Source organism: Streptomyces sp. NPDC088194 (assembly GCF_040702025.1).
GTDB lineage: Bacteria > Actinomycetota > Actinomycetes > Streptomycetales > Streptomycetaceae > Actinacidiphila.
This window is the reverse complement of the sequence record NZ_JBFBIV010000073.1, coordinates 1-44,144: the sequence shown is the minus strand read 5'-3', so window position 1 is coordinate 44,144 and position 44,144 is coordinate 1. Positions and strand designations below refer to the sequence as shown.

Annotated in this window: 38 protein-coding genes; 25 read left to right on the top strand and 13 right to left on the bottom strand. The window is 72.6% G+C overall.

Annotation, left to right across the window (positions count from 1 at the left end; genetic code table 11):
* Positions 1 to 105: 105 nt before the first annotated feature.
* The 6 genes from AB0399_RS30530 to AB0399_RS30505 form a co-directional block, all read right to left on the bottom strand.
* The gene (locus AB0399_RS30530) at positions 106 to 396 is read right to left on the bottom strand and encodes a DUF1416 domain-containing protein (RefSeq protein ID WP_069466740.1); all 291 of its coding nucleotides are present in this window, start codon (positions 394 to 396) and stop codon (positions 106 to 108) included.
* A 38-nt stretch (positions 397 to 434) separates the two neighbouring features.
* Positions 435 to 1,271 carry a sulfurtransferase gene (locus tag AB0399_RS30525; protein WP_366413541.1) on the bottom strand — a complete coding sequence of 279 codons (837 nt, stop codon included), beginning with the start codon at positions 1,269 to 1,271 and terminating at the stop codon, positions 435 to 437.
* Positions 1,272 to 1,690: 419 nt separating this feature from the next.
* A complete protein-coding gene (locus AB0399_RS30520; RefSeq protein WP_329366253.1) occupies positions 1,691 to 2,395 on the bottom strand; it encodes a DUF2993 domain-containing protein in 705 nt (234 codons plus the stop codon).
* Between the two features lie 111 nt (positions 2,396 to 2,506).
* Positions 2,507 to 4,183, bottom strand: a complete 1,677-nt coding sequence (locus AB0399_RS30515; protein WP_366413540.1) for a hypothetical protein — start codon at positions 4,181 to 4,183, stop codon at positions 2,507 to 2,509.
* A 1-nt stretch (position 4,184) separates the two neighbouring features.
* The gene (locus tag AB0399_RS30510) at positions 4,185 to 4,469 is read right to left on the bottom strand and encodes a MoaD/ThiS family protein (RefSeq protein ID WP_328467496.1); all 285 of its coding nucleotides are present in this window, start codon (positions 4,467 to 4,469) and stop codon (positions 4,185 to 4,187) included.
* Positions 4,470 to 4,521: 52 nt separating this feature from the next.
* Positions 4,522 to 5,331 (bottom strand): alpha/beta fold hydrolase, encoded by an 810-nt coding sequence (locus tag AB0399_RS30505; RefSeq protein WP_329366258.1) that lies wholly within the window; start codon positions 5,329 to 5,331, stop codon positions 4,522 to 4,524.
* Between the two features lie 194 nt (positions 5,332 to 5,525).
* Here AB0399_RS30505 and AB0399_RS30500 point away from each other — a divergent pair, with 194 nt between their 5' ends.
* From AB0399_RS30500 to pstB, 14 genes are all read left to right on the top strand, one after another.
* Positions 5,526 to 6,365, top strand: a complete 840-nt coding sequence (locus AB0399_RS30500; RefSeq protein ID WP_329366260.1) for a response regulator transcription factor — start codon at positions 5,526 to 5,528, stop codon at positions 6,363 to 6,365.
* A 43-nt stretch (positions 6,366 to 6,408) separates the two neighbouring features.
* Positions 6,409 to 7,431 carry a LacI family DNA-binding transcriptional regulator gene (locus AB0399_RS30495; protein WP_329374073.1) on the top strand — a complete coding sequence of 341 codons (1,023 nt, stop codon included), beginning with the start codon at positions 6,409 to 6,411 and terminating at the stop codon, positions 7,429 to 7,431.
* A 229-nt stretch (positions 7,432 to 7,660) separates the two neighbouring features.
* Positions 7,661 to 8,911 carry a trypsin-like peptidase domain-containing protein gene (locus AB0399_RS30490; RefSeq protein WP_329366262.1) on the top strand — a complete coding sequence of 417 codons (1,251 nt, stop codon included), beginning with the start codon at positions 7,661 to 7,663 and terminating at the stop codon, positions 8,909 to 8,911.
* A 155-nt stretch (positions 8,912 to 9,066) separates the two neighbouring features.
* On the top strand, positions 9,067 to 9,807 hold the full coding sequence (locus AB0399_RS30485; protein WP_328467488.1) for a response regulator transcription factor: 741 nt from the start codon (positions 9,067 to 9,069) through the stop codon (positions 9,805 to 9,807).
* A complete protein-coding gene (locus tag AB0399_RS30480; protein ID WP_366413539.1) occupies positions 9,804 to 11,282 on the top strand; it encodes a HAMP domain-containing sensor histidine kinase in 1,479 nt (492 codons plus the stop codon). Before AB0399_RS30485 ends, AB0399_RS30480 begins: the two co-directional genes overlap by 4 nt.
* 113 nt (positions 11,283 to 11,395) lie before the next feature.
* Positions 11,396 to 12,592 carry an MFS transporter gene (locus AB0399_RS30475; RefSeq protein ID WP_329366268.1) on the top strand — a complete coding sequence of 399 codons (1,197 nt, stop codon included), beginning with the start codon at positions 11,396 to 11,398 and terminating at the stop codon, positions 12,590 to 12,592.
* Entirely contained in the window at positions 12,589 to 13,530 is a 942-nt protein-coding gene (gene mshD, locus AB0399_RS30470) for a mycothiol synthase (RefSeq protein WP_366413538.1), read from the top strand. The genes AB0399_RS30475 and mshD overlap by 4 nt, the downstream gene beginning before the upstream one ends.
* Before the next feature lie 578 nt (positions 13,531 to 14,108).
* Positions 14,109 to 16,370 carry an RNA degradosome polyphosphate kinase gene (locus AB0399_RS30465; RefSeq protein ID WP_366413537.1) on the top strand — a complete coding sequence of 754 codons (2,262 nt, stop codon included), beginning with the start codon at positions 14,109 to 14,111 and terminating at the stop codon, positions 16,368 to 16,370.
* A complete protein-coding gene (locus tag AB0399_RS30460) occupies positions 16,348 to 17,604 on the top strand; it encodes a CHAD domain-containing protein (protein WP_366413536.1) in 1,257 nt (418 codons plus the stop codon). The genes AB0399_RS30465 and AB0399_RS30460 overlap by 23 nt, the downstream gene beginning before the upstream one ends.
* On the top strand, positions 17,601 to 18,020 hold the full coding sequence (locus AB0399_RS30455; protein ID WP_366413535.1) for an NUDIX hydrolase: 420 nt from the start codon (positions 17,601 to 17,603) through the stop codon (positions 18,018 to 18,020). Before AB0399_RS30460 ends, AB0399_RS30455 begins: the two co-directional genes overlap by 4 nt.
* Positions 18,021 to 18,445: 425 nt before the next feature.
* Positions 18,446 to 19,597, top strand: coding sequence for a phosphate ABC transporter substrate-binding protein PstS (pstS, locus tag AB0399_RS30450; RefSeq protein ID WP_366413534.1), 1,152 nt, complete (start codon positions 18,446 to 18,448; stop codon positions 19,595 to 19,597).
* Between the two features lie 108 nt (positions 19,598 to 19,705).
* The gene (gene pstC, locus AB0399_RS30445) at positions 19,706 to 20,689 is read left to right on the top strand and encodes a phosphate ABC transporter permease subunit PstC (protein ID WP_329366280.1); all 984 of its coding nucleotides are present in this window, start codon (positions 19,706 to 19,708) and stop codon (positions 20,687 to 20,689) included.
* The gene (gene pstA / locus AB0399_RS30440) at positions 20,686 to 21,768 is read left to right on the top strand and encodes a phosphate ABC transporter permease PstA (RefSeq protein ID WP_329366282.1); all 1,083 of its coding nucleotides are present in this window, start codon (positions 20,686 to 20,688) and stop codon (positions 21,766 to 21,768) included. Before pstC ends, pstA begins: the two co-directional genes overlap by 4 nt.
* A 42-nt stretch (positions 21,769 to 21,810) precedes the next feature.
* A complete protein-coding gene (gene pstB, locus AB0399_RS30435; RefSeq protein WP_329366283.1) occupies positions 21,811 to 22,587 on the top strand; it encodes a phosphate ABC transporter ATP-binding protein PstB in 777 nt (258 codons plus the stop codon).
* A 146-nt stretch (positions 22,588 to 22,733) separates the two neighbouring features.
* On the opposite strand, the gene AB0399_RS30430 is transcribed toward pstB, so the two are convergent.
* Complete coding sequence (locus AB0399_RS30430; protein ID WP_329366285.1) at positions 22,734 to 23,729, bottom strand: inorganic phosphate transporter; 996 nt, start codon at positions 23,727 to 23,729, stop codon at positions 22,734 to 22,736.
* Between the two features lie 5 nt (positions 23,730 to 23,734).
* Entirely contained in the window at positions 23,735 to 24,355 is a 621-nt protein-coding gene (locus AB0399_RS30425) for a DUF47 family protein (protein ID WP_329366287.1), read from the bottom strand.
* A 184-nt stretch (positions 24,356 to 24,539) separates the two neighbouring features.
* Between AB0399_RS30425 and AB0399_RS30420 the strand changes: the two genes are divergently transcribed.
* Positions 24,540 to 24,872: a metal-sensitive transcriptional regulator gene (locus tag AB0399_RS30420; RefSeq protein ID WP_329366290.1), complete on the top strand. Its 333-nt coding sequence runs from the start codon at positions 24,540 to 24,542 to the stop codon at positions 24,870 to 24,872.
* A 101-nt stretch (positions 24,873 to 24,973) separates the two neighbouring features.
* Here AB0399_RS30420 and AB0399_RS30415 read toward each other — a convergent pair whose 3' ends face one another.
* Both AB0399_RS30415 and AB0399_RS30410 read right to left on the bottom strand, forming a co-directional pair.
* On the bottom strand, positions 24,974 to 25,132 hold the full coding sequence (locus AB0399_RS30415) for a hypothetical protein (protein WP_328474908.1): 159 nt from the start codon (positions 25,130 to 25,132) through the stop codon (positions 24,974 to 24,976).
* 146 nt (positions 25,133 to 25,278) lie between these two features.
* Positions 25,279 to 26,304: a hypothetical protein gene (locus AB0399_RS30410; protein WP_366413533.1), complete on the bottom strand. Its 1,026-nt coding sequence runs from the start codon at positions 26,302 to 26,304 to the stop codon at positions 25,279 to 25,281.
* A 950-nt stretch (positions 26,305 to 27,254) separates the two neighbouring features.
* Between AB0399_RS30410 and AB0399_RS30405 the strand changes: the two genes are divergently transcribed.
* Positions 27,255 to 28,859 (top strand): FAD-binding oxidoreductase, encoded by a 1,605-nt coding sequence (locus AB0399_RS30405; RefSeq protein ID WP_366413532.1) that lies wholly within the window; start codon positions 27,255 to 27,257, stop codon positions 28,857 to 28,859.
* A 40-nt stretch (positions 28,860 to 28,899) separates the two neighbouring features.
* Here AB0399_RS30405 and AB0399_RS30400 read toward each other — a convergent pair whose 3' ends face one another.
* Together AB0399_RS30400 and AB0399_RS30395 are read right to left on the bottom strand one after the other, a co-directional pair.
* Positions 28,900 to 29,592, bottom strand: coding sequence for a phosphatase PAP2 family protein (locus AB0399_RS30400; RefSeq protein WP_366413531.1), 693 nt, complete (start codon positions 29,590 to 29,592; stop codon positions 28,900 to 28,902).
* A gap of 279 nt (positions 29,593 to 29,871) precedes the next feature.
* Positions 29,872 to 30,891: a bifunctional lytic transglycosylase/C40 family peptidase gene (locus AB0399_RS30395; RefSeq protein ID WP_366413530.1), complete on the bottom strand. Its 1,020-nt coding sequence runs from the start codon at positions 30,889 to 30,891 to the stop codon at positions 29,872 to 29,874.
* A 261-nt stretch (positions 30,892 to 31,152) separates the two neighbouring features.
* Between AB0399_RS30395 and AB0399_RS30390 the strand changes: the two genes are divergently transcribed.
* The 6 genes from AB0399_RS30390 to AB0399_RS30365 all read left to right on the top strand — a co-directional run bounded on the left by AB0399_RS30390 (position 31,153) and on the right by AB0399_RS30365 (position 38,662).
* A complete protein-coding gene (locus tag AB0399_RS30390; protein ID WP_328467452.1) occupies positions 31,153 to 31,461 on the top strand; it encodes a hypothetical protein in 309 nt (102 codons plus the stop codon).
* 210 nt (positions 31,462 to 31,671) lie between these two features.
* Positions 31,672 to 32,529 (top strand): hypothetical protein, encoded by an 858-nt coding sequence (locus AB0399_RS30385; protein WP_366413529.1) that lies wholly within the window; start codon positions 31,672 to 31,674, stop codon positions 32,527 to 32,529.
* On the top strand, positions 32,519 to 33,874 hold the full coding sequence (locus AB0399_RS30380; protein ID WP_366413528.1) for a hypothetical protein: 1,356 nt from the start codon (positions 32,519 to 32,521) through the stop codon (positions 33,872 to 33,874). Before AB0399_RS30385 ends, AB0399_RS30380 begins: the two co-directional genes overlap by 11 nt.
* Positions 33,871 to 35,415: an SCO6880 family protein gene (locus AB0399_RS30375; protein WP_329366304.1), complete on the top strand. Its 1,545-nt coding sequence runs from the start codon at positions 33,871 to 33,873 to the stop codon at positions 35,413 to 35,415. Before AB0399_RS30380 ends, AB0399_RS30375 begins: the two co-directional genes overlap by 4 nt.
* A 30-nt stretch (positions 35,416 to 35,445) precedes the next feature.
* A complete protein-coding gene (locus AB0399_RS30370; RefSeq protein WP_328467444.1) occupies positions 35,446 to 36,864 on the top strand; it encodes an ATP-binding protein in 1,419 nt (472 codons plus the stop codon).
* 4 nt (positions 36,865 to 36,868) lie between these two features.
* Positions 36,869 to 38,662, top strand: a complete 1,794-nt coding sequence (locus AB0399_RS30365) for a type VI secretion protein (RefSeq protein WP_366413527.1) — start codon at positions 36,869 to 36,871, stop codon at positions 38,660 to 38,662.
* Positions 38,663 to 38,716: 54 nt separating this feature from the next.
* On the opposite strand, the gene AB0399_RS30360 is transcribed toward AB0399_RS30365, so the two are convergent.
* Positions 38,717 to 39,889 carry a LacI family DNA-binding transcriptional regulator gene (locus tag AB0399_RS30360; RefSeq protein ID WP_366413526.1) on the bottom strand — a complete coding sequence of 391 codons (1,173 nt, stop codon included), beginning with the start codon at positions 39,887 to 39,889 and terminating at the stop codon, positions 38,717 to 38,719.
* A 689-nt stretch (positions 39,890 to 40,578) separates the two neighbouring features.
* Here AB0399_RS30360 and AB0399_RS30355 point away from each other — a divergent pair.
* The 3 genes from AB0399_RS30355 to AB0399_RS30345 all read left to right on the top strand — a co-directional run bounded on the left by AB0399_RS30355 (position 40,579) and on the right by AB0399_RS30345 (position 43,957).
* Positions 40,579 to 41,580, top strand: coding sequence for a hydroxyacid dehydrogenase (locus AB0399_RS30355; protein ID WP_366413525.1), 1,002 nt, complete (start codon positions 40,579 to 40,581; stop codon positions 41,578 to 41,580).
* 117 nt (positions 41,581 to 41,697) lie between these two features.
* Complete coding sequence (locus tag AB0399_RS30350; protein ID WP_329366312.1) at positions 41,698 to 42,339, top strand: TetR family transcriptional regulator; 642 nt, start codon at positions 41,698 to 41,700, stop codon at positions 42,337 to 42,339.
* Between the two features lie 64 nt (positions 42,340 to 42,403).
* On the top strand, positions 42,404 to 43,957 hold the full coding sequence (locus tag AB0399_RS30345) for an FAD-dependent monooxygenase (RefSeq protein ID WP_366413524.1): 1,554 nt from the start codon (positions 42,404 to 42,406) through the stop codon (positions 43,955 to 43,957).
* Positions 43,958 to 44,144: the final 187 nt, after the last annotated feature.

Genomic DNA, 44,144 nt, shown 5'->3' with positions numbered 1-44,144 from the left:
GGGCTTACCCCCCCCAGCCCCGCCCCGCCGCTCTGCCGTTCTATGTCGTGGGGCCGGGCCGGGCGCTGGGGGGGCTGGGCGCCTGTCCGGGTTTCCGGGACCGGGTCAGACGGCGATGGCGACCTCTGCCGCGGCGCCCTGCTGGGCCACCACCGTGCGGTCGACCGTGGCGCCCGGGACGAGGGCGCGCAGGGTCCAGGTGCCGGGGGCGGCGAAGAAGCGGAACTGCCCGGTGGCCGAGGTCGGCACCTCCGCCGTGAACTCGCCGCCGCCGTCCAGCAGCCGCACATAGCCGCTGACCGGCTCGCCGTCGCGGGTCACGGACCCCTGGATGATCGTCTCGTTCGCCACGTCAACTCCTGCCAGGTCCGGGCCGCCGGCCTTCGCTCCACACATAAGGTTCAGTCCTCGCCTCGTCTGGGTCCTGCTCGACGTCAGTTCGAGCCGAGTTCGATCGGCACGCCGACCAGGGACCCGTACTCGGTCCACGAGCCGTCGTAGTTCTTGACGTTGTTCACGCCGAGCAGCTCGTGCAGCACGAACCAGGTGAGTGCGGAGCGCTCGCCGATCCGGCAGTAGGCGATGGTGTCCGTGGCGAGGTCGACCTGCTCCTCGGCGTAGAGCGCCTTCAGCTCGTCGTCCGACTTGAAGGTGCCGTCGTCGTTGGCGTTCTTCGACCACGGGATGTTGCGCGCGCTCGGCACGTGGCCGGGGCGCTGCGACTGCTCCTGCGGCAGGTGCGCGGGGGCGAGCAGCTTCCCGGAGAACTCGTCGGGCGAACGCACGTCGACCAGGTTCTGCGCGCCGATCGCGGCCACCACGTCGTCGCGGTAGGCGCGGATCGAGGTGTCCTGGGCCTTGGCCTGGTACGTCGTCGCGGCGCGCTCGGGCACCTCGTCGACCAGCTCGCGGGCGTCCAGCTCCCACTTCTTGCGGCCGCCGTCGAGCAGCTTCACCGCGTCGTGGCCGTAGAGCTTGAAGTACCAGTACGCGTAGGACGCGAACCAGTTGTTGTTGCCGCCGTACAGCACGACGGTGTCGTCGTTGGCGATGCCCTTGGCCGACAGCAGTGCCTCGAAGCCGGCCTGGTCGACGAAGTCGCGGCGGACCGGGTCCTGGAGGTCGGACTTCCAGTCGATGCGGACCGCGTTCTTGATGTGGTTCTTCTCGTAGGCCGAGGTGTCCTCGTCCACCTCGACGATGACCACCTTCGGGTCGTCGATGTGGGCCTCGACCCAGTCGGCGTCCACGAGGACGTCACTGCGGCTCATGCTGATCTCCTCCGGGGCAGTACGGAATGTGCGGTGGCGCGGTCACTTGCGTCGAAGCGCGCGGGCGCGTCGGGGGTGCCTGGCGGCAGCGGGGAGGGCGGCGGGCCGGCCGCGGAGGGCCATGGGGCCGCGGCGTCGCGGCGGGGCGGGCGCCCTTCAGGAAAGTCGACAGAGCATGGCGGCCACGCGGCACAGGTCCACTGCCCGCCGCTTTGTGAGGTCCGCCTGTCGCTTCATGAGTCCCGATCGTAGGGAAATAAAGCGCGAAGTGTCACCGGTGTATCGCATGACGAGACGAGACTGTCCATATAACAAGACGAGCTGCGGGCACCGCACGCACGGCACCCCTCGCGCGCGCGTTCGAGCGGTGCGCGAGGGGTGCCGGGGCGGCCTAGGCCGCCGTGGTGGACAGCGGCGTCTCAGCCTGCGAGAACCACCCCATGCCCGCCGAACTTGATGGTGATGCCGTCCGGGCCGGTGGTGACCGAGGTCAGGCCCAGCCCCGCGGGCAGGTGGGTCAGCTCGGGGGTGAAGTCGATCTGGTTGCGGAGCTTGGTCTCCAGCCCGAGCGCGGTGAACTCCTTCGGCAGCCCCTCGGCGTGCAGCTGGATCGTGTTGGGCGCGGCCCCGGACTTCGGGTCCACGACGCTGAGCTTGCTCAGCACGCTGAGGTTGGTGCCGAGGTAGGAGCCGGTGATCCGCACGGTGTCGGTGCCGTCGCCCGGGTACGAGACGGTGATCCCGTCCGGCGCGGCCTTCGTCAGTTCCTCGTAGCTGATCTTCGCCTCGCCGGTGGCGCGGTCGGCCTTGGCCTCGCTGTAGCCGTTGGAGAGCTTCACGTCGTACAGGTCGGCGTGGAAGTCCTCGACCTGGACGCTCTGGCCGCCGCTGGACGCCGCGACGCCGTCGGCGTTGATCGTCACGTGGTGCAGCTTGCCGGACAGGGCCTGGGTGAGGAACGGGAAGCCCTTGATGCCCACCTTCGGCTTGTCGGTCAGGCCCTCCGAGGTCTGGGCCTGACTGGCGGCCTTGTTCTGGGCCACGTACACGGCGATCCGGTCCAGCCCGACGAAGATCGCGCCCAGGACCAGGACCACGATCAGTGTTATTCGCGCCGCGCGCATGGGTTCTCCCCGGCTGTTGACCGTTCTACCGTTCGACTCGCTCGCAACGCCTGACGGGCGGCGGGGCCCGTACGGTTCCCGCCGGGCCGATCATTTATCTCACGCTCGTGATCAGGTCAGTGCGGCACCGAGGGCGTAGACGACCGGGGCGGCCGCGGTCAGCGGCAGCGCGACCCCGGCGGTGAAGTGCACGAAACGGGACGGCCAGTCGTAACTGGCCACCCGCAGGCCGATCAGCGCGCAGGCGCCGGCCGCGGCGGCGAGCAGCACCGAGTGCCCCGAGCCGAAGCCGGTGGCCGGGCCGGTGAGCGCCCCGGTGGCGGCGGCCACCACGAGCGCGGCGACCAGCGAGACGGGCTCCCCGCCCGGCAGCCGCACCGCGCGCACCAGCGTGGCGGCGGCCACCGCGACCGCCCCGACCACGACCGGGTCGCTGCCCGCGTGCGAGGTGGCGGTGAGGAGGTAGCCGCCCGCGACCACGGTGAGCAGGGTGGAGGCGGAGGTCGCGGTGAGCGACGAGAGGCGTTCGTCGGCCGAGCCGTGGTGGCGCAGTTGGAGCACCAGGACGAGCAGCAGCCACACCCCGAGGGTGCCGAGCAGCGCGACCGGGCCGTGGCCGCCGCTGACCGCGAGCACCGCGATGTCCACGGTGACGCCGGACAGGAAGGCCAGCACGATGCCCTGCCGGGCGGGCCACATGCCGTTCAGCCGGAACCAGCCGGCCGCGGTGACCGCCTGGAGCAGCACCAGCACCACCGCGAGGGCGGGCTTGCCGACCGCCGCCCCGCCGGCCAGGAGCAGGCCGAGCACCGCGGTCAGCCCGGCGGGCTGGATGCCGGGCGGGATGATCGGCGAGCCGGTCCGGTGCGGCGGCACGGCTGCTTCAGGTTCGATGACGGGAAGCGCGGCGGTCCGCTCCAGTTCGGGTTCCTGCTCGTCTTCGGCCGGGGCGTACCCGGCGGGCGCGGCCGCGGCGACGGGTACGTCCGGGGCGTGCCGGGGGGCGGGGGCGGGCTGCCGCCCGTAGCCGGACCCGTAGCCGGCGTCCTGGCCGGGCGCGTATCCGGGGGCGCCGCCGGGGGTGGTGCCCCAGGCGGGCGCGGGTGCGGGCGCCGCGGCCCAGGTGTCCGCGGCGGGCGGCGCCGCCTGCCCCTGTCCGGCGGCCGCCTGGCCGCTCCACGTGCCGCCGGCCGCGGGCCCCCCGAATCCGTTGCCGGGCTCCGCGTCGGAGGGCAACTGCACGCCGATCGGCTCCGGTACGTAGGTGGTCCCGTCGGCGGGCGGGTGGAAGTGGCCAGGGCCGGCCGCGCCGTAGGGGTCGCCCGGTCCGGCGTACGCGCCCTGCCCGCCGCCTGTCGGCTGGTCGCCGGGCTGTACATAACCGGGCTGGACGTAGCCGCCCTGTGTGTAGCCGCCTTCCGCGTAGCCGCCGTGGCCGTGACCGGTCTGCTCGTGGCCGGCCTGCTCGTAGCCGGTGCCGTACCCGGGCCGGGCGTATCCGCCCTGGTCGTACCCGGACGGGTCGTACCCGGCCTGCGGGTGGGCGTCCTGGCCGGGGCCGTACGCCTGCGGGCCGGGGGCGCCGTCGGGATAGCCGGGGGCGCCGTCGCCCCAGCCGCCGGGGGCCGGCGGCGCGTAACCGTAGGAGTGGCCGTAGGGCTGCCCGTGACCGTCGGCCGGCTGCTGGGGGTAGCCCTCGGCCGGGGCCTGCCCGGGGGGCGTCTGCCCGGGGGCGCCGTCGGCGGCAGGGGTGCCGTACGGCTCGTCGGGGCCGTGGAAGTCGTTCATCTCATCCTCCCGCGAACGGCGGAAGGACCTCCACCGTGCCGCCGTCTGGCAGGGGGACCGCGGAGTGGTCGCGGGTGCCGACGGGCGTGCCGTCGATCAGGAAGGAGCAGCGCAGCAGCACCCGGGCGAACTCCGGTTCGCGGGCGTGCCGTGCGCGGGCCGCGGCCAGGGCGTCGGCGAGGGTCGCCGCGCGGTACGGCTCCTCCGTCGTGCCCGCGGCGGCCTTCGCCGCGGCCCAGTAGCGGATCGTGCCCGCCGCGGGCCCCGCCGTGTCAGGTGCTGCCATCGCTCCGTCCTCAGGTCAGTGCGTCGTGCGGGTCCATCATGGCCCGTCGGCGTCAGCTCGCGGGAAAGCGGGCGGTCAGCCACGTGCCGATCCGGTCCAGCAGTTCCGGCGCGGCCGCGTTCTCCGCGTGCCCGAAGCCGGGTTCGATCCACAGCTCCGCGCCGCCGGGACCGGCCGCCTCGGCGAGCGAACGCGGGTGGTCCAGCGGGAAGTACGCGTCCCGGTCGCCGTGCACGATCAGCAGCGGCGCCGGCGGGATCAGCGGCACCGCCTGCACCGGGGAGAGCGGCACCGGGTCCCAGTCGCGGGTGTGGACACGGGTGTGCAGCCCGTAGCGCGAGACCAGCCGCCCCACCGGCCGGGTCACCACCCAGTGCAGCCGGCGCATCGGCGGGGTGCCACGGTAGTACCAGCGGGCCGGTGAGCTGACCGACACCACCGCGTCCACGCCGAACAGCGCGGCGTGCCGCAGCACCACCGAACCGCCCATCGAGAAGCCGACGGTGGCCACGTCCGGGTATCCCAACTGCCGTGCCCAGCGCACCGCCGCTTCCAGGTCGAGCACTTCCCGGTCGCCGACCGTGGAGCGTCCGCCGGAGCCGCCGTGGCCGCGGAAGGAGAAGGCCACCACGCCGCCGTAGGCCGCCAGCCGCCCGGCCGCGCGGCGCAGCGCGGGCCGCTCCAGGGCGCCGGTGAAGCCGTGCGCGACCACGATCGCCAGTCGGCCGGAACCCGCCGGTGCCGGGATGTGCTCCGCCTCGACGGGCACCCGATCGGATGTCAACAACACCGCCCGGCGGCCACTCGAAGTGACCACCGAAACACGCGAAAGGCTGTCGTCGCTCTCGGCAGGGCTGTCCATGTGGGCTATTGTTCCCTGGAAGAGGACCTGGGCAATGTCGCCCCCGGGTCCTTTCGTGCTTTCCGGCATGCGTGTCGCCTCGCGGAAATCGAGGAGGGTTCGGTTTTGAGACAGGTCGTGAGACGTGTCCTGGCACCACCGCCCTCGTCCGTGACGGCGTACCGCGGCCGGACGACGACCTACGGGAGCGCCCGGTGAGTTCACTCCTGCTTCTGACCAACGCCCTTCAACCCTCCACCGAAGTGCTGCCCGCACTCGGTCTGCTGCTGCACAGCGTGCGCGTGGCACCCGCCGAGGGCCCGGCTCTGGTCGACACCCCCGGTGCCGACGTGATCCTGATCGACGGCCGGCGGGACCTGCCGCAGGTGCGCAGCCTGTGCCAGCTGCTGCGCTCCACCGGCCCCGGCTGCCCGCTGATGCTGGTGGTCACCGAAGGCGGCCTGGCCGCCGTCACGGCGGACTGGGGCATCGACGACGTGCTGCTGGACACCGCCGGCCCGGCCGAGGTCGAGGCGCGGCTGCGGCTGGCCATGGGCCGCCAGCAGATCAGCAACGACGACAGCCCGATGGAGATCCGCAACGGCGACCTGTCGGTCGACGAGGCGACGTACAGCGCGAAGCTCAAGGGCCGGGTGCTCGACCTGACCTTCAAGGAGTTCGAGCTGCTGAAGTACCTCGCGCAGCACCCCGGCCGGGTCTTCACCCGCGCCCAGTTGCTCCAGGAGGTGTGGGGCTACGACTACTTCGGCGGCACCCGCACCGTGGACGTGCACGTGCGACGCCTGCGGGCCAAGCTCGGCGTGGAGCACGAGTCGCTGATCGGCACCGTGCGCAACGTCGGCTACCGCTTCGTCACGCCGGAGAAGCCCGAGAAGGGCGACCGGACCGAGAAGGCCGACAAGGCGAGCGCGGGCGACCGGACCGCCGAGGAGCCCGACCGCGAGGGAAGCCGCCGGTACCCGGCGGAGGGCTCGGTCGAGCGGTCCGCCGACCAGTATGTGGACAAGCGCAGTTCGGCCGAGCAGACCGTCTGAACTTTTATATGACGGCAGGTTGGACACGCGTAGACTGCGCGACGTGCCCAAGGTGACGCGTGACGATGTGGCCAGGCTGGCGGGGACCTCGACCGCGGTCGTCAGCTACGTCATCAACAACGGACCCCGGCCGGTAGCCCCGGCCACCCGCGAGCGCGTGCTCGCGGCCATCAAGCAGCTCGGCTACCGCCCGGACCGGGTCGCGCAGGCGATGGCCAGCCGCCGTACCGACCTGATCGGGCTGATCGTCCCGGACGCGCGCCAGCCGTTCTTCGCGGAGATGGCGCACGCGGTCGAACAGGCCGCGTCCGAGCGCGGAAAGATGGTGCTGGTCGGCAACTCCGACTACCTCGACGACCGCGAGGTGCACTACCTGCGGGCCTTCCTCGGCATGCGGGTGTCCGGGCTGATCCTGATCAGCCAGGGTCCCAGCGAGAACGCCGCCATAGAGATCGACGCCTGGGACGCCCGGGTGGTGCTGCTGCACGAGCGTCCCGAGGCGATCGACGACATCGCGGTGGTCACCGACGACATCGGCGGCGCCCAACTGGCCACCCGGCACCTGCTGGAGCACGGCTACGACTACGTCGCCTGCCTCGGCGGCACCGAGGTCACGCCGGAGGTCGGCGACCCCGTCACCGACCACGTGGTCGGCTGGCGGCGGGCCATGGCGGAGGCCGGGAAGCCCACCGAGGGCCGGCTCTTCCAGGCGCCGTACAACCGCTACGACGCCTACCAGGTCGCGCTCGGCCTGCTCGCCGGGCCGGACCGGCCGCCGGCCATCTTCTGCGCGACCGACGACCAGGCGATCGGCGTGCTGCGGGCCGCCCGCGAGCTGCGGATCGACGTGCCCGGCAAGCTGGCGGTGGCCGGCTTCGACGACGTCAAGGAGGCCGCGCTCGCCGACCCGCCGCTGACCACGGTCGCCTCCGACCGGCAGGCGATGGCCCGCGCCGCGGTGGACGCGGTGCTCGACGACTCGCTGCGGGTGCCCGGTTCGCGCCGCGAGCGGGTCCGGCAGTTCCCGTCTCGGCTGGTCGTCCGGGGTTCGTGCGGCTGCGCCTGAGCACGCGGCGCACCGGCCCGCGCGGGCGGTCCGCGACCGGCCGCCGCGAGGGCCGTGGAGCAGCCTCGAAACCGGCCTGAAAACCGGGCCTCGCACCGCGTCCGTACGGGCCGGATAAGGGCCGCGCGCGCCGCCGACCGCTCTTCCTTATATCGGGCATACCTACTTCTGTCGGGCTTCTCAGCGTGCACTCAGGAAGCTCTCATGAACCGAGCACAGAGTCATAGGCATGACCAGCGAGAGCAGCCGCAACGGCGAACCCCAGTTTCCGTACGACCCGCAGCTTCCGCTCCAGCCCGACCCGCAGGCGCCGTACTCCGAGTCGCCCACCCCCGCGGCTCCGCCCGTGCAGCCCCACCCGCACTCCGGGGGCGGCTACCAGGACCCGTACTACGGCGGCGGCGAGCCCGGGCACACCGTGATCCAGGGGTCGGTGGTTCCCCCGGCCCCCGAGACCGCGACCGGCTCCGGCGGCTACCCGCCGCCGCCCGCCTACCAGGCCGGCTACGCGGCCGTGGGTGCCGCGCCCCTGGGTGCCGCGCCCGTCCCGCACCGGCGCCGCCGGATGAGCCGGCCGTTCGCGCTCGCCGCGGCGGTGGCCCTGGCCGCGGGTGTGATCGGCGGCGGCGCCGGCGCGCTGATCGGGCACGCGACCGACAACTCCGGCAACAGCGTGGCGTCCGCCGCCGCGGTCAACGCCTCCGCCGTGGACGGCTCCGTGGCCGGCGTGTACAAGGCGGTCAACCCCAGCGTGGTGGAGATCAACGCGACCCTCAGCGACGGCAAGTCCACCGGCGCGGGCGTCATCATCACCTCCAACGGCCAGATCATCACCAACAACCACGTGATCGCGGGCGCCCAGAGCATCTCCGTCACCTACAGCAGCGGCAAGACCGCGTCCGCGTCGGTGGTCGGCACCGACGCGAAGAAGGACCTCGCGCTGATCAAGGTGAACGGCGCGAGCGGACTGCCCGCGGCGGTCCTCGGCAACTCCTCCGGGCTCGCGGTCGGCGACCAGGTCGTGGCGATCGGCTCGCCCGAGGGCCTCAGCGACACCGTGACCAGCGGCATCGTCTCCGCGCTCAACCGCGATGTGACCGTGCCGGTCGAGGAGAGCCAGGGCCAGGACCAGAGCCAGGGCCAGCAGGGCTACGGCTACGGCGGGGGCAGCGGAGGCGGCAGCGGCGACCAGTGGCCGTTCTCCTTCGGCGGCAACCAGTACAACGGCAGCACCGGCAGCACCACGACCACGTACAAGGCGATCCAGACCGACGCGTCGCTCAACCCGGGCAACTCCGGTGGCGCGCTGATCAACATGAGCGGGCAGATCGTCGGCATCAACTCGGCGATGTACTCCAGCTCCTCCGACAGCAGCTCCTCCTCGTCGAGCGCGGGCAGCGTGGGGCTCGGGTTCGCCATCCCGATCAACACCGTCACGTCCGACCTCGCGCACCTGAGGGCCGGCGGGGACAGCAACTAGGAGGTGCCCGCGGTGGTCGCCGGAACGTCCCCCGGCGGGTGGCCGGTCGTACGGCCGCACGCCGGGGACGAGCCGCGCACGCGCAACGACGCCATCCGCCGAGGATGACGTGCGACGCTGGGGACACCACAGACGGGTCATGAGGTAGGGAACGGATGAGCAACGGGGAGAGCGGCGAGGCGCCCGCGCGGGTGCTGATCGTGGACGACGAGCCGGCCGTACGGGAAGCGCTGCGCCGCAGCCTGGCGTTCGAGGGGTACGACACCGCGCTCGCCGCCGACGGACTCGCCGCGCTGGAGCAGGCGGACAGCTACCGCCCCGACGCGATCGTGCTGGACGTGCTGATGCCGCGGATGGACGGCCTGACCACGGCGCGCCGGCTGCGGTCGAGCGGAGTGACCACGCCGATCCTGATGCTCACCGCCCGGGACACCGTCGGCGACCGCGTCACGGGCCTGGACGCCGGCGCCGACGACTACCTCGTCAAGCCCTTCGAACTGGACGAGTTGCTCGCCCGGCTGCGCGCGCTGCTGCGCCGCAGCTCGTACGCGACCCCGCCCGGCCGGACCGACGACGACGCGCACGCGCTCACCTTCGCCGACCTGCGGATGGACACGGCCACCCGCGAGGTCACCCGGGCCGGGCAGCAGGTGGAGTTGACCCGCACCGAGTACACCCTGCTGGAGCTGTTCCTGACCCACCCGCGCCAGGTGCTGACCCGGGAGCAGATCCTCAAGTCGGTGTGGGGCTTCGACTTCGAGCCGTCCTCCAACTCGCTCGACGTGTACGTGATGTACCTGCGCCGCAAGACCGAGGCCGGCGGCATGCCGCGGCTGGTGCACACCGTGCGCGGCGTCGGCTACGTGCTGCGCGCCCCCGACGGCGGGCACGCGTGAACCGCCTTCCCCTGCGTTCCCGGCTCACCATCCTCACGGCGGCCGCGGTGCTCATCGCGGTCGCGCTGGCCGCGCTGGCCTGCTGGCTGATCACGCGGAACGAGCTGAACTCGCAGCTGGACAGGTCCCTCAGCCAGGGCGTGGAGGACGCGACGCAGCAACTCTCGCGCGCCAGCCGTCTCGGTCCCTTCTCCTGCCAGTCCGCGGCGCCCGACAACGGCCAGTACAACATCAACCCGTCGAGCGTGTCCGCCCAGATCGTGCTGCCCGACGGCAAGACCTGCCTGATCACGGGCACCAAGACGTTCGCGACGACGGCGGCCGACCGCAGCATCGCGACCTCGGGACCGCAGCGGGTCTCCGTGACCCACACCGTGCACAGCGACGGCACCGCGCTGCGCGTGTACACCGTGAACACCAACGTGCGGCTGATCCTGCAGGACCAGACACAGCCGGTCGCCTTGTCCGTGGCCCGCCCGCTGAGCGTCGTCACCGATCCGCTCACCACCCTCGCCTGGGTGCTGCTCGCCGTCACCGGGATCGGCGCGGTCGGCGCGGCCAGCGCGGGTCTGCTCATCGCGCAGACCGGGCTGCGGCCCGTGGACACCCTCACCCAGACCGTGGAGCACATCGCGCGGACCGAGGACCTGAACGTCCGCATCCCGGTCGAGGGGCAGGACGAGATCGCCCGGCTGTCCGCGTCGTTCAACTCGATGACGGCCGCGCTGGCGTCGTCCCGGGACCGCCAGCAGCAGCTCATCGCGGACGCGGGGCACGAGCTGCGGACGCCGCTGACCAGCCTGCGGACGAACATCGAGCTGCTGGAGCGCAGCGAGGCGACCGGGCGGGCGATCCCGCCGGAGGACCGCAAGGCGCTGCTGGCGTCGGTGAAGGCGCAGATGACGGAGCTGGCCTCGCTGATCGGGGACCTCCAGGAGCTGTCCCGGCCGGACGCGGGGCCGACGCTCCAGGTGGTGGCGCTGCACGAGGTGACGGAGACGGCGCTGGCCCGGGCCCGGCTGCGCGGCCCGGACCTGAAGATCGTCGCGGACGTGGCGCCGTGGTTCGTCCGCTCGGAGGCGGCCGCGCTGGAGCGGGCGATCGTGAACCTGATGGACAACGCGGTGAAGTTCTCCCCGCCCGGCGGGGAGATCGAGGTGCGGCTGCGCGGCGGGCTGCTGACGGTGCGGGACCACGGCCCGGGCATTCCGGCGGAGGACCTGCCGCACGTGTTCGAGCGGTTCTGGCGCTCGCCGTCGGCGCGGTCGCTGCCGGGCAGCGGCCTGGGGCTGTCGATCGTGGCCCGCACCGCGCAGCAGGCCGGCGGCGAGGTGTCGCTCTCCCCGGCGCCGGGCGGCGGCACGCTGGCGGCGCTACGGCTGCCGGGCGCGCCGACGGCTCCGCCGGACCTCCCGCCCGACACCCAGCCGTCCGACGTCCCGCCCTCCGACTTCCCTCCGCCCGGCGGGAGTTGAGGCACCCGCGGGTCACGGCGCCACCGGATTCCGTCTCACTATTCGGAATACTCTGTCTCACCCTTCGGTGAGCCGACATAGTTGGGTGCACCACCTACCGAGGAGGTGCACCCATGCGTCGCTGGCTGATGCTGGCCCTGGGAACCGCGGCCCAGACGGCCGCCTGCGCGTTCGTCTACGGCATCCCGTACCTCGCCGACACCCTGCGCAAGCAGGAGCACCTGTCGCTGACCGAGGTCGGGCTGCTCGTCGCGGCTCCCACCACCGGTCTCGTGCTCGCCCTGTACCTGTGGGGCGCCGCGGCCGACCGATGGGGCGAGCGGGTGGTGATCGCCTGCGGGCTGGGGCTGGCGGCGGGCGCCCTCGCGCTGGCCGCGTGGGCCGCGCACGGCATGCTCGCCCTCGGACTGCTGCTGGTGCTGGCCGGCGCGGCGGGCGCCTCGGTCTACTCCGCCAGCGGCCGGCTGGTGATGGGCTGGTTCGCCGCGAAGGAACGCGGCCTGGCGATGGGCATCCGGCAGACGTCCACGCCGCTGGGCATGGGCGTGGCCGCGCTGGCGATGCCGCCGCTGTCGGACGCGCACGGCCTGCCCGGCGCGATCGGCTTCCTCGCGGTGGCCTGCGGGGTGATCGCCGTGCTGATCGCGCTGTTCGCCGCCGACCCGGCGCGGACGAGGAAGGCGGCGGCCGCGCCCGCGCCGAACCCGTACCGCGGCTCCAACGTGCTGTGGCGCATCCACGGCTCGGCGGCGCTGCTGGTGATCCCGCAGTTCACCGCGGGGGCGTTCGCGCTGGTGCTGCTGGTCGACGTGCGCGGCTGGTCGTCGGTGCACGCCGGACAGCTCATCGCGGTCGCCCAGGGGCTCGGCGCGGTCTCCCGCATCCTGGTCGGGCGCTGGTCCGACGCAGTCGGCGAGCGGATGCGCCCGATGCGGCAGCTCGCCGCGGTCACCGCCGTCGTGATCGGCGCCACCGCGCTGACCACCGCCTTCCCGTCCCCGCTGACGCCGGTCCTGCTGGTCGTCGCCATCGCGATCTCGGCCAGTACCAACGGGCTGTCCTTCACCTCCACCGCCGAGCGGGCCGGTGCGGCCTGGTCCGGCCGGGCGCTGGGCGTGCACAACACCGGACAGAACCTGACCGCCGCCGTGGTGCCCCCGGCGATGGCCGCGCTGATCTCGGCGACCGCCTACTGGCCGGGCTTCGTCCTGGCCGCCGCGACCGCCTGCGTGTCGGCCGCGATCATCCCGGTACGACCCCAGGTGGCACCGCGGGACGGCACGGAGCCGCGCCGTACGATCACGGCATGAGCGACCGCCGCATCGAGACCCGCACCGATCTGCCCGACGATGCCGCCCGGGCCGTCCTCGACCTGATCGAGGCCGCCGCCGCCGAGGACGGCCAGCCGGCCGTGTCGGAACAGGGCCGGCTGCACATCCGCAAGTCCGGCCGCCCCGGCGTACGGCACCTGCTGCTGTGGACACCGACGCCGCGGCCGGGACCGGACGGCACGACGACCGAGGAGCTGACCGGCTACGGGCAGATCGACGGCACCGACCCGGTGGAGGCGCCGTCCGCCGAGTTCGTGGTGCACCCCCAGCGCCGCTCGCAAGGCCACGGGCAGGCGCTGGCGGCGGAGCTGCTCGCCGCCACCGACCGGCGGCTGCGGGTGTGGGCGCACGGCGGGCACCCCGCCGCCCGGCACCTCGCCCAGCGGCTCGGCATGAAACTCTTCCGCGAGCTGCGGCAGATGCGCCGCCCGCTCGACGCCGAGCCGGCCGGGGTGCCCGAGCCCCGGCTGCCCGACGGCGTCACCGTCCGCACCTTCGTGCCCGGGCAGGACGAGAGCGCCTGGCTCGCGGTCAACGCGGCGGCCTTCGCGCACCACCCCGAGCAGGGCGGTATCACCCGCGCCGACCTCGACGACCGCGTCGCCGAGTCCTGGTTCGACCCGGCCGGGTTCTTCCTCGCCTTCCGCGGCTCCGAGCCGGTCGGCTTCCACTGGACCAAGGTGCACGCGGCCGAGGGGCTGGGCGAGGTCTACGTCGTCGGGGTCGCCCCGGGCGAACAGGGCAGCGGTCTCGGCCGCGCGCTCACCGCGATCGGCTTGCGCCACCTCGCCCTGGATCGCGGCCTCGGCACCGCCATGCTCTACGTCGACGCCGACAACGCGCCCGCCCTCGCCGTCTACGAACGCCTCGGCTTCACCACCCACGAAACCGACCTCATGTACCGAACGGAGAACTAGGGTCCGCCGACCCCCCGGGGTGAGGTGTCCTGTCGGTTCCGGGACCACCTGCCGGTGGGGGGCTTGTCGCGCCGTTCCCCGCGCCCCTGGGTATGCGCGGCTCCTCCGCGAAAGGAACGTCGCTTCTCTCCAGCGGCCCTGGCGCACTTGCTCCGCCGGGTGCTTTGTCGCGCCGGACGACCGATCGGGCTGCTGCTGCGGGGGTCGCCGGAACTTCTGTGGGTGGACTGCTGGGCGCGCAGTTCCCCGCGCCCCTTGTGGGAGGTGCTCGCCGCGGAGAAAGTTCTGGGCACCTCGCGAAGAGCCGCGCATACTCAGGGGCGCGTGGGGGCACCCCGGAGGGTGAGCGCACCCTTGCTGGAAGCACCCCGCTTGCCTGACGGCAATGCTCTCTTTACCGGTCATTCAACCGCGCTTGCGAACATCGCTGGGTGCAGCACGCTGCCCCGCCCCCCACACCCCCGCCCGACCTGCCGAAACCCGCAGGTACACGGGACAATGGAGCGACGGCCGTCGGCCGCCGTACGGGGGCCGCCCATGTGGCGGATGTGCCGGAACCGGAGGAGGGCTCGAAACCCATGGCCCAGACAAACCACCCGAATGTACCCGCGCAGACCGCCCAGGCGGCTCAGACTGCCGGAGGCACGGGCGGGCACGCCGCGAACGGCACCTTCAGCACCCCCGACGGCGCTTTCCGGCCGCGAGTGGTCCCCGATCTCGACCCGGAGCCGCCCGGGCTGGCCGAGGCCGGCGAGGAATTCGGCGAGGAACTCCCGCAGGGCCGTTTCCTGGACCGCGAGCGCAGCTGGCTGGCGTTCAACGAGCGGGTCCTGGAACTCGCCGAGGACCCGTCCACCCCGCTCCTGGAACGCGCGAACTTCCTGGCCATATTCGCGAGCAACCTCGACGAGTTCTTCATGGTCCGGGTGGCCGGCCTGAAGCGCAGGATGGCCACCGGTGTCGCCACCCGCTCCGCGTCCGGCCTCCAGCCGCGCGACGTGCTGGACCTGATCCTGACCCGGTCCCGCGAGCTGATGGCCCGGCACGCCGCCTGCTTCCAGAACGACGTCGGCCCGCAGCTGGCCGACGAGGGCATCCACGTCATCCGCTGGGGCGATCTGACCGGCCAGGAGCAGGCCCGGCTGGCCACGCTCTTCCGCAAGCAGATCTTCCCGGTGCTGACCCCGCTCGCGGTCGACCCGGCGCACCCCTTCCCGTACATCTCCGGCCTGTCGCTGAACCTCGCGGTGGTGGTCCGCAACCCGGTCTCCGGGCACGAGCACTTCGCCCGGGTGAAGGTGCCGCCGATCCTGTCCCGGCTGCTGGAGGCGAGCCCGCAGCGGTACGTCCCGCTGGAGGACGTGATCGCCGCCCACCTCGACGAGCTGTTCCCGGGCATGGAGGTCCTCGACCACCACATGTTCCGCGTCACCCGCAACGAGGACCTGGAGGTCGAGGAGGACGACGCGGAGAACCTGCTCCAGGCCCTGGAGAAGGAGCTGATGCGGCGCCGCTTCGGGCCGCCGGTGCGGCTGGAGGTCGAGGAGTCGATCGCGCCGCGGGTGCTCGACCTGCTCGTCCACGAGCTGAAGATGAAGCACACCGAGGTCTATCCGCTGCCCGGCCCGCTCGACCTGACCGGGCTCTTCGCGATCGCCGCCCTGGACCGCGAGGAGCTGAAGTTCCCGCCCTACGTGGCCGGCACCCACCGCGACCTCGCCGAGGTCGAGTCCGCCTCGCCGCCGGACATCTTCGCCGCGATGCGCGAGCGGGACGTCCTGCTGCACCACCCGTACGACTCGTTCTCCACCTCCGTGCAGTCCTTCCTCGACCAGGCCGCCGCCGACCCCGACGTGCTGGCCATCAAGCAGACGCTCTACCGCACCTCCGGCGACTCGCCGATCGTGGACGCGCTGATCGACGCGGCCGAGGCGGGCAAGCAGGTGCTGGTGCTGGTCGAGATCAAGGCCCGCTTCGACGAGCAGGCCAACATCAAGTGGGCCCGCAAGCTGGAGGAGGCCGGCTGCCACGTCGTCTACGGCCTGGTCGGCCTCAAGACGCACTGCAAGCTGTCGCTGGTGGTCCGCCAGGAAGGCGACACCCTGCGCCGCTACAGCCACGTCGGCACCGGCAACTACCACCCGAAGACCGCCCGGCTCTACGAGGACCTGGGCCTGCTCACCGCCGACCCCAAGGTCGGCGCGGACCTCTCCCACCTGTTCAACCGGCTGTCCGGCTACTCGCGCCGCGAGACGTACAACCGGCTGCTGGTCGCCCCGCGCAGCCTGCGCGACGGGCTGATCCAGCGCATCCTCGCCGAGATCGGCCACCACCGCGCCGGGCGCCCCGCCTACGTGCGGGTGAAGGTGAACTCGATCGTCGACGAGGTGGTGATCGACGCGCTCTACCGCGCCTCGCAGGCCGGCGTGCCGGTCGACATCTGGGTGCGCGGCATCTGCGCGGTCAGACCAGGCGTGGACGGCCTGTCGGAGAACATCCGGGTACGCAGCGTGCTCGGCCGGTTCCTGGAGCACTCCCGGGTGTTCGTCTTCGGCAACGGCGGCGAGCCCGAGGTGTGGCTGGGCAGCGCCGACATGATGCACCGCAACCTCGACCGCCGGATCGAGGCGCTGGTACGGGTCACCGACCCGGGCCACCGCGCCACGCTCAACGGGTTGCTGGAGACCGGGATGTCGGACGCCACGGCGTCCTGGCACCTGGCGGCCGACGGCGACTGGACCCGGCACAGCACCGACTCCGACGGCCGCCCGCTGCGCAACGTCCAGGAAATGCTCATCGACGCCCGGAGGCGCCGGCGTGGCCCGTCAGCAGCAACATAGCGACCTGCTCGCACAGGAGATCCCCGGTCGACCGGGCGACGGCACGGACACGGGGAGCAGCGCGGTGGGCGTCAGCACGGGGGCCGACGGCAGGAGCGCGGGCGAGGCGCTGTCGTCCTATCTGCGCACGCAGGCGACCGCGTTCCTGCGCGGGCTCGGCGTGCGCGGCGACGACGAGGCCGTGGCGGACTCGCTGCTGCGCGGCAGCTCCCGGCGGATCGCCGGCGTGCTGCACACCTACGGCGAGCTGACCGACCCGGCCTGGGCGGAGCCGATGCGGGCCGAGCTGGGCTGGCTGGGCGCCACCCTCGGCCGCGAGCCGCAGTACGCGGTGCGGCTCGGCCGCCTCCTGGACGCCCTGCGCCGGCTGTCCGCCCTCGCCCCGCCCGAGGACCCGCTCCCGCCTCCGCCGCTCCCCCAGGGCGCCTGGCGGGACACCGACCCGGCGACCGGTCCCGGCCCCGCGCCCGGATCGGAGTTCGGCCGGCGTACGGACGCGGCAGCCGGAGCCGCTCTCGGCACGGAGCCGGGCGGGAGCGGCCGGGCCCCGGGGCCGCGGTCGGGCGGAGCCGGCGGCGTCGCGGCGGTCGCCGCGCGCGGCCCGGTTCCCACGCAGGCCGGCGCGCCGCTGGCGGTCGGGGCGGCGCGGGCCGCCGCGCTGCTGGAGCGGCAGCTCACCTTGGCCCGTACCCGGGCGCACTCGGCGACCTTGCAGGCGATGGGCTCGGCCCGCTTCCACGCGCTGGCCGACTCCATCGCGGTGCTCGCCTCCGAGGTGCCGCTGACCGCGCGGGCCGGCCGGCCCGCGGCCGCGGTGCTGCCGCCGCTGGCCGAGCAGGCGCACTCCCGGCTCGCCGAGGCGGCCGGCACGCTGCCGCTGCGCCGGGCCGCGCACCCGTACAACGCCGAGGCGGTGCAGGCCGCGCTCGGCGCCGAACTCACCGCGGACCTCCAGGACGCGCCCTGGCACCAGGTGCGCATCCTGCTGCGGCTGAGCCGGTACGCCGCCGAGGTGCCCGGGGCCGGCGGCCACGGCGACCCGCGGCTGGCCGAGGCCGCGCTCGTCCTCCAGCGGCACCACGAGGCCGCCGAGTCGGCCGCCGCGGTGTCCGCCGCGGCCCGCACCCCCCGGATCGCCCCGGCCACCGCGTACGCGCTGGGGGTGCTGCACGCCGACCAGCGGCATGAGGTGGAGGCCGCCCGCTTCTCGTTCTCCCGGTTGTGGCAGTCGTGAGCACCACGGTCAGGGCGGCCGGCACCGTGCTGTGGCGACGCGCCGCGGACGGCGGCGGGATCGAGGTCGCGCTCATCCACCGGCCGCGGTACGACGACTGGAGCCTGCCCAAGGGCAAGTTGAAGCGGGGCGAGGACCACGCGGCGGCCGCGGTGCGCGAGACCCGGGAGGAGACCGGCGTGGAGTGCGTGCTCGGCACGCCGCTGCCGGCCGCGCACTACTGGACCGCCGGGCGTCCCAAGGAGGTCAGGTACTGGGCCGCCGAGGCACCCTCCGGGCCCGCCGCGCCGCCCTTCTCGCCCAACGACGAGGTCGACCGGGTGGCCTGGCTCGCCCCGGAGGCGGCCCGGCGCCGGCTCACCCACGACCGGGACCGCGAGCTGATCACCGCGCTGCTGGGCGCCCTGGCGGACTGACCGGCCGCGCGGCCCCGTGGCGCGGTCCCGCCGTAGCGCCGTCGCGCGCCCGTCGCCGTAGCGCCCTCGCGCGCCCTGTCGCGCCTTAGCGCCTGTCGCGCCCGCCCCGCACCGTCGGCGCGCCCCCGTCGCCCGGTCCTCGCCGTGCCCTCCGGCCGGTGCCCGCGGGCATCCGTGCGCCGGGCCCATGCCCAGGTCACGCGCTCCTCGCGCACCCCACCCGGCTCATCCGAGCAGCCTCCCCGCGCCGGGCCACCACACCGACGGATGAGGTTCACCTCGCGTTCACTCTCCCCCGTTGGCCGCTTCATCTGATCTGCCTAATTTCGGCCTTACCGGTGAGCAGCAAGGCGCCGGGTGGATGCAGATCACCAAACCCTCTGCTTCGCCGTCCACCGGCGGGCTTTTGGAAGGAACACACGAAGGTGAAGCTTCAGCGTAAGAGCGGACTGCGGGCCTTGACCGTCGGCGCGGTCGCGATTACCGGCGCGCTGGTCCTGACCGCCTGCGGTTCGGACAACAACGACAGCAGTGACAACAGCTCGTCGGCGCCCAGCGGTTCGGCCAGCTCGTCGACGAACGCGTCGTCGATCTCCTGCGCCAAGGGACAGATCCTGTCCTCCGGCTCCACCGCTCAGCAGAACGCGATGGAAGCCTGGGTGAAGAACTACCAGCAGGCGTGCTCCGGCGCGACGATCAACTACAAGCCGTCGTCGTCCGGCCAGGGCATCATCGACTTCAACCAGGGCACGGACGCCTTCGCCGGTTCCGACTCCCCGCTCGCCCCCGACGAGATCACCTCCTCCAAGAAGGTGTGCACCGGCGGCGAGGGCATCAGCATCCCGATGGTCGGCGGCCCGATCGCGATCGGCTACAACCTGCCCGGCGTGAACGACCTGGTGCTGGACGCCCCCACCCTGGCGAAGATCTTCAACAGCAAGATCACCAAGTGGAACGACCCGGCGATCAAGAAGCTCAACCCGAGCGCCAGCCTGCCGAGCACCAAGATCCAGAGCTTCCACCGCCAGGACGACTCCGGCACCACCGACAACCTCACCAAGTACCTCGGTGGCGCGGCCAAGGCCGACTGGCCGTACCCGCACGCCAAGGCGTGGGCGGGTCACGGCGGCCAGGCCGTCGCCCAGTCCTCCGGTGTGGCCTCGCAGGTCAAGCAGACCGAGGGCGCGATCGGTTACTTCGAGCTGTCCTACGCGACCGCCGACCAGATCCCGACCGTCAAGATCGCCACCGGCGCCTCGCAGCCGGTCGAGGCCAGCAGCGCCAACGCCTCCGCGGGCATCGCGCAGGCCAAGGTCGTCGGCACCGGCTCCGACCTGGCGCTCGACCTGAGCGCCGCGTACATCACCAAGGCGGACAACGCCTACCCGATCGTCCTGGTGACGTACGAGATCGCCTGCGACAAGGGCAACAAGTCCGACACCCTGCCGCTGACGAAGTCCTTCCTGAACTACATCGCGAGCGCCGACGGCCAGGGCCAGCTGTCCAGCGCCGGCTACGCCCCGCTGCCCGACGCGATCGCCACGAAGGTCCGCTCCGCCGTCACCGCTCTCTCCTGACCCACGCGGCGGGCCCCGCGGTCGACACGACCACCGCGGGGCCCGCCGTACATCCGGTGCACCGCCGCCGGGGGAGCAGTCCTCCCCCACCCCAGACCGGAGTTCCCCATGACAACCACCGCACCACCCCCCACCGCCCCGCCGCCGCCCCAGGCGAAGACGGTCACCCGCCCGGGCGACCGGATCTTCGCCGGACTCTCCCGCGGCTCGGGCATCTTCGTCCTCGTGATCATGGGCGCCATCGCGCTCTTCCTGACCGTCCGCGCGGTCAGCGCCATCTCCAAGGACCACGCGAACTTCTTCACCACCTTCGAGTGGAACGCCGCCCTGACCCCGCCGAAGTTCGGCATCGCCGTCCTCGCCTACGGCACCGTGGTCAGCGCCGTGATCGCGATGGCCATCGCCGTGCCCATCGCGGTCGGCATCGCGCTGTTCATCACGCACTACGCGCCGCGCCGGCTCGGCGACGTGATCGCGTACGTCATCGACCTGCTCGCCGCGGTGCCCAGCATCATCTACGGCCTGTGGGGCGCGCTCTTCCTGGTGCCGCACCTGCGCGGCCTCAACCTCTGGCTCAACGACTACCTGGGCTGGACGGTCCTCTTCCACAAGGACGACCCGAACTCCACCCCGCGCTCGCTGTTCACGGTGGGCATCCTGCTGGCGATCATGATCCTGCCGATCATCACCAACGTCAGCCGCGAGGTGATCCGGCAGGTGCCGAAGATGCACGAGGAGGCGGCGCTCGCGCTCGGCGCGACCCGCTGGGAGGTCATCCGCATGTCGGTGCTCCCCTTCGCCCGCTCCGGCATCATCTCCGCCTCGATGCTGGGCCTGGGCCGCGCGCTCGGCGAGACCATGGCGGTGGCCACCGTGCTGTCCGCCTCGCCGACCCTGAGCGCGCACCTGCTGGACCCGGCCGGCGGCACCTTCTCGCAGAACATCGTCGCCAAGTTCGGTGAGGCCACCCAGTACGGCCGGGACGCCCTGATCGCGTCCGGCCTGGTGCTCTTCGTCATCACGCTGCTGGTCAACGGAGCCGCCCGGCTGATCATCGCCCGGCGCAAGGAGTACTCGGGGGCCAACGCATGACCGAGACCGCTGTCGACGCGACGCCGTCCCCCGCCCTCCCCGCCTCCCCGCGGCTGGCGACCCGGCGGCTGCCGCGCTGGACACCGCCGGCGATCGCGCTCGGCGCGATCGTGGTGGCCGTCGCCATCGGCGCCGGCGCGGGCCTGCACAGCCACATCCAGTGGGGCCTGATCGCGCTGCTGCTCTTCGTCGCCGGGTCGTACGTGATCACCGCCCAGGTCGAGGGCCGTCGCCAGGCCAAGGACCGGGTGGCCACCAGCCTGGTCTGGTCCGCGTTCATCCTGGCCGTCCTGCCGCTGTACTCGCTGATCGAGACCACGATCAAGCAGGGTGCCGGCGTGATCGACGGCACCTTCCTGACCCACTCGATGAAGAACGTGCTCACCATCGAGCCCGGCGGCGGCATCTACCACGCCATCATCGGCACCGTGGAGCAGGTCGCGATCTCCGCCGCCATCGCCACCCCGATCGGCATCCTCACCGCGGTCTACCTGGTCGAGTACGGCCGGGGCTGGCTCGCCAAGGTGGTCACCTTCTTCGTCGACGTGATGACCGGCATCCCCTCGATCGTGGCGGGCCTGTTCATCCTGTCGCTGTGGTTCGTGGCCTTCGACAAGGCGCCGCAGTCCGGCTTCGCCGGCTCGCTGGCACTGGCGATCCTGATGACGCCGATCGTGGTCCGCTCCACCGAGGAGATGCTCAAGCTCGTGCCGAACGAGCTGCGCGAGGCGTCCTTCGCCCTGGGCGTGCCGAAGTGGCGGACCATCACCAAGGTGGTCGTCCCCACCGCCATCGGCGGCATCACCACCGGCGTGATGCTGGCGCTGGCCCGGATCGCCGGCGAGAGCGCCCCGGTCGCCCTGCTGATCTACGGCGCCCAGTACATCAACAACAACCCCTTCAAGGGCCCGCAGGAATCGCTGCCGTTCTACATCTACCAGCAGTACGTGAACGGCAACCCGGCGAGCTACGCCCGTGCTTGGGGCGCGGCCCTGGTCCTGATCGGCTTCGTGATGATCCTGAACCTCGTGGCCCGGCTCATCGCGCGCTGGAAGGCGCCGCAGCACTCAGGTCGCTGACGCGGCCATCAGCAGACCTAGAGAAATGAAGTGATCCCCACCATGGCCAAACGCATCGACGTCAGCGGCCTGTCCGCCTACTACGGCAGCCACAAGGCCATCGACGACATCTCGATGACCGTCGAGCCCGGCTCCGTGACCGCCTTCATCGGCCCGTCCGGCTGCGGCAAGTCCACCTTCCTGCGCACCTTGAACCGCATGCACGAGGTCACCCCCGGCGGCCGCGTCGAGGGCAAGGTGATGCTGGACGACGAGAACCTGTACGCCGGCGGCGTGGACCCGGTGACGGTGCGGCGCACCGTCGGCATGGTCTTCCAGCGCCCGAACCCGTTCCCCACCATGTCGATCTACGACAACGTGGCGGCCGGCCTGCGGCTCAACGGCGTCCGCAAGAAGGGCGAGCTCGACACCATCGTCGAGAAGTCCCTCAAGGGCGCCAACCTCTGGAACGAGGTCAAGGACCGGCTGAACAAGCCCGGCTCCGGGCTCTCCGGCGGCCAGCAGCAGCGGCTGTGCATCGCCCGCGCCATCGCGGTCGAGCCGCAGGTGCTGCTGATGGACGAGCCGTGCTCCGCGCTCGACCCGATCTCCACCCTCGCCATCGAGGACCTGGTCGGGGAGCTGAAGGAACGCTTCACCATCGTGATCGTCACCCACAACATGCAGCAGGCCGCGCGGGTGTCGGACCGTACCGCGTTCTTCAACCTGGCCGCCGTCGGGCAGCCCGGCAAGCTGATCGAGATCGACGAGACCCAGCGGATCTTCTCCAACCCGTCGGTCCAGGCGACCGAGGACTACATTTCCGGCCGCTTCGGCTGATCCCAGACCGCCGTGCGGTGCTGCATGGCGGTGCCACCGCAGGGCGCGCGGGCCCCGGTTCCCCTTGCGGGGGCCGGGGCCCTTCGCATGACCGTTCAGCGAGGCCGTTCGCCAGGTGGCCGGCCGGCGGAGCAGCCGGCCGGGGGTCAGCCGAAGACCAGCCGGACCAGGTAGAAGCAGACGGCGGCGACGACCGCCGCGGCCGGCATCGTGATGAACCAGCCGCCGACGATGTTCTTCGCCACGCCCCAGCGGACCGCCTTGACCCGCTTGGTCGCCCCCACGCCCATGATCGCCGAGGTGATGACGTGCGTGGTGGAGACCGGCGCCGCGAAGACGTACGAGGTGGTGTAGAGGATCGCCGCGGAGGTGGTCTCGGCGGCGAAGCCCTGCGGCGGGTCGAGGTCGATGATCCGGCGGCCGAGGGTCCGCATGATCCGCCAGCCGCCCGCGTAGGTGCCCAGCGACATCATCGCCGCGCAGATCAGCTTCACCCAGATCGGGATGCCGAATCCGCGGCTCGGGTCGTGGATCACCAGCGCCAGCACCACCACACCCATCGTCTTCTGGGCATCCTGCAGACCGTGGCCGAGCGCCATCGCGGCCGCCGAGACGGTCTGCGCCATCCGGAAGCCGCGCTTGGCCTTGTGCGGGTTGGAACGGCGGAAGAACCACAGGATCGCCATCATCACCAGGTAGCCCACGAGCAGGCCGACCACCGGCGAGAGGAACATCGGCACGATGACCTTGTCGACCACGCCGTTCCAGTGCACCTGGGTGCCGCCGGCGAGCGCCGCGCCGACCAGACCGCCGAACAGCGCGTGGCTTGAACTCGACGGCAGCCCGAAGTACCAGGTGACCAGGTTCCATACAATGGCTCCGGCGAGCGCGGCGAACAGGATGGCCATCCCGTTGCGGCCGTGCGGCGTGGCGATCAGGCCCTTGCTCACGGTGGAGGCCACCTTGGAGCCGAGGAAGGCGCCGAGCAGGTTCATCACCGCGGCCATCGCCAGCGCCGCCTTGGGGGTCAGCGCGCGGGTGGAGACCGAGGTGGCGATGGCGTTCGCCGAGTCGTGGAAGCCGTTGGTGTACGTGAAGAAGAGCGCGACCCCGATGGTCACGATCAGAACGAAGGTGTCCACGAAGGTCAGGACTCCTTGACCGCGATGGTCTCCACCGTGTTGGCGACGTGCTCGAACGCGTCGGCCGCCTCTTCCAGCACGTCGACGATCTGCTTGAGCTTGAGCACCTCGATCGCGTCGTACTTGCCGTTGAACAGGTGCGCGAGCAGCTTGCGGTGGATCTGGTCGGCCTGGTTCTCCAGCCGGTTGACCTCGATCCAGTACTCGGTCAGGTTCGACATGGTGCGCAGGTTGGGCATCGCCTCGGCGGTCAGCTCGGCGGCTCTGGCCAGCACCTCGATCTGCTGCTCGACGCCCTTGGGCAGCTCCTCGACCTGGTAGAGGACGACCAGGTCGACGGCCTCCTCCATGAAGTCCATGATGTCGTCCAGCGAACCGGCGAGGGTGTAGATGTCCTCCCGGTCGAACGGCGTGATGAAGGAGGAGTTGAGCTGGTGGAAGATCGCGTGGGTCGCGTCGTCCCCGGCGTGCTCGGCCGCCCTCATGCGTTCTGCGATCTCGGTCCGGGTCGGCGAATCGGCCCCGAGCAGTTCCATCAGAAGCTTCGAACCGGTGACGATGTTGTCCGCGGATGCGGCGAACATGTCATAGAAGCTCGTCTCCCTGGGGGTCAGACGAAAGCGCACGTGAGGTCCTCGGGGTGCATGAGTTTCGGTCTCGTTGATGCTAGGTGCATCATCCGGCCGCGGCTAACCGGCGTCCACCAGTGTCGCCCATCGGACGAAGTCCCCCTGACAGGGGATGCCTCGCACAGGGTATCGATTCGGTAAGCTATACCCATCGGGGGTATAACGGGACAGAAGGGCGGGCATGCGGATGGCCACGGAAGGCGTCGCCGGGGAGATTGTGAAGCCGCACGGGCCGCATGGCTACAGCCATGACAAAGAGTCCCATCTGAAACGGCTGCGCAGGATCGAGGGTCAGCTGCGCGGACTGCAGCGGATGGTCGAGGAGGACGTGTACTGCATCGACATCCTCACCCAGGTCTCGGCGAGCACCAAGGGGCTTCAGTCCTTCGCGCTCCAGCTGCTGGAGGAGCACCTGCGGCACTGCGTGGCCGCGGCCGCGGTCGGCGGCGGCCCGGAGATCGACGAGAAGGTCGCCGAGGCGACGGCGGCGATAGCGCGACTGCTGCGCACGTAGTCGCGGCGCGGGCGGGGTCGCGGCGCGGGCGCGGTGCCGGGTGGCGGCAGGGCGCGGCGCGGGCGGAGGCGGGGTCACGCGCGGGCGGGGGTAGGGGTGGGCTAGTTCGCCTGGGCCAGCGGGACCCGGGCGACCTCCAGCACCTCGTCGATCCGGTCGAAGCTCAACCGCTCCTCGACGGCGGCGGAAGCGGCGATCATCAGCTCGCCGCACAGATCGATCTCGGCCAGCGCCACTGGATCGTCCTGCACCGATGTCATGGGCGACGGCGCCATACCCGCACCACCTCCTCTACGCATCCCCGTACGCCTGCGAACGGCCGTCATCAAGCGTAGGGACCATACGTGACCCGGCGCATGGCACGGATGGACCATTTCCAGTAGGCCCGATCCGGCGGTGCCCCGGTCTACGGCTGGGCAGAAACGATCTTGCCGGTCCAGATGTCGGTACCGCCTGGCGTGGTCACCGCGACCGGGGTGCCGAACGCGTCGTAGGTCGTGGTGGAGACAACTGTCACATCCTGGCCGGCGGCCCCGGTGCTTTTCGGGGTGCCGGTGCCCTTGGCGCCCCCGGCGGTGCCCTTGCGGTCGGCGCTCTTGCCGTCGGCCGTGGTGCTCATCGTGAACCGCTCGGTGAGCTTGCGCAGCCGCCCCTGCGCGTCCAGCCACGCGTCGAACGGCACCCGGGTCACCGTGAAGCCCGCCGCCGCGGCGCTCAGCGGGCCGCGCACCGCGGGCGAGGCGATCCGGGCGGCCCTCGCGATGTCGGTGGTGCCCCGGAAGTGCCGCACCTGGACGCCTTGCAGCTGCTCGGTGCCGGAGTACGTCACGTCCTCGGCGCCGCGCAGCAGTTCGGCGGCGGCCAGCGGCTCGGTGGCGCCGCCGGTGACCAGGTTCCCGTCGGGGAGGCGGGTGGTGTCCACCCGGACCCACTTGCCGGCGGGGACGCCCGCGCCGCGGTTCTTCATGTAGAGGGCGCCGGGCGTCATCAGTTCGGTGATCGGCTTGTGCTCCTCCTTGCCGACCGCGTCCTTGGGCAGCAGCACCACCACCTCGCCCCGCTGCTCGGCGTAGTCGAAGCCGCCGGTGCCGGTGATGGTGACCCAGGTGCCGCCGCTGGCCATCCGCATCGCGGTGACCACCTTCGAGCTGCCCGCTTTGACCAGGGTGTCGGCGGCGTTGGTGACGGCGCGGGTCTGGGCCGCGTCCGCGGGGGTCGAGCCCGCGGAGGTGCCCGCGGCCGGGCCGCCGCAGCCCGATGCCAGTGCGGCCGCGCACACCAGCGCGGCGGCCGCGGCCGCGGACTTCCGCGGTGTCGCGCGGCCGCGGTGCCCGTTCTGCCCGAGCTGCCCGTCCTGCCCGCGGTCCGGGCGGTGGGCGTCCGTCGGCCCGCCGTCTGCTGTCGCACTCGTCGTGCCCGCCTCTGGGGTCACCGTTGCCACCATCGCCCGTCCATCCCTGCACCCGCCCTACCGGCTGGGTCTCACCGGGATAACGACGGTCTTGAGCGGGCCGTCACGCCCGTTACGGTGGAGTCGTGTCCGATGTCGGAACAACGGGGTGTGCCTCCGGCGGTGATGGCCGTCATGACGTGGCCGTCGTCGAACGGGGTGCCTTCGCGGTGGCGCGGTGCTCGTGCGGGTGGAAGGGGCCGGCTCGCCGGGCGCGGGACCGTGCTCGCCGCGACGCGGAAGACCACCCAAACTGAGGGCGCCCCTGTCCGCCCGCCCTGCCCCGTCCGAACGGTCCCCGGACCCCCGCCGGCGGCCCCTTACGCGCGCAGTTCCCCGCGCCCCCGGACTTGTGCGGCTCCACCGCGCTTACCCCCCGCCCGGGGGTGCCTCGTCCGGACGGTCCCCGGACCCCCCGCCGGTGGCCACTTGCGCGCGCAGTTCCCCGCGCCCCTGAATTTGTGCGGCTCCACCGCGCTTACCCCCGCCCGGGGGTGCCTTGTCCGGACGGTCCCCGGACCCCCCGCCAGCGGCCACTTGCGCGCGCAGTTCCCCGCGCCCCCGGCTTCGCCGGGAGGTACGCCCAAGTGCCCCTGATGGGGTTGCTCGCCGTTGCCGGCTTTCCGTACCCGCTACGGGCTGGTGCGCTGCGGAGCAGGCGCACATACTCAGGGGCGCTGGGGGTACCTCCCAGGCGAAGCTCTGGGGGAGGAACTGCGCGACCAGCCACCCTCCGTGGCGCGCCGGGCCCACCGGCCGGGCCCCCGCGGCGGGTTCGGTGGGGCCACCGGCACATGGGGGCCGCCCAGCAAGTGATCGCAACCGGCAGAGGTGATGCGGCGTCTTGGGTTTCTGAAGGTGCGGGTGTGGCGGAACGCACCCGCCTCCAGGCCCGGGTTCGGGCCACACGCGTGGATGCGACGGTGGAACGCATGGGCCGGGGAGAAAACCGGAGCCGGATTGTCGGCAAAAGCCCCCGCAGGGTAAAGCGGCGGACCGCGCTGAAGGCGGGCGGCGGGGTGCTGGCCGCGACGGCGCTGAGCGGGTGCGGCGACGGCGACGGCGGCGGGGACGACGCGAAAGCGCCCGCGCCCGCCTCGGGTTCGGGGACGCCCTCGTCCGCGAAGCCGACCGCGTCGGGCACCCCGTCACCGGTGAAGCCGGACTGGCCGGCGCTGGCGAGGTCGCTGGACGGGTCGCTGGTGCGCCCGCAGGACAGCGGGTACGACGTGGACCGCCGCCTCTACAACACCCGTTTCGACTCGCTCCGGCCGGCCGCGCTCGCGTATGTCACCGGCGCCGACGACATCCGCACCTGCCTGGAGTTCGCCCGCCGTACCGGGATCACGCCCGTCGTCCGCAGCGGCGGCCACTCGTACGCGGGCTGGTCCAGCGGCACCGGCCGGCTGATCGTGGACGTCTCGAAGCTCGACTCGATCCGGGTGAACGGCACGACCGCCACGATCGGCGCGGGCGCCAAACTCATCGACGTCTACAACACCCTTGCGCGGTACGGCCGGACGATCCCGGGCGGGTCGTGCCCGTCGGTGGGCGTCTCGGGGCTCACGCTCGGCGGCGGTCATGGCGTGATGAGCCGTTCGATGGGGCTGACCTGCGACAACCTCATCGGCGCGACGCTGATCACCGCGGACGGCCGCAGCCACGCGGTGTCCGCCGACGCCGAGCCGGACGTCTTCTGGGCGCTGCGCGGCGCGGGCAACGGCAACTTCGGTGTGGTGACGTCCCTGACGTTCGCCACCCACCCGGTGCCGGCCGTGGTCACCGGCTATCTGACCTGGCCGTGGAGCCGCGCCGCCGACCTGGTCGGCGGCTGGCAGAGCTGGGGTCCCGACCTGCCCGACCACATCTGGTCCGCGCTCGACCTGAACTGCACGGTCGGCCAGAGCCCCACCGTCTCGGTCGCGATGACCTCCACCGGTTCGCGCGACGACCTCGCCGCTGCCGCGGACCGGCTGGCCACCGCGGTCGGCGCCCCCGCCACCTCGGTGTCCCTGCGCCCGCACACCTACGTCGACGCGATGTTCTCCTACGCCGGCTGCGAGGGCCGCAGCGCCGCCCAGTGCCATCTCGCCCCGGTCGGCAGCCTGGAGCGGGACACGTACACCGCGCGCTCCGACTTCTACGACGTGAACCTGCCGGCCGGCGGCGTCGAGGCGCTGATCGGCCGGTTGCAGCAGCTCGCCGGCCAGTCCGGCGGCGGCGCCGGCAGCATCGCCCTCACCGCGCTGGGCGGCGCGGTCAACCGCCCCTCCGCCACGGCCACCGCCTTCTCCCACCGCGGCTCGCGCTTCCTGGCGCAGTACCTCGCCTCCCACGAACTGTCCGCCACCTCATGGCTGGACGACACCCACACGGCCCTGCGCCGCTACGCGTCCGGCGCCGCCTACCAGAACTACACCGACCCGTCGCTGACCGACTGGCGCACCGCGTACTACGGACCGAACGCCGACCGGCTGACCGCCCTGAAGAAGCAGCTCGACCCGAACCGCCTCTTCGACTTCCCGCAGGCGCTGTAGCCGCCGGCCCCGAACGGCCGACCCCGGCGCCGCACGGTCCTTACGCCGCCAGGTCCTTGTCGGTGGAGCTGTGCCGGACCTTGCGTGGGCCCAGCCGCCTGGCCGCGGGGGCGGCGCGCGGTGAGGAACGGACCAGGACCGCGGCCCGGCCGCGGGCCACCCCGGTGGTGAGCCGGGTGAGCAGCGCGAGGGCGGGCGCGGTCAGCAGCAGCACGGTGGCGGCGCCGAGCGCGAACCCGCCGATCACGTCGGTCGGGTAGTGCGTGCCGACGTAGATGTCGCAGAAGCCCTCGGCGAGCGCGGCCAGCAGCGCGATCACGCCGAACCTGCGGTCGACGGTGAACAGCCCGACCGCGATGGCGGCGATGACGGCGCTGCGCACGCTGACGAAGGAGTAGCCGCCGTCGTGGACCAGCACATGGAGGCCGTCGTGGTCGGCGTAGGGACGGGGCCGCTGGACGAAGGCCCGGATCGGCAGGTCGAGCAGCGTCGCGATCCCGGCCGCGAGTCCCGACCACAGCACGCCGGCGACCGCGGCCGGCGCGTCCTCGGCCCGCCGGGCCACCCGCCACCAGCACCAGACGGCCAGCAGCAGGGCCAGGGCGACCAGGCCGTATCCGCCGGCCCACGCCACGGCCCGGTCGACGCCGTGCGAGGCGTGCCCGGACAGGCCGTTGATCCCGCGCAGCAGGCTGACGTCGGGGTTCACGGTGTCGCCTGTGACCTTCGCCATCGGGTCCACCCCTCGTCGGGCAACGCAACTGGAACGTGCGTTCACGGTCGGCTCGTGCGCAACCCCCGTCGCTTGCGTCTCGCGCCATTCTCCCCCGTACAACGGTCGGCACACTACGTAGCGTTCCGGTCTTCGCCAGATGATCACCATGCTGTTATGCAAGGGTGACCAGGGGGAACGGTCGAACGGCCGGAAACCCCCCAGCCTTGGGGCCGAGCATCACCCTGCGCACTCGCCACACGGGTGTCACCCGTCACAGGCCCCGGAGGCGACGGTCCGTCAGGACGGGGACGACGCCGGCGACGAGGTGGGCAGCGCCTGCGCCCCGCTCTCGGTGACCCGGGTCGCCCCGATGTAGTCGGGCGAGTCGATCGGGTCGAACCGGATCACCGCGCCGGTGTGCGGCGCGTCGATCATGTAGCCACCGCCCACGTAGATCCCGACGTGGTGGATGGAGCGCGGGTCACTCAGATCGTAGGCGAAGAAGACCAGGTCGCCCGGGAGCAGTTCGGCCCGGCTCGGGTGCGGCCCGGCGTTCCACTGGTCGTTGGCCACCCGCGGCAAGGTCACCCCGACCGCGTGGTACGACGCCTGCGTCAGCCCCGAGCAGTCGAAACGGCCGCCCTGCGCCGCCGTCCCCTCCCCGCCCCACAGGTACTTGGTGCCGAGCTTCGACTGCGCGTAGGTGATCGCGCCCGCGGCCTGCTCGGTCGGCTCCAGCCGCGCGACCGGCGCCGCGAAGCTCTGCGCCAGGGAGCGGATGGTCTTCACGTAGTTCTGCGTCTCGGCGTACGGCGGGACACCGCCGGCCTTGATCACCGCGTAGGCGCCGGCGTTGTAGGAGGCGAGCATGTTGTCGGTGTTGTCGCCCGGCACGTCCTTCACGTAGGCGGCGAGCTGGCAGTCGTACGTGGCGGCCGAGGGGATCGCGTCCTGCGGGTCCCACACGTCGGCCTTGCCGTCGCCGTTGCCGTCGATGCCGTGGGTGGCCCAGGTGCCCGGGATGAACTGCGCGATGCCCTGCGCGTCCGCCCCGCTCTGCGCGTGGGCGTTCCACCCGCTCTCCTGGTAGAGCTGCGCGGCCAGCAGCGACGGGTTGAGCGACGGGCACAAGTCGCCCCACTTCGCCACGATCGGCTCGTACTCGGCCGGCACCGAACCCTTGGCCAACGTCACCGCCTGCCCGTTCTCGCCGTCCGACAGCCCCGCGGCGGCCGAGAACGTGCCCACCACGAGCAGCGCGAGGAACGAAAAGCACAGGCCCAGAGCGATGATGACGATGAGCCAGATCCGGCGCACGAGGTCCCCACCCTTCCGATCCTTGTACGATCCCGCCCTCTTCGTTGCCCTACGGTGATGCTCGTGATACACACAGTAGTCGTCTGTGTCCCTCGAACACCGGTCCGTCCCCAGTCTGACGGGTGCGGGCCGGATCACACGGACGATCCGCCGAGAAAGTCGCCCAGTCGACATCCAACAGCGGATTCCTCCGTCAAGATAGATGATGGCCCCTTGCGCCCCGGCGAGGGAGTCAACTGATCGAGCGGGGTGGTGAGTTACATGTTTCTGGCAGCGGCGAAGGGCGACATCAACACCATCATCGGTGGCATCGCCCCGGACTGGGGACCCTTCGGTTCCCTCGGCAACGAAGCGCGTGTGATGGTCGAGGTGGTCATGGCGGTGGCGATCCTGCTGTGCCTGGCCCTGGCCATCTGGGGCGCGGCCAAGCAGCGGATCGGCGCGACCGCGCTGCGCGACACCTTCAGCGCGGAGCAGGGCAAGGGACTGATCATCGCCGGTCTGACCGGCGTGTTCATCATCGGTTCCCTCGGCACGCTGTTCACCATCGTCTACGGGATGGCGATCTAGCCCGGCCCGACCGGAACCGCCGGACCGTCCTCCCGGCACCCCCGGGTGCCACTGTTCCCCTTACGGAGCCCGTCCCAGGCTCCACCGTCCCGACCGAGGCTGCGTGCTGATGCCCACTCAACCAAGCAGCGCTGTCGTCCTCCGCGACACGCTCCGCCGTGACACGCGCCGCCGCGCCGTGCCCGCGGCATCCCGGGGGGCGACCGCACGATGAGCCTCGGCCAGGACGGCCCCCCGACCCGGACCCGGATGCCCGAGGGCCACGGCACGCACGGCCAGGCCGGGCGACGTCCGCAGCCGCGGCGCGCGCTGGCCACGGTGGTCGGCGTCGTCGTCGTGCTCGTCGCGGCGCTGGCGTTCGCCACCCGCGGCGGCGGGTCCTCGTCCTCCACCGACGACGCCGGCTCCGGCTCCGGCGGGAGCGGCGGCGCGGGCTCCTCCGCGAAGAGCTCCACCTCCGCCACCGCGCCCACCGGCGAGAGCCCCGTCACCGGCAAGTCCGGCGGCATCCCCGCCGGGTTCGCCCACACCCAGCAGGGCGCCCAGTCCGCGGCGGCCAACTACGCGGTCGCGCTGGGCGGCGTCGACATGTTCAACACGACCGCCCGGCACCGGATCGTGGCGACCGTGTACGCCCCCTCGGCCACCGGGACCCTGCAGGGCTCGCTCGACCAGGCGTACTCCACGGGCGCGATAAAGGCCCTCGGCCTCAACCCCGACGGCTCCGCGCCCCAGGGACTGACCCTCGTCTCCCGGACGATCCCGGTCGGCACGAAGACCACCGCCGGCACCGCGGACGCGGCCACCGTCGAGGTCTGGTGCACCGCGCTGGCCGGCCTGGCCGGCAAGGACTCCACCAAGCCCGTCACGGCCTCCTGGTTCACCATCACCGAGAAGCTGGTGTGGGACACCTCGGGCACGTCGGGCGGCAGCGGCGGGGACTGGAAGATCGCCTCCTCCAGCCAGCAGGACGGGCCCGCGCCGGTCAGCGGAGACCAGCAGATCGCCACGGCGGACCAGATCGCGGGTGCCGTACAGCAGTACGGAGGGTTCACCTATGCGAGGTAGCGGCCGCGCCCGGCTCCTCCCCCTGTCCGCAGTCGTCGTCACGCTGCAGACGGCGCTGTGGACCCTCGCGACGCGCGCGATGGCGGACCCCTCGGCCACGCCGACGCCGTCCGGATCGGCCAAACCGACCAGCGATCCGTGCAAGTACGTCGCGAGCCCCGCCAAGGCGTACTGCGAGGGCACCCCCTCCAGTACCCCGAAGACAGGCACCAGCCCCACCGATTCCCTCGACCCCCTCGCCTCCCTCGGCAAGGGCTGCGCCGAAGCCGCCTCCTGGACGATCGACAAGCTCTCCACCGCGGTGACGAAGACGACCGAGGTGGACTTCACGAACACCGAGTTCCTGCGGCAGTACGCCGTGGTGTTCGCCGCCTCCACGATCCTGACCCTGATCCTGTGGCTGCTGGCGGTGGCCAAGCGCGCGGTGCGCGGGGTGCCGATGACCGAGGCGCTCACCGAGGCGGTCGGCTTCCTGTGGCTGACGGTGCTGGCCTCCGCCTTCACCCCGCTGGTGCTCTACACCGTGGTCTCGGCGACCGACGCGGTCACGGACGTGATCTCGTCGGGCACCAAGTCGAACACCGACGTGTTCTTCGGCTCGTTCTCCGGCGCCCTGAAGAAGGGCAACGACATCGGCGGCGGCCCGGTCATGCTGATCGTGGTCTCCCTGGTGTCGGTGCTGGCCGCGGGTGTGCTCTGGCTGGAACTGGTGATCCGCGCCGCGCTGCTGTACGTCGGCGCGCTGCTGGGCACCGCGGTCTACGCGGGCCTGGTGGACAAGAACATGTGGCACCACGTCAGGCGCTGGGCGGGCATCATGATCGCGGTGATCCTGGTGAAACCCGTGGTCGTGATCGTGCTGGGGCTGGCCGGCGCGCTGTCGGGGTCGAAGAACGGCCCGAACTCGTTCTCCGCGGTCGTGTCGGGTCTGGCGATCATCCTGCTGGCGATCTTCGCCAGCGCGATGATCTACCGGTTCGTGCCCGGCTTCGGCGACGACGTGGTGAGCCTGCGCAACAACCGCAAGGCCAGCGGCCAGAGTTCAGCGGCCGCGGTGATCTCCTCGCCGGCCGCGCTGGTCCGTCAGGGCATCACCACGCACAGCGCCCGCGGCGGCCCGCAGGAGCAGGCCCAGGGCGGCGGCCAGCCCGCCAACCCGGTGGCCGGCGGTATGGCCGCGCACAGCACCCGCGGCGGCGGTGCGGGCGGCTCGGGCGGTTCCGGCAGCGGCTCCAGCGGCGGCTCCGGCGGCAGCGGCCCGCTCAGCGGCTCCCCGTACCGGTCCGGCTCCGGCCCGGCGTCGGGTTCGAACAAGGGCTCTTCCCAAGGAGGTGAGCGCCGGTGACGACCCAGCCGTTCACCCAGCCGCGCCGCACGTATCTGATCGGAAAGGCGCGGCCGAACGCCATCGTCGGCAAGAACCGGGAGACCGGCGAGATCGCGCTGATCATCGTCGGGGCGGCGCTGGGCATGATGTCCGGCCTGCTGATCCCGGTGCTGCTGCTGCGCATCGTCGGCCTGGTCGGCTGGCCGGTGCTGGCGCTGGCCGCGGTGTACATGCCCTACCGGCGGCGTACGTTCTACCGCTGGTTCGAGATCAACCGGGCCTACCGGCGGATGCTGCGGGTCGCGCCGGCGTACCGCTCCTCGGCGCAGGAGGCCGGCACCCGGATGGACGGGCGGGAGATCGAGGTCGGGCCGCCGCCGGGGATCGGCCGGATCACCTGGCTGGCCGCGCCGTTCGGGCCGGACGAGATCGCGGTGCTGCTGCACGTGGACCGCCGTACGGTCACCGCGGCGATCGAGATCGAGGGCCCGGGCGTGGGCCTGCGCGACAGCGAGGACCAGGAAGCCCTGGTGGAACGCTTCGGCACCCTGCTGAAGCACGTGGCCAACGGCGACGGCTTCGTGACGCGGCTCCAGATGCTCGCCCGCACGCTGCCCGCCGACCCGGACGCGCACGCCAAGGACGTGGCGCAGCGCGGCGAACCGGACGCGCCACGCTGGCTGCAGGACTCCTACGACCAGCTCCAGTCGATGGTGTCGACCTCCTCCGAGCAGCACCGCGCCTACCTGGTGGCGTGCATGCACTTCACCCGCGAACTGGCCGCCGAGGGCAACGCGATGGCCCGCGCGACCGTCGCCCGCGGCACCCGGGTGGACAAGGACGCCGGCCTGGCCGCGGTGATGGCCCGCGAGCTCAACGACATCTGCGCCCGCCTCGCCGAGGCCGACATCCGGGTCCGGCAGCCGCTCGGCCAGGCCCGGCTGTCGTCGCTGGTGCACTCGATGTACGACCCGGACCACCCGATCGACCACATCCAGGCGATGACCCGCCGCAACGCGTGGCCGGCCGAACTGGACGCCACCGAGCCGACGTTCCTCCAGGCGAAGACCCGGGAGTCGAGCACGCGCGCGCCCTGGCACCACGCCACGGCGTGGGTGAAGGAGTGGCCGATGACGCCGGTGGGCGTCAACTTCCTCGCGCCGCTGCTGGTGCACACCCCGGACGTGATCCGCACCGTCGCGGTCTGCATGGACCTGGAGCCCACCGACGTGGCGATCGAGCGGATGCTGACGGAGAAGACCAACGACGACGCCGAGGCGAGCCGGGCCGCGAAGATGAACCGGGTGGTGGACCCGCGGGACGTGGCCCACCACGGCCGGATCGACCAGCGCGGCGAGGACCTGGCCAGTGGCGCGGCCGGGGTGAACCTGGTCGGCTACATCACGGTGTCCGCGCGCTCCCCGGAAGCGCTGGCGCGCGACAAGCGCACCATCCGCGCTTCCGCCGGTAAGTCGTATTTGAAGCTCGAATGGTGCGATCGTGAGCACCACCGGGCATTCGTCAACACGTTGCCGTTCGCTACCGGCATCCGCCGCTAGCCCGCCCGGAGGAGGAGGCCACCGATGCCCATGCTGGACCCTCTGGCTGCGATCACGGACGCGTTCACCAGCTTCCTGTTCGGCCGGGTGGAGACCACCCGGCTGCCCGTCCGCACGTCCACCGGCCAGGCGCAGGCGGTGTACCTGCCGACCGCCGCGCCCGGCCTCGGCGACTCCGGTGTGATCATCGGACGCGAGGTGTACTCCGGGAAGGGGTACATCTACGACCCGTTCCAGCTCTACGGCCAGCAGCTGCCGGCCCCGCACTGGCTGGTGCTCGGCGAGTCCGGCAACGGCAAGTCGGCGCTGGAGAAGACCTATGTGATGCGGCAGTTGCGGTTCAAGGACCGGCAGGTCGTGGTCCTGGACGCGCAGGGCGAGGACGGCGTCGGCGAGTGGAACCTGATCGCCCAGTCGCTGGGCCTGACCCCGATCCGGCTGGACCCGATGGCGGCGCTGGACGGCGGGATCAAGCTCAACCCGCTGGACCCGGCGATCACCGTCACCGGGCAGCTCGCGCTGCTGCGCACCATCATCGAGGTGGCGCTGGGCCGCGGCCTGGACGAGCGGTCCGGCTTCGCGCTGAAGGTCGCGCACACCTACGTCGCCGAGTCGGTGACGGACCGCCAGCCGATCCTCACCGACATCGTGGAACGGCTGCGGCACCCGGTGCCGGAGTCCGCCGAGGCGATGAACGTCGACCTGGACGACGTACGCGCGTGGGGCCTGGACGTGGCGCTGGTGCTGGACCGGCTGGTCGACGGCGACCTGCGCGGGATGTTCGACGGGCCGACGAGCGCGGGCATCGACCTGGACTCGCCGCTGATCGTCTTCGACCTCTCGCACATCGACCGGAACTCGATCGCGATGCCGATCCTGATGGCGATCGTGGGTGTGTGGCTGGAGCACACCTGGATCAGGCCGGACCGGAAGAAACGGATCTTCCTGGTCGAGGAGGCATGGCACATCATCAACTCGCCGTTCGTGGCGCAGCTCTTCCAGCGGCTGCTGAAGTTCGGCCGGCGGCTCGGCCTGTCGTTCGTGGCGGTGGTGCACCACCTGTCCGACGTGGTCGACGGCGCCGCCGCCAAGGAGGCGGCGGCGATCCTCAAGATGGCCTCCACCCGCACCATCTACGCCCAGAAGGCCGACGAGGCGAGAGCCACCGGCCGCGTCCTGGGCCTGCCGCGCTGGGCGGTGGAGATCATCCCGACCCTCACCCCCGGCATCGCGGTCTGGGACGTCAACGGCAACGTACAGGTGGTCAAGCACCTGATCACCGAGGCGGAGCGGCCCCTGGTCTTCACCGACCGGGCGATGACGGAGTCCTCGCAGGACCACATGGCCGGGATCGAGGCCGAGGCGGAAGCGGAGGCCGAGGCCCGGGCCGAGGCGCACGCGGCGCAGGTCGCCCTCGCCAAGCACATGGCAGACGACGCGGTGGCGTGAGGTCATGGCGGCGCGCACGAAGGAGAGTTCGGGGGGCCTGCCCGACGGCCTGATCGTCGGGATCATCGGCCTGCTGCTCGGCGTGACCCTGCTGGTGTGGACGGCGACCGGGATCTCCGGGGTGCTCGCGCACGGCGGCTGGCCGCAGGGCGTGCACTTCACCCGCACCCCCCGCGCGATGCGGTACCTGGTCACCCAGCCGCACGACATGGCCGCCGCATGGCCGCAGGTGCCCCGCGGGCAGTTGCCGGGGGCCGGGCTGTTCTGGTGGGTGCTCATCGGGGAGATCGTGGCGCTGTTCTCCTTCGCGATGTGGGTGCTCAACGCGGTGGCCCGGCTGCGCGGCAAGCGCCCGCCGCGCACCCGGACTCCCCGCCGCGCCAGGGCCGCACGCGTACCGCGACCCGCCGCGGCCGACGACGCGTACACGTACGACGAAGAGGACGAGGACGGCGCCGAGCAGGACGCGGCGCTCGCGGCCGGCAAGGGGGCCCGGACGCCGGCGGGCGAGGACGGCGCCGATCCCGCGGACGTCCCCGAGCCGCGCCACCACGCCGCCCCGCAGCCGTACGCCCGCTCCGGCGAGGAGAGCCTGGACGCCTGGTTCCGTACGGTGCCGCGGGCGGTGCCGCCCGGCGCCCCGGCGCCCGAGGACGCGCCCACCACGCAGTTCCCGCCGGTGCACGCCGAGGGCCTGGTGCCCGCCGGTGCCTCGCCGGCGGCCGCTCCCCCGCCACCGGTGACGGCCGCCACCCCGCTGGCCGCGCTCGCCGACGGCGAGGTCACCCGCACCTACGCGCTGTTCGCCGAGCCGCGCGGCGACAAGGCCAAGCGCGTGGTGCAGCCCGCCGTGCTGGCCGCGGCCGGACCGGTCGTGGTGACCACCGCGGACCCCGACACCTACCACCAGACGGCCGGGAACCGGGCGAAGCTCGGGCCGGTGCACGTCTTCGACCCGGCCCACCTGGTGGACGTGCCCGGGCGGCTGCGGTGGGCGCCGCACGGCGGGTGCGAGCGGCCGGACACCGCCCGGATACGCGCCGCCGCGCTGCTCGCGCCGCTGCGTACCGCCCGCGCCGACGAGGCGATCGTGCACGACGCGGCGGTGACGCTGCTGCGCTGCTGGCTGCACGCGGCCGCCGTGGACGGGCGGCCCTTCCGGCAGGTGCAGCGCTGGGCCGCGGGCGGGGCGAGCGCCGGGGAGGCGGTGCGGGTGCTGCGCAGCGACCGCGACGCCGCGTCCGGCTGGAGCGGCGAGCTGGAGTCGGTGCTGCACGCGCACCCCGAACGCCGGGACGCGGCACAGGCGTTGATCCGGCACACCCTCGAACCGCTCAACTCGGTGCACATCCGCGACGCGTGCACACCCGCCAAGTCCGGTGGCCTCGACCTGGAGTCATTCACCTCCGAACGGGGAACGCTCTATGTGGTGGGCGAACGGATCGAGGACCCGCGTTCCCATCCGGGTGCGATGCCCCTGCTGACCGCACTCGTCTCCAGCGTGGTCGAGCACGGCCGGCGCATGGCCGCAGGGTCACCCGCCGGTCGGCTCGACCCACCAATGACGTTCGTCCTCGACGACGTGGGCGCGCTCGCCCCGACCCCCGACCTGCCCGTGCTCCTCGCCGAGGGGCACGCCGCCGGGCTGCCGACCCTCGCGGTGCTGCGCTCGCCCGAACAGGGCACCGCGCGCTGGCAGTCACCGCTGTGGCAGCAGGCGGACATGCGGCTGGCGCTCGGCGACGCGACCGCCGAAGCGCTGCCGCCGGCCGTGCCGGACGCGGTCCGCATCCGCTGAGCCGGCCGGCCGCGCACGCGGCCCGGGGCCCGCACCCGGTTCCCCGGTGGCGGCTCAGTCCCGCGGCCGGGGCGGGGCCACCGACCCGCGCAGCACCGTGTGCGTGCCGAGCAGGTGCCGGCTCTGCGCGAGGGCGCCCGAGCCGCCGCCCTCGCCGCGGACCGCCTTCTCGGCGAGCGCCAGCCGCACCGACTCCCGGCCCAGCTCGTACGCGGGGATGTTGACCGTGGTCAGCGGCGGGTTGAGGTCCTGGGCGAGGTCGTCGTTGTTGTAGCCGACGACGGAGACGTCCTGCGGGGTGCGCAGGCCGTACTCGCGCATCGCCGCCATCGCGCCCGCCGCGAGCTGGTCGTCGCCGGCGAAGACCGCGGTGAACTCCGGGCGGCCGCCGCAGCCGGCGAGGATACGCCGCATCTCCGCGTAGCCGCGCGCGCGGCCCAGGCCCATCCCGTCGATCCGCTCGGCGGCCGGCCCGAGGCCGTGGTCGGCCAGCGCCCTGCGGTAGCCGGCGATCCGCGGCTCGACGGTCGAGTGGCCCGGGATGATGCCGAGGTAGAGGATGTCGCGGTGCCCGGCCGCCAGCAGATGGCTGACCGCCGCGTACGCGCCGGCCTCGTTGTCGTACTCGACCACCAGCACCGGCATGTCGGGGCCGGGCGCGGGCCGCCCGCACAGCACCAGCCGGGAGTCGGCGGCGGCCAGGCCGTGCGCGTACTCGGTCAGCCGGGCCCGGTAGCGGTCGTCCTCGACGGCGCCGCCGACCAGCACCACGAACTCGGCGCGCTGCTCCCGCATCATCTGCACCAGCGCCAGCTCACGAGCCTCGTCCCCGCTGTGGCTGCACACCATGCACAGCCGGCCCCGGGCCGCCGCCTCCTGCTCCACGCCCTGCGCGACGCGGGCGTAGAACGCGCTGTCCACCGAGGAGACGATCACCGCGACGGTCTTCGGGCCGGTGCCGGCCAGCGCCCGGGCCCGGCCGTCGATGACGTAGTCGAGGTCCTTCACGGCCCGCAGCACCTTCGCGCGGGCCGCGGCGGACGTCGGGTAGTTGCCGGCCAGCACCCGGGAGACGGTGGCGACGGACACGCCTGCGCGGTCGGCGACGTCACGGATGGTCCGCCTGCCGCTGCCGCGCCCGGTCGCGCCCTGCCCCGCACCCGCGCCGGCACCCGTTCCCGCCCTGGCGCCCGACCCGGCGCCCGGCCCTGGTGAACTCTCCGCCATCCCCGCCATCCGAAGTCCCGTCGCAGCCGCCGCGCACCGCCGCGCCGCCGCCCAGCGTACTGGTGCCCCACCGGGCGGGGACGCTCCATGGCCGGCCGGCCCGGCGGTCGGCCACGATCGCGGGGAAAAGGGCACGCGGTCCTTGAACGCGATGACGTTTCCGGCCATCGCGCCGTACCGGAAGACCGGGAAGCAGACCGGCCCCGGCCCCGTCAGCACCAGCAGGACCAGGTCCCGCCGCAACCGTTTACGGCGGGCGCCACGAGCCCTGCGGCGCTCAGGGTGACACTGAATCTAAACCGGTTACTACGACAGATCAACCCCTCTGCCCGCCAGCCTCGCAGCTGAGCACAGCCGCCGCGAATGGCTGAACTTCGCGCACACCACGGCCGAATCGAGTCGCTCGGCGCGCCAGGCGCAGCAACGGGCGTTGACGCCACATGAGCGCCGACCTAGGCTTTGATCGTTGTGAAGTAACCGATTACACGAACCGGCGGGCGAGCGGGTGGCCCGTCGGCGACACGACCGACCGGCAGACCGGGCGGCCCGACCGACGCGGTGACTCGGCGGTTCGGTCGGCAGTACGTCGGGCACGTCGCAACCGGGGGCGCCACACGGCCCGCGCGCACGACGGGGACGACAGGCACCGCCCGAACCACGAGCACGACCACCACACGCGAGGAGCAGACATGGCGGAGCGGCCGAAGCTGGTGCTGGCGATGAAGCCGGACGTCCTGGACCTGGTCCTGCCCGCCTCGCTGCGCGCCCGGCTCGACTCGCTCGCCGACGTCCACCCCGGCCTGGTCACCGACCCGGCCGACCCCGACGCGGCCGACGCCCTCGCCAACGCCCAGGTGCTGCTGACCGGTTGGGGCTGCCCGGTCCTCGACGCCCCGACGCTCGACCGCATGCCGCGGCTGGCCGCCGCCATCCACGCGGCCGGCAGCGTACGCAGCCACACCACTCCCGAGGTCTGGGCCCGCGGCATCGCGGTCTCCTCGGCGGCCGACGCCAACGCGGCGCCGGTGATCGAGTACACCATGGCCACGATCTGGTTCGCGTCGCACCGCGCGCTCGGCACCGCCGCGGAGTACGTCGCCGGGTGCCAGCCCGCCTTCCGCCGCAGGCAGGGCGCCGACGGCGCGACCGTCGGCGTGATCGGCGCGTCCCGGATCGGCCGGGGCGTCATCGCGCGCCTGCTCACCGCCACCGCGGGCTTCCGGGTGCTGCTCGCCGACCCCTACGTGACCGCGGCCGAGGCCGACGCGCTCGGGGTCACCCTCGTCGACCTCGACGACCTCTGCGCGCAGAGCGACATCGTCACCGTGCACGCGCCCGACCTGCCGGAGACCCACCACCTGCTCAGCGCGCAGCGGCTCGCCCTCCTCCGGGACGGCACGTCCGTCATCAACAGCGCGCGGGGGCGGATCGTCGACACGGACGCGCTCACGCGCGAGTGCGGGACGGGCCGGATCGACGCGTACCTCGACGTCACCGAGCCCGAGCCGCTCCCCGACGGCCACCCGCTTCTGCTCATGCGGAACGTGCTGGTCACCCCGCATATCGCGGGATGCCAGGGCAGCGAGGTGCAGCGGCTCGGCGCCTACGCGGTCGACGAGGTCGAGCGCTGGCTCAAGGGGGAGCCGCTGCTCGGCGGCGTCCAGGCCGCCGATCTGTCGCGGATCGCCTGAGGGGACGCCCCGGGCGCCCCCGTCCGTCCCGCTCCTCAGCGGGGGCGACGCAGCTTCGTCAATTATTGCCGCACTGGCAATCTTGCCGCGACGGCAAGGTTATTCTAGGCTGCCCGCATGGCACCCGCAGATGATGAGCCGCCGACGACCGCGCACCCCGAACCCGGCCTCCGCGAACGCAAGAAGCGGGAGACCCGGGTCGCCTTGAGCCAGGCGGCGATCCGCCTGTGCGTCATCCACGGCTGGGCCGACGTGACGGTCGACCGGATCGCCGCGGAGGCGAACGTCTCGGTCCGCACGTTCCGCAACTACTTCTCCGGCAAGGCGGAGGCGATCGCCGCCAGCCACCTGGAACGGATGCAGCGGGTCGCCGACGACCTGCTCGCCCGCCCGGCCGGCGAACCGCTGTGGGACGCGCTGTTCCACGCCGTGGTGGGCCGGTTCGTGCCGTCGGACGACTCCGCGCCCCAGAACGAGCGGTGGCGTGAGGGCGTACGGCTGATGCTGGCCGAGCCCGCGCTGGCCGGCGAGATCGTGAAGGCGAACGCGGCGGCCCAGCGGGAGCTGGCCACGGCCGTCGCCCGGCGCACCGGCACCGATCCCGAGCGGGACGTCTACCCGCAGCTGGTCGCCGCCGTGGTCGCGGCCGGCAGCGCGACAGCCGTCGAACACAGCCTGCGCGCGCCCGAACCCGTACGGCTCAGCGCGGTCCTCGCCGAGGTCTTCGAGCAGTTGGCCGCCGGCCTGCCGGTCCCGTAGCCGGAAGCGGCGACCGGCCCGCTCCACTGCGGTGCCGCCCCTTTCCCGTCCGCACCAAGGAGACATGACCGTGACAGCCGATGTGATCATCGTCGGGGGCGGGCCGAACGGGCTGATGCTCGCCTGCGAACTGGCCCTGGCCGGCATCCGCCCGACCGTACTGGAGCAACTCCCGCAGCCCGGCACCGAACCCAAGGCCAACGGCTTGCTCGGCCAGGTGGTACGCCTGGCCGACCACCGCGGCCTGCACGAACCGCTCAGCGGCAGCCCGGAACCCCCGCGGCCGAACTCCGCGTACTTCATGTTCGCCGCGATGGGCCTCGATCTCGGCCTGCTGGACGCCAGCCCGGTCTTCGGGCTGGCCGCCCCGCAGCACCGCATCGTCCAGGTCCTGGAGGAGCGCGCCCGCGAGCTCGGCGTCGACCTGCGGCGCGGACACCGGGTCGGCGCCGTCGCCCAGGACGACGCGGCCGTCACCCTCGACGTCACCGGCCCCGAAGGCGACCAGCAGTTCCGCGCCCGCTACGTGGTCGGCGCGGACGGCGCGCACAGCGTGATCCGCAAGCTGTCCGGGATCGGGTTCCCCGGCGTCAGCTACGACCGCCGCACCAACCGCACCGCCCACGCCACTCTCCCCGCCGGGTGGATCGACCCGGCCAACGGCGCCCTCACCGTCCCCGGCCACCCGCCGGTCCTGCCCTTCCTGCCCCACCGCACCGACCAGGGCGGCTTCTCCTACGCGCCGTTCCCCGGGCAGCCGCCGCTGGTCAGCACCACCGAGTGGGACCAGCCCGCGACGGACGAACCGATGACCCTGGCCGAGATGGAGTCGAGCATCCGGCGGGTGCTCGGCGTCGCCCTGCCGCTCGGCGCGCCGGACGGCACGGGCCCGCACGTGCTGCGGCGGCTGAACGGCGGCAACACCCGCGTCGCCGACCGGTTCCGCGACCGCCGGATCTTCCTCGTCGGCGACGCCGCCCACGTCTACACCTCCGGCGGTGGCCCCGGCCTCAACCTCGGCCTCCAGGACGCCGCGAACCTCGGCTGGAAGCTCGCCGCCGCGCTGCACGGCACCGCCCCCTCCGGCCTGCTCGACAGCTACGACACCGAGCGCCGCCAAGCCGCCCGGCGCATGGTGCTCAACGCAGAGGCCCAGTCCGCACTCACCGCACCGGGCAGCGACACCACCGCCCTGCGCGAACTCTTCACCGAACTGCTCACCCGCAAGCAGGTCGTCCAGCACCTCGCCGACCTCACCGCCGGTACCGACGTCCGCTACGACATGGGCCTCGCCGACCCCCACCCCGCGGTCGGCTACTTCGCCCCGGAGTTGACGCTGATCACCGCAACGGGAAAGGTCCGGCTCGCCGAACTCGCCCGCACCGCACGTCCCTTGCTCCTCGACCTAACCGAGGACCGGTCACTGTCGGCCGCCCTCCCAGCCGGCCTGTCAGCCGTCGACCTGGTCACCGCCCGAAGCGCCGACCCGGCCGGCGACCTCACCGGCCTGCTCATCCGCCCCGACGGCTACACCACCTGGGCCTGTGCCTCCCCCACCCCGGCCCCCGAGGACCTGACCGCCCTGCGCACGTCCCTCGCCCACTGGTTCGCCGCCTGACCGACCCCACCCCGCACGACGACTCGGCCCCGCAAACGGTGCCGAAGGCGGTGCCGAAAGCCGTGGATAAAGCCGTGGGGGCGGGGGGGGAAGAGGGTAGTGCGGGGGGGCGGTGTTCGCAGTCGGGAGGAAGGGGGGGGGGGCCGGGGGCGAGGGGGGGGGGGGGGGAGCGGACGCGCCGCGCGGC

Excerpts from the sequence above, each read along its gene's own strand:
- AB0399_RS30530 (WP_069466740.1), bottom strand. The coding sequence starts at position 396 with ATGTGTGGAGCGAAGGCCGGCGGCCCGGACCTGGCAGGAGTTGACGTG.
- AB0399_RS30525 (WP_366413541.1), bottom strand. The coding sequence starts at position 1,271 with ATGAGCCGCAGTGACGTCCTCGTGGACGCCGACTGGGTCGAGGCCCAC.
- AB0399_RS30520 (WP_329366253.1), bottom strand. The coding sequence starts at position 2,395 with ATGCGCGCGGCGCGAATAACACTGATCGTGGTCCTGGTCCTGGGCGCG.
- AB0399_RS30515 (WP_366413540.1), bottom strand. The coding sequence starts at position 4,183 with ATGAACGACTTCCACGGCCCCGACGAGCCGTACGGCACCCCTGCCGCC.
- AB0399_RS30510 (WP_328467496.1), bottom strand. The coding sequence starts at position 4,469 with ATGGCAGCACCTGACACGGCGGGGCCCGCGGCGGGCACGATCCGCTAC.
- AB0399_RS30505 (WP_329366258.1), bottom strand. The coding sequence starts at position 5,331 with ATGGACAGCCCTGCCGAGAGCGACGACAGCCTTTCGCGTGTTTCGGTG.
- AB0399_RS30490 (WP_329366262.1), top strand. The coding sequence starts at position 7,661 with ATGACCAGCGAGAGCAGCCGCAACGGCGAACCCCAGTTTCCGTACGAC.
- AB0399_RS30485 (WP_328467488.1), top strand. The coding sequence starts at position 9,067 with ATGAGCAACGGGGAGAGCGGCGAGGCGCCCGCGCGGGTGCTGATCGTG.
- AB0399_RS30475 (WP_329366268.1), top strand. The coding sequence starts at position 11,396 with ATGCGTCGCTGGCTGATGCTGGCCCTGGGAACCGCGGCCCAGACGGCC.
- mshD (WP_366413538.1), top strand. The coding sequence starts at position 12,589 with ATGAGCGACCGCCGCATCGAGACCCGCACCGATCTGCCCGACGATGCC.
- AB0399_RS30465 (WP_366413537.1), top strand. The coding sequence starts at position 14,109 with ATGGCCCAGACAAACCACCCGAATGTACCCGCGCAGACCGCCCAGGCG.
- pstC (WP_329366280.1), top strand. The coding sequence starts at position 19,706 with ATGACAACCACCGCACCACCCCCCACCGCCCCGCCGCCGCCCCAGGCG.
- pstA (WP_329366282.1), top strand. The coding sequence starts at position 20,686 with ATGACCGAGACCGCTGTCGACGCGACGCCGTCCCCCGCCCTCCCCGCC.
- pstB (WP_329366283.1), top strand. The coding sequence starts at position 21,811 with ATGGCCAAACGCATCGACGTCAGCGGCCTGTCCGCCTACTACGGCAGC.
- AB0399_RS30420 (WP_329366290.1), top strand. The coding sequence starts at position 24,540 with ATGCGGATGGCCACGGAAGGCGTCGCCGGGGAGATTGTGAAGCCGCAC.
- AB0399_RS30415 (WP_328474908.1), bottom strand. The coding sequence starts at position 25,132 with ATGACATCGGTGCAGGACGATCCAGTGGCGCTGGCCGAGATCGATCTG.
- AB0399_RS30405 (WP_366413532.1), top strand. The coding sequence starts at position 27,255 with ATGGGCCGGGGAGAAAACCGGAGCCGGATTGTCGGCAAAAGCCCCCGC.
- AB0399_RS30400 (WP_366413531.1), bottom strand. The coding sequence starts at position 29,592 with ATGGCGAAGGTCACAGGCGACACCGTGAACCCCGACGTCAGCCTGCTG.
- AB0399_RS30390 (WP_328467452.1), top strand. The coding sequence starts at position 31,153 with ATGTTTCTGGCAGCGGCGAAGGGCGACATCAACACCATCATCGGTGGC.
- AB0399_RS30385 (WP_366413529.1), top strand. The coding sequence starts at position 31,672 with ATGAGCCTCGGCCAGGACGGCCCCCCGACCCGGACCCGGATGCCCGAG.
- AB0399_RS30380 (WP_366413528.1), top strand. The coding sequence starts at position 32,519 with ATGCGAGGTAGCGGCCGCGCCCGGCTCCTCCCCCTGTCCGCAGTCGTC.
- AB0399_RS30370 (WP_328467444.1), top strand. The coding sequence starts at position 35,446 with ATGCTGGACCCTCTGGCTGCGATCACGGACGCGTTCACCAGCTTCCTG.
- AB0399_RS30365 (WP_366413527.1), top strand. The coding sequence starts at position 36,869 with ATGGCGGCGCGCACGAAGGAGAGTTCGGGGGGCCTGCCCGACGGCCTG.
- AB0399_RS30360 (WP_366413526.1), bottom strand. The coding sequence starts at position 39,889 with ATGGCGGAGAGTTCACCAGGGCCGGGCGCCGGGTCGGGCGCCAGGGCG.
- AB0399_RS30355 (WP_366413525.1), top strand. The coding sequence starts at position 40,579 with ATGGCGGAGCGGCCGAAGCTGGTGCTGGCGATGAAGCCGGACGTCCTG.
- AB0399_RS30350 (WP_329366312.1), top strand. The coding sequence starts at position 41,698 with ATGGCACCCGCAGATGATGAGCCGCCGACGACCGCGCACCCCGAACCC.
- AB0399_RS30345 (WP_366413524.1), top strand. The coding sequence starts at position 42,404 with ATGACCGTGACAGCCGATGTGATCATCGTCGGGGGCGGGCCGAACGGG.